Here is a 57,097-nt window from a genome sequence, read left to right on the forward strand (position 1 = left end):
CGCCCGCCCGAGGCCTGACGCCGGCCGGCTACCGGGCCGGTCGGTCCGGCCTGCCGACTGACACGGATTGGAAGAGCGGCCGCACGCCGCCGGTCATGATCGGGCCGTGGATCCGTCTCAGGTCACCGTCCGGCTCGACGGCGAACGTGAACAGCTCCGCGCGCAGCGTGCTGACGTAGGCCCGCCGCCCGTCGGCGCTGAGCGCGATGCCGACCGGGCCGTGTCCCGCCTCGAACGGGGCGTTCGGGGTGGGCCGCAGCGACCCGTCGGCGGCGATGGTGAAGCCCCACACCTTGGTGGCGAGGTCGGGGTTGACGTTCAGGCCGCCGCTGGTGACATAGAGGTGCCTGCCGTCAGGGGTGATGGCCGTGCCGATCGGTACGTCGGGTGCGCTGTACGGCGAGCCGGGGACGGGCGTGAGCGAGCCGTCCGCGCCGATGGAGAAGCCGAAGAGCTGGCGGTCCGACACGCTGGTCAGCGCCTCGCAGGCCACGTAGAGGTGGCGGCCGTCGGGGGTGACCGACATGCCGAGCCCGCCGCGCTCGACCGGTACGGGCTCGCCGGCCCTGCTCAGCGTGCCCTTCGGGCCGACCGCGAAGACGACGACGAAGCCGGGCGGCTCGGTGTCCTCCGGGGTGATCGCCGGGCGGCCGTGGCTGACGAACAGGAAGCGTCCGTCGGGCGTCATGGCCAGGCCGCGCGGGCTGGCCTGGCCGGTGGAGACCGCCGGGCCGCGCCGGTGCAGCCGGCCGTCGAAGCCGACGGAGAACACCGACACGGTGCCGTCGTCGGTGTCGGCGGTGTAGAAGGTCCGGCCTGACGGCGCGAGGAGGCTGCCGAACGGGAAGTCGCCCGCCCGGACGGCGGGCGGCCGGAGCGGGGTGAGCCTGCCGTCGTCGCCGACGCGGTACTGGTGGACGCTGTCGTCCAGTGCGGTGGCGACGTAGGCGGTGCGGCCGTCGGCGGAGAGCTGGAGCTGCCGCGGCTGCGTGCCCGTGGGGATGAGCGGCGGCTCCAGCACCGGCTCTCCGGTGGAGCCGAGCCGGAACAGCGAGATGTCGCCCGAGTCGCCGTTGGTGACGTAAAGGGTGCCGCCGGCGGCGGCGTCGGCCGGCGTGCCGGTGAGCAGCACGCTCACGGCCAGTGCGGCCAGTGCCAGGCGCGCTCCGCGCGGGCGCGATCCGGGTGCGGCCGGCAGGCGTGGGGGACGCGTGACGTGCATGATGCCTCCTGTCCGAAGGGGTCGCCGGCCCGGCGGCCGGGCACCGCCCGTCTTCAGGACCCCTCCAGGCTGCCACCCCGCCTGGTCCGGTCCCAGGGCATTGTCCGGACATCTACCGGTAACTCCGGCGCGTGACCAGCGGGGCAGGCATGGGCGCCGCGTGCAGGCGGCCGGAACAGGGGCTCGTCCCGCAGATCAGGTGGGGCGTGGAGACAGGCGGAAGACGCGCAGTTCGCGGCCGGAGCGCTCGGTGTAGCCCTGGTACAGGGGCCAGAAGCGGACGAGTGCCTGCCATGCCTGTTCGCGCTCGTCTCCGGTGAGCAGGGTCGCCGTCACCGGCGTCACGCGGCCGCGGAAGTTCACAGTGGCCTGCGGGGTCTTGAGCAGGTTGCCGCTCCAGGCGGGATGCCGGTCCCTGCCGAAGTTGCTGCCGACCACGAGGAACGAGCCGTCGTCCTGCGGCATGCAGGCCAGCGGGCTCTGGCGGGGCTGCCCGGTCTTGCTGCCGGTGGTGGTGAGCAGCAGGTGGGGAAGCAGTTGATCGCCCATGAGCACCCGGCCACCGCTCAGCCGGTTGACGAGACGGTCGAGCGGCGGGACGATCTTGGGTGCGACCAGGGCGAAACCCCTGGTGCCCGCGAGCCACTGGAAGAACGGGCGCAGCGCGGCGCTGAGCCGGGCCCTTGCCGTCGTCCTGTTGCGCTGCTGCTCGACCACGCCGACCTCACGTCCTGGCTCCGGGCTTGCTGATGAGGTCACGATATCTCCAACCAAGCGCTTGGTCTAATCGCAGCGGGCCGGTTCGGGCACCACCTTCCTCAACCAGGCGACGACCGCCATCTCCAAGCAGACCGGCATCCTCATCCTCGACCCGTGGGCAGCCAGTCCGCCGGCAGCTCCGTCACGCAGGCGAACGCGGCCGGCATCCCCATCATGGCCTTCGACCGCAAGCCCTCCGGCGGCAAGGGCAAGGTCAAGGTCCTCGGCAACGACGGCATCGCCGACGCGCTGGCCGCCGTCGCGGCGGGCGAGATGTACGCCACCAACGCCGAGTCGCCCTTCGCCCTCGGACAGAAGGTGATGTCCCTGGCCGGCGATGTGCTGGGGGGCAAGCAGGTGCAGCCGGACGAGACGCTGCGGGGCGAGCTGGTCACGAAGAACAACGTGAAGGAGTACGCCGACCATCTCACCAGCCTCGGCGACAAGTCCGGCGTCCCGGACAGCCTCAAGTAGCCGCACGAAACGCCTGCCCGGACGCGTCCGAGCAGGCGTTTCCCCGCTTCCCCGCCCGCCCGAGCGATCACGGGGCGGTCACCAGTTGCGTCGTGGGGCGTTCCCGCCTATCAGTCGTCGTCGGGGAAGACCAGCTCATCGCGTGTCGCCACCAGCTCGGCAGGAGGCGGCTTGATGTCGACGGCCTCGCCCCAGCCGGAGAGCCGCACGTCGGCGGTCGAGACACTGCGGTCCTTGGTGTTCCAGAGCGAGTCGGGCTCGTCATAGCGCGTCTGGCACCTGCGGACGAGCTGATCCGAGCCCAGCCACAGCCGCCACGTCACGGGCAGCTTGGTGTAGCTCGCGTACTGCCCCGTGGGCTTCTCGAAGCCGTCCACCCGCAGGCCCGGGTTCAGCTTGTACAGGTCGCCGATGGTGGTGCTGCCTTCGTAGAGCGTGGTGCGCGTGCCGTCGTAGACGCCGGCGGGCCGCTTGACCGTCGTGGTGGCCAGCACGTGCCGGAGCGTGGCGGAATCGCTCAGCCTGATCTGCCCGCACACCAGTTCCAGGTCGTTCTTCTTGGTCTCCAAGAACCAGGACTTGCCCGCCGGCATATAGGCGGGGTGCTCGCGTTCCCAGCCGTAGGCGCGGTCGGGGAAGATGATGCTCCGGGAGTCGCCGGGCGAGAACTTCGAGTAGCGCACGTCGATCGCCACGATCCCGCCCCCGCCGAACTTGTAGACGGCCCGCGACCGGCTGGAGACATGATCCTTCTTCGGCCCCCAGACGATGCGATACACCGCGTTCAGCCGCACGCCGCCGTGACCGTCGAGCTGCCGCTTCAGTGCCGCGACCGGATCAGGACGGGTGACGGCTCCGGCGGGTGCGCCGATGACCGAGACCGATACGGCCAGCACGGCAGTCAGCCCAATCGTCCGTCGCCCCATGCCCTGCTGCTCCCCCGCTCGGTTCCGTGCCGTCCGGAACGGAGGCTGGGAAGATCTTCGCGCATGAAGATCTCAACGCTGTCACGACGAAGCCCGCACCAGCCGCCCGTCACCATCGCTCACGACCCGTGGTGGTCGAGGGCCACGCGTTTCCTGTCTCCTGAGCCGCGGAATCGGGGCCCGCTATGTCGGGGTCGCGCGCAGTGTCGCGGCGACGGCCGCCGCGTGGTCGGGGTCGGTCATGAGCTGATCTCCGTGGACCAGCGGGAAGTGGGTGTTGTAGGCGGCCGTCCTGGCGTCGGGTGACAGGGCGTGCCGTACTGATCTCGCCGCCTGCCAGCGTGGCCGGACCGCCTCCCGCTCCGCTTCGCCCGGGCGGTGATGCCACCTGCAGCTGGGGCAGGCGGGCATGCCGGTCGCGGTGTCGATGGAGAAGATGTTGCGCCTGACGTCCGGGCGGCGGTGCGGATCCGCGAATGGGCCGGCCCGCCACTCGCCGGTGGTCTCGTCGATCGGATGGCCGGTCAGCTGCGACTCGTAGCCGCGGATGAGCTCGGCGAGCGGCGAGTCGTGCCTGACCGGGCCCGTCTCGCCGCGCTCGGCCGAAGCCAGCGCGGCGGCGAGCACCGGGTGGTCGGCCACGCCGGCCAGCTCGCACTGGCGCCGGGCTTCGGCGACCGCGGCTCGCCGCCGCAGGTCCGGCGGGGCATGGTCGATGGCCTCGGCGAGCTGCCGATCGATGACCCGCAGGGCGTGCCGGGCGAGCGGGTCCCCTTCCCGGGGATCGTCGGGAGCCGCGTCGGTGATGACCCCGCCCAGCAGCGGCCCCTCCAGCAGCGCGGGGGTGAACAGCACGCCGGAGATACGACTGGCCAGCGCGAGGGCCTTGGGAACGGAGCCGGACAGGTACGGGAACTCCCCCTCCGGGTCGGGATCCAGACCCAGCTCGCGCAGGTCCTCGTTCAGCGCGTCGGGGTGGCTGCCCCAGCGCTCCTGCGGCGTCTGCGGGCGGAAGGCCGTCCGAACCCGGCCGTCCGCGGCGTGTCCGAAGGCATGCGAAGCCGCGTAGTCGTGCCGCATGACGGACACGGCCTCACCACCACCACGGGTCAGCTCGCGCAGGGTCTCGGGACGGGTCCCCTCCCAGCCGCCGTACTCGAACGCGATCGTCCAGCCGCCGGCCCGGGTCACCAGCACCATGTCGCAGCGGCCGCCGGTCTCCTCGACGCGCTCCATGACCTCCTCATCGGCCACCACATGGACGTTGCCGTCGACCACGCCGAACCGGCGCAGCGTCTCGCGCTCGTCCAGGCCACGGACGAAGGTGACGGTGTAGATCTCCTCCCATGCCTCCTCCCACGCGTAATCCGCGGGCATGATCTTCCGCATCGATCTCCCTGGTTCCGCCCTTCCGTGATCACGGGTGAGTATGGCAGGCGGGCCCGACATCGGCTGCACCGTTCAGCGCCATGCCGTGGCCGCCGTGTTGTCGAGCAGGGCGATGCGGATCTGCTTGCGGGAGGCGATGCCGAGCTTGGCGAAGACCTTGCGCAGATGCGTCAGAGGGCGAGAGGCGTCAGGGCTCAGCAGTCGTGACCGCCCCGCAGGCGAGGCCGCCACTGGTCAGTTCACTGCCTGCGCGGGTGGCGTCGATCAGGGCCTGCAGCAGGCGGAGCGGGTCCTCGGCGATGCGGTTGCAGACGTACAGCCACCACTGGGTGCCGAACACGATGTACTGCCTGGTGGGATGGCCGCGGTCGCGCATCGCCGCCAGCCGGCCGGCGTCGAGCCCCAGCAGCGTCTCGACCTCGTACGCGCCGGAGCCTGGCCGCATGTGCGGCTGCAACGCGGTCAGCAGGTCGGGGTCGTGGGTGGCGATCGAGCAGAGGTGGCCGTCGTCCAGGAGGCGGGTCGCGCAGGTGAGGAACGCCGCCCGCAGCTCGCGGCTGCCGCGCGGGTAGGCGACGGACTCGGGTTCGAGGTAGGAGCCCTTGACCAGGCGGATGCGGCCGGGTCGCTGGAGCAGGCGGGGCAGGTCCTCGGCCGTGCGGTGCAGGCGGGCCTGGATGGTGACGCCGACGTGGTCGAAACGCTCGCACAGGCGTTCGTGGGTCCATAGGACGAGGTCCGTGCGGTCGGATCCCTCCATCGAGATCATCATCTCCTGGCCCGCGGCGGCGGTGGCCTCGGCCAGCCGGGTGGCGTTGGCCAGCCCCAGCTCGCGGTCCACCACGGAGCCGATGTGGGACAGGTCGAGGGACACCGAGCAGTTCACCGCGCGGGCCGCGGCCTGCCGTGACAGGTCCAGGAAGACCTCGGTCTCGGCCGTGGCCAGGGCGGCGTCCCGGCAGCTCTCCCCCATGTAGTCGATGGTGGCGGCGCTGCCCTCCGCGTTGAGCAGGGCGGCCCGGCCGAGCGCCTCGTCGATGGTCCGGCCGCCGACGTAGCGTTCGGCCACCCGCCAGGCCAGGCCGCGCAGTGCGGGGTCCGCGGCGACCCGGTCCTTGAGCTCTTCGTCCAGGGCCAGGGCGCGCATCGTCTCAGCCGCCTGCTCCATCAAGGTCATCTCGTTCGTCACGCCGGCACTCTATCACCAACGAAAATTTTTTTAGAAGGAGCTCTCATCTGAGCGGCTTAGGAGCCGGGGCTATTAGGCTGCGCTTGTGGATCATCGAAGGCGCGGGCGAGGCACGGGGCGGCAGACGAGCGACATCACCGAGCCCCCGATCGCCCGGGTGGACGTCGTGCGCGAGACCCTCCACGGCATCACGCTCGAGGATCCCTACCGCTGGATGGAAGCCGGGGGCGAGGAGTTCCACCGCTGGCTGGCCGGCCAGGCCCGGCACGCCCGCGAGCACCTGGACGCCCTGCCGCACCACTCCGGCCTGCTGGCCCGGATCCGCGAGCTGGGCGGCGCGCTCACGCGGTACTTCGGCCTCGGGATGGCGGCCGGCAAGGTCTTCGCCTTGGTACGCGAGCCGGACGCCCGCGTGCCCTTGCTGACGGTGACGGAGGCCGACGGGGCGAGCAGGGTCCTGTTCGACCCCGGCACGGTTTCCGGCGATGCGCACCACGCCATCGACTGGTATGTGCCCTCCCCCGACGGCCGCCACGTCGCCTGTGCCGTCTCGGCGTCCGGGGCGGAGGACAGCTCCATCCACGTGATCGACGCCGGCTCGGGAGCCCTCCTCGAGACGATCCCGCCCACGACGCGTTTCGCCTTCCTGAGCTGGCTGGAGGACGGCCGATCGTTCGTCTATCACCGTTACGCGGAGTCGTCCCTCCTGGACAGCCGTTCCTTCCTGCACCGTCTGGGCGCCGACCCGGCGCAGGACACGGTGGTGCTGGCCCGCGGCCTCAACCCCCGCATCGAGCTGGCCCCGCGCGACCGCCCTTTCCTGGTGGTGCCGCCGCACGGCGAGTGGATGCTGGCGATCATCTCCCACAGCGCGCTCAGCCCCTGGCCCTGGACCGGCGAGCAGCTGAGCGACTGCACGGTGTACGTGGCGCCGCGCGCCGGGCTGGCCGACCCGGCAACCTGCCCGTGGCGGCCGGTCGCGGGCGTGGCGGACGGCGTGACCGCCCTCGCCACCAGCCACGACACCCTCTACCTGGTCTCCCATCGGGACGCGCCGCGCTCCCGCGTGCTGGCCGTTCCGCTTGCCGCACCGGACCTGTCCCGCGCCCGGGTGGTCGTGCCCGCGAGCGAGCGGGTGGTGGAGACGGTGCGGGTGGTGGGCGACCGGCTGCTGGTACGCGACCTCGACGGTGGCGTCAGCCGGCTGCGGCACGTACCCCTGTCCGGCGGCGAGCCCGCCGACCTGCCGATGCCGGTGGACGGCGCGATCCTGGAGTGGACCACCCACCCCGAACGGCCCGAAGCCCTGCTCCTGATGGCCGGCTGGACCGACGCGCCCCGGCTCTACCGCTACGACGGCCACTCCCTCCGGGACACCGGGCTGGCGCCGCGCTCGCCGGTGGACTTCGGCGACGTGCACGCCCGCACCCTGCACGTGCCCGCGCGGGACGGGACGCCGATCCCGCTCACGGTCGTCCACCACAAGGACCTGAAGCTGGACGGCGACAATCCGGCCGTGCTCACCGGCTACGGCTCCGGCGGGCTCATCGACCTGCCGGAGTTCCGTCCTGAGCTGCTCGCCTGGTACGAGCTCGGCGGCGTCCACGCCGTCGCCCACCTGCGCGGCGGTGGCGCCTACGGCCGCGAATGGCACGAGGCCGGACGCGGCGCGCGCAAGGAGGCCACCATCACGGACTTCATCGACTGCGCCGAACATCTCATCGCGCTCGGCTACACCCGCCCGGGGCGGCTGGCCGGCCAGGGCTCCAGCGCCGGCGGCATCCCCACCGGCGGCGCGCTGGTGCGCCGCCCCGACCTGTGGGCCGCCATGGCGATGCAGGCGCCGACGGTGAACGCCACGCGGAACGAGTTCACCGACAGCGGGCCGATCAACGTGCCCGAGTTCGGCAGCGTCACCACCGAGGAGGGCCTGCGTGCCCTGCTGATCATCGACGCCTACCTGCGGGTCCGGGACGGCGTGCGGTACCCGCCGGTGCTGATGACCACCGGCCTGCACGACGCGCGGGTGCCGCCGTGGCAGCCGGCCAAGCTGGCCGCCCGCCTGCGGGCGGCCACGGCCTCCGGCCGGCCGGTGCTGCTGCGCGTCGAGGAGCACGGCGGGCACGGCGCCGGCTCGACCAGAGACCAGGAGCAGGAACTGCTCGCTGATGTGCTGGCTTTCGTCCTGCACGCCTCCGACCGGTCATGACAGTGACAGACAGGTCGGGTACGGCGGGTGGATCGGCGGGCCGCGCTTTCGGGGCCATGGCCCGGATCGCCGCCGACGCCGGCCACCCCGCCCAGGGCGGGTTGGCGTCACGGGCGGACCGATGAGGGCGCGGGCTCGGCGTCGAGGCGCTGCGGTGGGGTTCGAGCAGCTCGGCGTCCACCGCATCCGGGCGGCGCAGCCGGTCAGCTGACGCGGACGACGCTCTTGCCGTGGGTGGTCCCGTCGGCCAGGTGCGCGATCGCGGTCTCGACGTCGGCGAGGGCGTATTCGGCGGTGACGTCGATCCGCACCGTCCCGTCGGCCACCAGGGCCATAGCGCGGGTGGCGCTGCCGGCCAGCCTGCTGGGGTGGGTGCGGGCGGCCAGGTTGCTGTTGTAGGTCAGCAGCGACTGGCCCTGCGTCAGCAGGTCGTTGACCGATACGGTGACCGGTTCGAAGGTGGCGATGTTGCCGTAGACGACGATCCGGCCGTGCGGCGCCAACCGTTCCAGGCTGGCGACGCGGGCGGGGCCGCCGATCGGGTCGAGGATCACGTCGAACGTCCGCTCGTCGAGGGCGGCGGGGAACTGCTCGCGCACCAGGACCTCGTGGTAACCGGACCGGCGGGCGTGGCCGATCTGACCGGCGTTGCCGACCACGCCGACGATGCGTTGCGCACCCGCGGCAGCGGCGAACTGCCCGGCCAGCGTTCCGACTCCGCCGGCGGCGGCGTGAATCAGCACGCTGTCGCCGGGCCGCACCCGGGCGACCGTGTTGATCAGGTCGTAGGCGGTGGGGGTGACCCACCCGAACCCTGCCGCGGTGCGGGCGTCGACCTTCGCGGCGTTGATCGCCAGCATCGCGGGCGCGGTCACGACCTCCGCGTACCCTCCTCCGCCGATCAGCGCGACCACCTGCTCCCCGATCCGGGCGGAGTCCACCCCGTCGCCGACCGCGACGATCTCGCCGGCCACCTCGAAGCCTGGGACGAACGGGCGCGGGATCGGGAAATGCCCCTGGCGTACCAGCACGTCCCCGTATTGCACGCCGGCGTAGGCGGCCCGGATCGCGACCTCGCCCGGGCCTGCCACGGGATCCGGCACCTCGGAGAGCTGGAACGCGTCATCGGCGCCCAGAACAACAGCCTTCATTGAATTCAGCCTTCTGTCTCGACTCAGTATCCTGATACTGCAGGACCATAACCAGTCTCAGGATATTGAGTCAACTTAGGGAGCTGTTTCATGAGCGACGTGCCCGTCGAGGAATACGTGTGCACCCGCATCCGTCGCGCGGAGCAGGCGCTGATGGCCCATCACGAGTCGGTGCTGCGCGGCTACGAGCTGACCATGACCCAGTACACGGTGCTGCTGACCCTGTCGCGCGGCGGCGGCATGTCGGGGGCGCAACTGGCCCGCGCCTGCGGGGTCACCCAGCAGAGCATGGCCACCGTCCTGACCGGCATGCAGAACAAGGGGCTCATCGACCGGCAACCGTCCCCGGTGCACGCCAAGGTCATGATCGCCACCCTCACCCCGGCGGGCCGCGACCTGCTCGACCGCGCCTACCAGGAGGTCATCGTGCTCGAACGCGCCCTCACCGACCGGTTCACCCCGGACGAGCGCGACCTGTTCTGCGAGTTCCTCGACCGCGCCACCGCCACCCTCATCGAGCAGACCCCCACCACGCGCGCCCACTGACGAACAGCCGCCCTCCAGCGGGCGGGGAAGCGCAGGACGCGGTCGCCGCCACAGCCGCGGGGTGCTGGACGGGCTGACCGCCGCGAGCCGTTCACGACGGCGCTTCGGCGCACCGCCTGATCACGCCGTGGGCCGTCCGGCAGTTCCCGACCGCACTGTCCGACCGTGTATTGCGCCGCAGAACGCGCACGGACCCTCGCGCTTCAATCGGTGGGCACGGGCGACGCCGCGAAGAGGCCGCCCGCGGACATCACCGATCACAGGAGGATCCCATGGGGAACCGTATCCGCGCGACGCGAACCACCGGGCTGCGCGCGCTTCTCGTCGGCACGGCGATGGCCGTGCCGCTGCTCGCCTTCACCGGCCCCGCGCACGCCGCCGGCACCGTCAGCAACAGCGGCGGGCGCCTGGCCATCACCTCGACGACCACGAACAACGCGATCACGGTGAGCGTGTCAGGCCCGAACGTCCGGGTCACCAACACCCTCACCACGCTCTCGGCGGGCGGCTCGTGCGCGCAGGTCAACGCCAACACCGTGGACTGCGCGGCGTCCAGCGTCAGCGACCTGACGGCGAACCTCAGCTCCGGCACCGACCTGCTCGTCAACAACACCGCGCTGCCGTCGCTGGTCTTCCTCGGCTCGGGCGGCGACATCTTCCAGGGCGGCTCCGGCCAGGACCTGGTCAACGCCGGCAGCGGCAACGACACCCTGACGGGCAACGACGGCAACGACACGCTGCTCGGCGGCCTCGGCTCCGACCGCGCCACCGGCGGCGCCGGCACCGACAGCTGCACCGCCGAGGTCGAGGTCACCTGCGAGTCCTGACCGGGCGCGGGCCTCACGGCTCGATGCGGCGACTGCCCTCGCGTCAGCCAGGCCATCACGGTGGCGTGGCAGGGCGTTTCTTGGGGGCCCGGCGGTTCGCGGACCCCCACGGAACAAGGTCGCGAGATCAGCCCAGGTAGGCGTCGAGAGCTCCGCTCACATGGGCAGGGTAATAGGCCCGCAGCTCACGCCGCGCCTGGCGGCGGCTGCGGCGGCGATCCTCTCGGGAGGAGTAGGTGAACTCCCGGTGCCCGGCATTGGTCTCGCGGATGAGCACGTGATAACCGGGCAGGCCCCAGTAACAGCCGTTCGGGCGCCAGCCGGCGCTGTCGGCGGTGATCTCATCCGGCAAGGTGCACGGCCCGAAACGATGGTCGTGCCTGGGCACGCCGGTCGTCGGCGGCGCGTCGGCCATGCGCACCCACCAGGGCCGGGTCTTGTCGGTCTTGCTCATACGGTCACCTTTCGGCTCCGTGACGCCCCGGGCTGGGGCTGTCACTAGATCGGGTGCACCGTGATCACCTCCGACTTCACATCTGACGCGGGACCGCGCGCGACAACGCTCGGCAGAACGTGATCTCCACCCTAGCGCGAGCGGCGGGCGGCCGCGGGGATGAAGTTGGCGTACTCCTCGATCCGATCGATGAGCCCGTCCTTGAAGCGGAAGTACATCGCCGCCTGCACCTCGCCGACGGGCCCGTCGGCGTTGGCGATCCGCAGGACGTGCTGCTGGAGCACCTCGTCCGCGTCGGTGAACTGGCGGATGACGTCGTACCGCAGCGACGCCTGCGCCGCGGGGCCGTCCTTGAGCATGGAGAGGTTCTCGTCGATGGTCTGCTGTCCCTTGCCGTCGTTGTGCCAGACGGTCGCGGTGTCCGTGCACAGTGCGCGCATCCCGGCGTAGTCGCCTGCTTCCAGCCGGCGCAGGTAGCGGATGGCGGCGTCCTTGACATCGGTGTTCATGGCCTGTCGTGTCCCTTCGGGTTCGCTGTGAACAGGTGCGCGCTCACCCGCCGGTACGGGCACGGGCAAGTGGTTGCCCTCCGGCGCCAGCGGGCACGGGAAGGCGCGGGAGAAGATGTGCAGGGGAAGCACGGCCTGGTTGAAATCGACCCGGACGGTGTCGCCTTCCACCGGCGGCAACACCACCCATCTGCCGATCTCGGGCGTCTCGGCTCCACTGGTGGCATCGGTGAACACCACCAGCAGGTGGCCGGGGAACGTTTCGATCACCGTCAGAGAGTGCCGCCGCCCCGCCAGGTCGAACACCAGGTCGGCGGGCGCCGGGAGAACGTGCCTGGTGGGCGGATCGGTCAGCCGCTCGATCTCCACCTCCCGTCCCGGCGTCCTGCGGTACTCCGCATCGACCACGTACGCCGGATCGACCGGGAACACCGCGATCTCCCGCAACCGTGCCAGCGAGGGGACGGCGGGGTCCCATACGGTCAGCCCGTAGATCCCGCCGCCCCCGGAGACGGCCACCGTGCGCTCGCCCGGCAACCGCAGGCTGCTGCCCCCGGTCAACGTGACCGTGCCATCGACAGGACGGCCGTCCAGCGACACCCCGTCCGCACCGGCCGCGGTCAGCTTCAGCCCGTCCGAGCCGCTCGCGTCCCACCGTCCGGGCACGCCCTCGACCGTCTGCGCCGATCCGGTGATCTTCGCGAGCCGGACCACCCCGGCCTTCCCGAGATGCCCGGCGATCTCGTCCCAGCGGCCGCGCCGCCACGCCTCATAGTCCGCTTCCGCGTGTTTTTCGAGCATGATCGGACAGTAACCGCGCACCTTGCGCTTTGGTCAAACCCCGTTGCCAATCGGCAATAAAGCGACGGCGAAGCCACCGGCAGGCGATGCGGATGGCCCCGATATCCTGGCTCGCGCGACAGAAGATCATCCAGAGACGGGGTGTGGTCCGCCCGGAGCCTCGGGGAGCGCGAGGGCTCTTCCCGCGCGCCGGGCCTCATGGTCTCCGGTGTCACACGCCGGGATGAGGACAGGTTCCGAAGGCCGACACGGGAGGTGCCGGAAGCCGGTGAGCAGGCAGGTGAAGGTGTCGATGGGCACGTGGAGCACGTCGTTCGGCATGGAGCGGCCGGCCGGTCTGGAGCAGACGCTGAAGGTGGCCGCGGCGTTCGGCTTCGACGGCGTCGAGCTCGCGGGGTTCGCCGGCCATGTGATGATCGAGCGCTATGCCGAGCCCGCCGCCCGTCGCGCGCTGGCGGTCATGCTGGACGACCTGGGCCTGGAGCCGGTGCTGCTGGCGCCGGCCCCGCATGGGCCGATCGCCGGCCTCCCGCCCTGGCCGGTGGCCGAGGACGGCGAGGTCGTCGCGCTGCACGAGAAGTGGTGGGCGGAGTTCTTCGGGCTCGCCGCCGAACTGGGCATCAGCAGGATGCGCGTCGACCCCGGGATGCGTGGCCCTCTGCCCTACGGCGTGGATCATCGCCGGGTGTGGGACGGCGTGGTGGGGATGTTCGGCCGGCTCGCCGAGCGGGGCGCCGACAGCGGTTGTTCGGTGTTGTGGGAGGTGGAGTCGGGGCAGCCGTTCAACAAGCCGAGCCAGATCGTCCGGTTGCTCGACGACGTCGGCCATCCCAACCTCAGCCTCCTGTACGACACGGGCCACTTCCACGCCGCCGCGGTGAGCGGGCACAACCAGGTGCAGCCGGAGGAGGTGCTGCCGGGCGGGCAGGTGGAGCTGGTGCGGCGGCTGCGCGACCGCATCGGGCACGTGCACCTGTGCGACACCGACGGTGACGTGGCCCGCAATCTCTTCTCGCGGAAGATCGGCTTCGGCAAGGGCATCGTGGACTTCGCGGAGCTGCTGCCCGTGCTGGCCGACTGCTATCAGGGGGAGTGGTGGTGCGTCGATGTGATCCCGTTCGGTTCGGACGTGTGGGGCGACCTGTGGGACGGGCGCGCCTTCGTCCATGACGTCGTGGCCCGTCATGTCGGTGCGGTGACCTAGGTCCATCGCAGTGGCACCGGGGGAAGCCGGCGCTTGATCAACTTGGCCGGGGATCTGTAGGGTTGGGGGCTTTCCTCCCCACCCCCCACCCGGGAGCGCCTCATGCGCCGCCATCGTTTCGGCCGGCTCGCCGCCGGTTTCGCGGCCCTCTACCTGGCCGCGGTGATCGTGCTCGCCGTCGTCGGACTGGCCGGCGGCGACTTCGTCCCGCTGTGGCGGGTCGTCGCGGACCCGGGCGGATACCTGGCGGACGACATCGGGGCGTGGCCGTGGCTGCCCGCCCTGCTGGTGCCGATCGCGGCGGTGCAGGCGTGGGCGTATCGGGAGGTGTTGCGCGGGCGGCCGCGCGAGGAGCCGGCGCGGCACGGCCGGGAGGTGCGGCTGCTGCGGGTCGCTCTGTACGCCATGGCCGGGTACGTCCTGACGTGGCGACTGCCGATCCCCTACCTGTGGTGGACGTCGCCGGTCGCCGCTGTGATCGAACTCGTGGCGATCTGGCTGTTCTTCCGCGTGCTGCGCAGCTCCACCCGCCGCTGGCCACGGGTGCTCATGCTCGTGACCGGCACGCTCAGCGTGGTGCACGACATCGCCACCACCGTCGCCTACCAGACGGGCACCTTCCTGTTCGCCGGGCAGGACTGGACGTGGGCGCTGGACGCCCTGTGGTCGGTGTGGCTGGTGTCGCTGCTGGTGGCGCAGGCGCGGGATCCGCGCTGGAGCGGCGCGACGGTACGGGCCGGCGTGCTCGCGGTCCTGTTCTCGCTTCTTTCGTCCGGCTCGATGTCGATCGTGGCGCTCGGCAGCTCGGACGCGGTGCCCTGGAAGCTGCTGATCCCCCCGCTGCTCGGCGCGGTTTCGGTCTTCTCGCTGGTCTGGTGGGCGCGGTCGGCACACGACCTGGGCACGCTCCAGCCTCCCTCGCACCGGACGGAGCCCGTGCGGGCGCGCGCCAGGTGGTGGCCGCTGCCGGCCGTGGCGATCGTGCTCCCGCTGGTCCCCGCGGCCGTCAACCTTGCCCGGGGAGTGCCGTTCTGGCTCGGGCCGAAGAACGTGCTGGGCGACGCGGTACGCGAGTACACCGGGTCGCAGGCCACCGCGTACTGGGTCGCGCTCGACCTCCTCGTCGGCGTCGGCGCGCCGGCGGTGCTGATCCTCATCGCGGTACGGCGGCGGACGCGCACGTTGCTGCGCGCCACGACGCTGACCCTGTTCCTGCTGGGCGGCGCCGGCGCCGTGAGCGCGTTCACCTCGCAGCACTCCACCTTCTTCGGGGAGCTGTGGCTCTATCCGGAGAGCCTCTACCTCCAGCCGGGCGCCACCGTCCCCTACGAGGGGGCTCAGCTCCTGTCGCCCGGCATCTCCCCGCTCTGGTACGCCCTCGCGCTCACCGCTTCCGGCCTCCTCCTGCTCCTGCTGTACGCCGCCCCGCCCGCCCACCGCGTCCGTCACCACGTCCTTCTCGCGGGGCTCGCCGCGGCCGTGGCCCTGTGCCTGCTGCCCGCGGCGGACCTGGCCCGCGGCCCCGCCACGGACTGCGTCCTGCCCGAGCCGTGGGAGATCGACATGGGCGAGGCGGAGCCGCGCGAGCTGACGGCCGAGCAGAAGTTCGTGTGCTCGCTGCGCGGGAACTCCGGCGCGCAGGCGGTGCTGCACGTGTTCCCCGACACCACGCCCGACCAGGTCGTGCTCGCCTATGGGCGCCGCCTGTGCGGTGTCCACACCCGCAACGACCCACGGGAGCTGGCCCGGCTGAAGATCGACCGCGCGTCCCTCACCTATCCTTTGGCCGGCATCTGTCCCAGCGCCGCCACCATCGTCCAGGCCGCGAAGACCAGGCAGGACCAGGAGATCGCGGCGATGCAGGCCGACTCCCAAGCCATGTGCGACGCCACGCCGCGCCACCGTCCGCGCATCAAGCCGGCCCGGGCGATCCGGATGAAGGAGCCGCAGTGGACCGACTACGGGGTGCTGCAGACCTATGAGGGCGGCGAAGAGGAGGAGACCGAGCCGGACATGGACCCCGGCAACGGGCTGGTCTCCTCCGCGCGCGGCACCCTGGCCGTCATGACCCACCCGGACTTCGACCTCTGCGTCACCCTGGAGACCTACACCCGCCGGCCGCCCGTCGAGACCAAGGGCTGGGACAAGGTGGTCGAGGTCGGCTACGACAGCCCCGGCGGCGAGATCGTCTTCGTCGACACCCTCAGCGGCACCGAGCTGCCCAACCTCGCCCTCAACGGGCGCAAGGGGCACTACCGCATCCGCGTGCACTACGCCTGGTTCCCCTGGAAGGGCGAGGCGCAGAGCGGGCAGCGGCTGCTCATCATGGCGTATCCCGGCAAGGGCGACAAGGAGCTCGTTTACCGGAAGTGACCTGGTGGCGAAGACCACGTGGCACGTGGCGGCAGCGTCCCCAGAGATCAACCGTTCGGCCGATGGGTCATGGACTCGCGGCCGATACCGGCGGCGACCCGGCACCGCAAGATCAGCTCCATGGCACACGACAACCCTTTCCCGGTGCGGAGCAGGTCGATCCTCCTGGCCGCCGCCGCGGGACTGCTCGCCCTCACGGCCTCCCTCGTCTCGGCGCCCGCAGCCGCCGCGGCGCCCGGCACGCCGTACCTCCCGGAACCGACCGGCCCCCACCGCGTCGGCACGACCTCCCTGCACCTGACCGACTCCTCCCGCCCCGACCCGTGGGTTCCCGCGGCCAAGACCAGGCAGCTCATGGTCTCCCTGTGGTACCCGACCGCGGCGCGTGCCGGGCGGCGCGCGCCGTACGTCACCCCCAGGGAGTCCGAGCTGCTCCTGAAGGGCTCGGGAATCAAGGAGCTGGAAAACGTACCGCCCAAGGCGCTCAGCCGGACGCGGACGAACGCCCTCACCGACGCCGAGCCGTCGGGACGCCGGCGCAGCCTGCCGCTCGTGGTGCTGTCGCCCGGCTTCACCTGGCCGCGCAGCTCCCTCACCGGCCTGGCCGAGGACCTGGCGAGCAGAGGATACGTGGTGGCCGGCATCGACCACACCTACGAGAACTTCGCCACCACCTTCCCTGACGGGCGGGTCGCCACCTGCGCCGCCTGCGCGCATGTCAACGACGACGACTTCGGCCGGAAGGTCATCCGCAGCCGGGCCGTCGACATCCCCTTCGTCCTCGACCAGCTGACCGGCCCGCACCCCAAGTGGAAGGGCGGCGCGCTGATCGACCCTGCCCGGATCGCGATGGCGGGCCAGTCCATCGGAGGGGCCGCCGCCCCGGAGACCATGGCGCGGGACGCCCGAATCCGTGCCGGGATCAACCTGGACGGCAGCCTGTTCCTCCCCATCCCCGAGACCGGACTCGCGCGACCGTTCCTGCTGATGGGCGCCCCCTCGGGCGACAGCACCTGGAAGCGCGACTGGGAGCACCTGACCGGGTGGAAGCGCTGGCTGGTGGTCAAGGGGGCGCTGCACCCGTCCTTCACCGACTACGACATGCTGCTCCAGCAGCTCGGCGCGGATCTCGGCGGCGGCCTGAAGGAAACCCGCTCGCTGGACCTCACCCGCCAGTACGTCGCCGCCTTCTTCGACCTGCACCTGCGCGGCAAGCCGCAACCCCTGCTGGACAAGCCCTCCCCGCGTTACCCCGAGGTCCGATTCTGCGCACCGCCGGCCAAGAACTGCTGATGTGAACGCTCCGAGGGGGGTGAGCTCGTCCTCCACGCGGGGCGGCACCTCGGCATACGCGTGGCGGCGGACGAGCCCGTGCGACTCGAGCCGTCGAAGCGTCTGCGTGAGCACCTTGGCGGGAGATACCGCCGATCAGCTCGACCACGCGCCGGCCGGACGGCGGACCGGGCGGCGGCCCGACCCGGCCCTCCTCGGCATGATTTGACGCTGCTGTGAGCGTAAAGGGGATCTTCCGACGGTAGGACCTGGGGTCGATACCGGCGAGGGAGCGGGGGGAGCTGGTGAAGAAGTCCTGGTTGGCCGTGGTGGCGGTACTCGCGAGCACAGTGCCGGCGGGCGGATGCGGCGGTGGGCCCGACCCGGAGGAGACCGGTGCCGGCCGGAGCCGGCCGGTCGTCGAGCCGGCGAGCTCCATCGTCCCGGACGAAGAGGGCGGGGACGTCCCCGAGGCGACGCTCGCCGTGTGCGAGGAATGTCAGCGCAGGCTGGCGGCCCGCCAGTACGCGTCCGCGGTCAAGAGCATGGACCGGCACGCGGCGCGGGCGTCCACCCAGGACACGCCGATCCCGAGCAAGAGGGCCGTCGCGCTGCTGTGCGCGGGGGTGGCGAGGACGAATCTGGGACTTTACCGGGAGGCGCTGGCGAACCTGGAGGAAGCGGACGAACTGCACGGCCACCTGCCGGCGCAGACCCGGCCGCAGTTGCTGGAGATGCTGTACCACGCGGAGCTGATCAGCGCCACGGCCGTCGGCGACGGCGCCAGGAAGGAGGCCGCTCTCGAGGGCTTGCAGGCCACCGGACGGAACATCGGCCCGTACGTCAAGGAAGCGTGCGGGGTGGCGCCGGATCCCGCGGCCGTCCGGACGTGCGGCACATCGCCACTTCCCGGCACCCCGCTTCCCGGTAGCCCGCTTCCCGGCACCACGCTTCCCGGCACCCCGGCCGGCAGCTCGACGCCCACCTCCGACGGCCGGACGCCCGTACCGCGAACGCCGGGACCGGGTGAGGAGAGCGGCGGCGAGGTGACCGAAGCGCCGGAGACCGGCGACGGGGGGCCGGAGACCGATGACGGCCCGCCGCCCGACACGGACGCGCCCGAGCCGGACGAGACCTAACGACCATGACGACGCCCCACCCCGAAGAGGGAGCCGGCCCGGCCTCCGGTCAGGACTTCGCCCGCGTGTGGAGCGCCCTCGCGCACGTCGTCACGCCCACCACGTTCGTGGCCGCGCTGATGGTGTACATCGGATCGGTCCGCACCACCGCCTTCTACCGGCTGCTCGGCGTGGACCCGAAGATGCTGGACCTGTCGTACCAGGAATACGTGCTGAACAGCGTGGGGTCGGTCATCGAGCCGCTGGTGGTGATCCTGCTGTTGTTCCTCACCGCCTTCGCCGTGCACACCCTGCTGGCCCGTTTCCTCGCCGCGCGCAGAACGGCCTCGAAGTGGGTCGCGGGGGTGCTGGCCGTGCTCGGCGCGGCCGGTGTCGTGACGGGGGTGGGCAAGATCGCGAAATGGGGCTGGACGGCACCTCTGACCCCGAGGGCCAAGGCCCCGCTCGCGCCCATGAGCCTGGGGCTGGGCGTGCTCATGCTGGGCTACGCCGCCACGCTCTGGGTCCTGACCGACCCGGCTCGCACCACCCCTCCGGCGGGCCGGACCGTCCGGCGCACGGCGTTCGTGATGCTGCTCACGCTCACGCTGCTGTGGACCGTCGCCGTCTACGCGCACACGCGCGGCACGGACGAGGTCGAGCGGTACAGGCGGAGCCCGGGCCTGCTGCCCGGAGCGGTCGTCTACGCTCCGCGGCGGTTGTACCTGGAAGGCCCCGGCATCACCGAGACCACGCTCCCGGACGCGGACGCCCTGTTCCGCTACCGGTACGAAGGCCTGCGCCTGCTGGCCCACTCCAACCACCGCCACTTCCTGCTGCCTGCCTGCTGGGCGACGTCCCCGGGGGCACGGGCGATCGCGCTGCCCGACGACACGTCGCTCCGGCTGGAGTTCTTCGCCATCAACGAGCCGCCGGCCTGCCCACGCTGACGGACGGGCAGCGCCACCCCGGCCCTGCCGAGCACGGCTTCGCCTGCCAGGCCGAGGCCCATGTTCAGCTCCCCGATGAATCCGGGTCAGCGGGGTTGCTCCAGGTTGTGGCGGACGGCAGTCAGCAGGCGGATGAGCTGTTCAGCCTCCTCGCCGGTGAGCCCGGCGGTGGCCTGGGCGTCCGTCTCTGCCCAGGCGGCCGTCACGGCGTCCACAACGGCCTCGCCGCGTTCGGTCAGCCGCAGGCGGGTCACCCGGCGGTCGGCGGGGTCGGCGGTGCGCTGGACGAACCCGGCCCGTTCCATCCGGGTGAGCGCCTTGGCGATGGTGGGCTGCTCGAAGCCGATGCGCTGGACGAGCTCCGCCTGGGTCGTGTCCGGGTTGTGGTGGATGTCGACGATGAGGAGTTCCTGGCCCAGGTGCAGACCGAGTTGCGCCATCCGTCGCTGCAACACCGCGCGGTGCGCGCGGGTGGCGTGGGCGAGCGCGTAGCCGACGGGCCCGCTGCCGGCGGCGATCCGACGCCCTGTCGTCATGCCGGCACTGCCTGCGGACGACTTTGGACCCGGGTGAGAACGCGCTGCCACAGCTCGGCGATTTCGCGTCGCGGTTCCTCGCCCACCAGGACTCCGTGGTCGTCGACGTGACGGTGGGCATGGCCGACCGTCACGTCGAGGTCGGACAGGACCTCGGCGCCGGACCGCCGGAGCAGGTCGGCAAGCTGCAGTTGGGCGAACGCGCCGCCGAACCGGTTCGGTGAGGCGCTCATCAGCACCACGGGCTTGCCGGCCAGCGGGCGAGGCGGCGCGAGGATCCCCAGCCAGTCGACGACGTCCTTCATGTTGCCGGGAATGCCGCGGTTCAGCTCCGGCGTCACCAGCAGCAGCACATCGGCCGCCGCGACCCGGTCTCGCAGGGCCGCGACGACCGGCGGGAACGGACGCCCCATGGTCGCGTCGACGCGGGGGACCTCCGCGTTGCCGTCCCATACCTCGACCTGGAAGGGGGCTCGGGCCAGCTCCTGCGCCGCCAGCAGCAGCGCCCGGTTCAGGGACCCGGCGCGCACGCTCCCGCAGATGCCGAACACATCGATAGATTCCATAGCCGGGAATCTTATAGCCGGGCATATAACGGGGCAACCGGTGCCGGCGGACTCGTACGACAGCGGACAAGGGTGGTGATGCCGTCACCAGTGTGAGCCACGCCTTCTCCCGCAGCCCGCCGCGGCCGAATGTTGACTTCGTAAGTTCGAGACCAGCGGAAAGGCGCAACAGCCGTGGAGCCCGATCAGGTGGCGGTCGTCGCCGGCGCGTCAGGGGGCATCGGCCGCGCGACCGCGGAGGGCCTGGCGGACGCGCGGCGCACCGCGCTCGTCCGCACCTGGCAGGCGGAGGGCTGGCTCGCATGGTTCCGGCAGGTCGACGCCTCCCCTGCCCACTGAAGCAACGACACGAAAGAGCACATCGATGAAGGCACTGCAGTACACCGCATACGGGCGCGGCCCGGTCGTCAACGAGGTTCCCGAGCCGGTCCCCGGGCCGGGCGAGGTGCTGGTCCGGGTCGCGGGGGCGGCCCTGAACCCGCTCGACGTCAAGATCGGCGCGGGCCACGTCCAGGAGTATTTCCCGATCACCTTCCCCTCGACCGTGGGCACGGATCTCGCGGGTACGGTCGAGCGGCTCGGATCCGGTGTGACGGGCTGGAGCGTCGGCGACGCGGTGATCGCCCGCACCGACCCGACCGCCGGTGGAGCTGTCGCGGAATACGCTGTGGTCCCGGCGACGAGCCTGGTGGCCGCGCCGGCCACGATTCCGCTCGACGCCGCCGCCGGCCTGGCCACCGCCGCGGCGACCGCGTGGCAGGCGGTCACCGAGGTCGCGCAGCTGAGGTCCGGACAGAAGGTGCTCGTGCACGCGGGCGCCGGCGGCGTCGGCAGCTTCGTCATCCAGCTGGCCCGTCGCGCTGGTGCGCACGTGGTGACCACCGTGTCCGGTGCTGCTGCCGGGATCGTCCGGAAGCTCGGGGCCGGTGAGATCATCGACTACACCAGCGTCGACTTCCGGACCGCGGTGTCCGAGGTCGATGTGGTCGTCGACCCGGTCGGTGGGGAGACCGAGGCTCGGTCGCTCGATGTCCTCAAGCCGGGTGGTCTGCTGGTCAGCCTCCCCGTGCCGCCGGACTTCGAGCGTGCCGCCGCGCGCGGGCTCCGCGCCGAGTTCGTCTTCCACGCTTCGGACGCCGAGCGGCTGGCGAAAGTCGTCGCCGTAGCGAACGAGGGCCTCGACATCGTCGTCGACCGCACGGTCCGGCTCAGCGGCGCGGCGGACGCGTTCGACCACCTCGCCCAGGGCCACGCCAAGGGCAAGGTCATCGTCCGGCCATGATCCACCGCAGCCGCCGGGATGAGGGCGCCCTCGTCCCGACGGCCGCCGCGCTCAGCCAAGAGTCGCCCCGCTCTGCTTCGCAGCCCCGACGTCCTGGCTGCCCAGGACGGCGAGCAGTTTCAGCTTCTCCGCCGAGTCGCCGCCCACCGGGGCGGTGAACCACAGCAGCCGCTGCGAACCGTCCTCACTCAGCAGGCTGAGGCAGTTGAGTTCGATGACGCCGAGGTCCGGGTGCACCAGCCTCTTTCGGTCGGCCCGGCGGACGGCGACCTCCTGATGAGCCCACAGGTCCGCGAACTCGCTGCTCGCCGAGACCAGCCGCTGGATCAGTTCGCGCACTTCGCTGTCGCCGCCGCGGCGGGCCGAGACCGCGCGCAGGTCGGCCACGAAGACCCGCGACTGGTGATCGTGCTCGTCGGGGTGGTATCGCAGCCGGGCCTCAGGGTCAGTGAACCAGCGGTACACGAAGCCGGCCTCGATGCCCTTCTCCTTGGGGATCGGCCCCAACAGCGCGGTAGCGAGGCGGTTCTGTACCAGCGTGGCGTGCAGGTCGGTGATCACCGCCGCCGGGGTGGCCGGCAGGCGGTCGAGCAGATCGAGCATCCCCGGGTGGACGTGCGCCGACAGCCCGTGCCGCGGTGGCAGCGGACGACCGGCCAGAAAGTACAGATGCGCCCGCTCGTCCTCCGTCAACCGCAGCGCCCGCGCGAGCGCGGCCACCATCTGCTCGGACGGCTGCGCGCCCCGGCCCTGCTCCAACTGGTTGTAGTAGTCGACCGAGGCGCCGGCCAGGACAGCCACCTCGTCGCGGCGCAGCCCGGGCACCCGGCGTCGCGGCGACTCAGGAAGCCCCACCTCGCCGGGGTGGATGCGATCACGTCGCGACCTCAGAAACTCACCGAATGCAGCCAGATCCATACCCACCATTCTGAACCGGCTCGCCACGTCGAGGCAGGTGACGCTGTCACCACCCTCAGCGTATTGCGATGTCCGATGTGCTGGGTGCGAAGGTCGATGGCGGCCGCCGATGAGGTGGAGAGAGGCTGCGGGTGCGCCGGCACCGCAGCCATGGGTCACCGGGACGCGGACAGGTGGCGGGCGAGGGCGCGGATCGTGGTGTGCCGGAACACCTCGTTCAGGCTCAGCTCCGGTATGACGTTCCGAGTGACGGCGTGATGGGCCCGGACGATGTCCAGAGGATCCAGGGCGGAGTAGTCGTCGGTGACAGTGAAGTGGCCGCCTGCCACCTCGCGCCAGCCGGCCAGCAGCGCGGACTCCAGGTCGTCGGCGGGCTCGGCCGGTTCGGTCGCGGCCGATGGTGGGGTGATCGGGGCGGGCAGGGCCTTGCGGTCCACCTTGCCGTTGCGGGTCAGGGGCAGCGCGTCGAGGATGACGATGTGTCCCGGCAGCATGTGGGACGGGAGTTTTCCGGCCAGGTGGTCGCGCAGGGTCTTGGCGAGCTCGTCGGGGTCGGTCGTGCCCGCCGGGGTCGCGTAGGCGACGAGCCGCTTCTCGCCGCGCGGGGCGCCGATGGCCGTGACGACGGCGCTGGTCACGGCGTCGTGGTCGAGCACGGCGGCCTCGATCTCGCCGAGTTCGATGCGGTAGCCGTTGATCTTCACTTGGAAGTCCTCCCGGCCGAGGAACTCGATGCTGCCGTCCGGGAAGTAGCGGCCCAGATCGCCGGTGCGGTAGAGGCGCAGCCCGGTCGCCGGGTGGGTGATGAACGCGCGGGCGGTCTTCTCGGGGTCACGCCAGTACCCCATGGCGACGCCGTAGCCGCCGACGTACTGCTCGCCGGGCACCCAGTCGGGTCTGCGGCGCAGCGCCTCGTCCAGGATCTCGAAGTGCTGGTTGGCCAGCGGTTTGCCGTAGGGGATGCTCGGCAGGCTCGTGTCGACGGTGTCGATGCGGTGCCAGATGGACCAGATGGAGGCTTCGGTGGCGCCGCCGAGGCTGATGACGTCGATGTCGTGATCGGCCAGGGAGCGGATCCGGCCGGGCAGGGTGACCGGAATCCAGTCACCGCTCATCAGCACCAGCCGCAGCGTGGGGGGCAGCCGCCGGCGGCGGCCCTGGACGTAGCCGAGGAGCATCTCCATGAGGGCGGGCACGGTGTTCCACAGGGTGACGTCGTGGCGTTCGATCAGGTCGGCCCAGCTCCAGGGGGCGCGGCCGGTGCCCGCGTCCGGCATGACGAGCGCCCCGCCGCGCGCGAGCGGCCCGAACAGGTCGTAGACCGACAGGTCGAAGGTGAGCGGGGTGAGCGACAGCATCCGGTCGGCGGCGGTGACGTGGAAGCGCCGGTTGATGTCGAGGACGGTGTTGAGCGCTCCCCGGTGGTCGATCATGACGCCTTTGGGCAGGCCGGTGGAGCCGGAGGTGTAGATGATGTAGGCCAGGTCACGATGGCCCTGGATACGGCTGGGCTCGGGGGCGCCGTCGCCGCCGAGCAGGCTCTCGTCGATCACCATCGGGGTGACGTCCTGCGGCCAGGGCAGCTTCGCGTCCAGGCCCTGCTGGGTGAGCGCGAGCTTCGCCTCGGCGTGCTTGAGCAGGTAGTGCAGGCGCTCGGCGGGCAGGTCGGGCTCGATGGGCACGTACGCGGCGCCGGATTCGAGGATGCCGAAGACGGCCAGCGGCTGCTCCCAGCCCTTGTCCATCACGACGGCGACCGTCGTACCGGGCCGGGCGCCACGTTCGCGCAGCCGCGCGCCGAGGGTGGTGGCGCCCGCGCGCAGCTCGCGGTAGGTGAGCGTCCTGCTGTCGGAGATGACGGCGGGCGCGTCGGGGGTGCGGGCGGCCTGGGCCCAGAACGGCTCGTGCAGCAGGAACGGCGGGATGGCGGCGCTCGTGGCGTTGACCTGGCTCCGCACATGGTGCTGGTGAGCGGGCAGCCAGTCGCGGGCCGTCTGCCGCCATGCCTCGGGGTCGCCGGCGAGCTGCTGGAGGAACGTCAGGTGGGCGTCGATGAGGTCGTCCAGCACGCGGCCGGGGAACAGGGCGTCGATGGTGTCCCAGACGAGGAGCAGGTCGCCGCGCTCTTCGCGGACTTCGTGCGCGAGCCGCACCTGCGGGCGCTGCTGCGAGGTGAAGCCGATCCGCCCCAGGCCCAGGGCCCAGCCGTCGCCGGCGGCCGCGTTCAGCCGGTCGCAGAAGAGCACGGGTGCGAGGGCGGCGGTGAGCTGCCCGGTCGTCCGCGCGATCTCGCGCAGGACGAGCAGGCCGTCCGGCCGGTCCTGGTCCAGCTGCGTCTGCAGGGCTTGGGCCTGCTGCTGGAAGGGCATGCGGGGGTCGGCGTCGACGTCGAGGAGGGTCAGGTCGGTGAAGTCGCCGACCGCTCTCGGGTGGCGGTCGCGGGAGGCGTAGGCCAGGGTGAAGCGGGGCTCCTTCGACCAGGCGGCCAGGGCTTGGCTCAGCGCGCAGGCCAGCACCGCCGAGGGTGCCAGGCCGCCGGCGTGTGCCTGGAGCGCCTGCCACTGAGGTGCCGGCAGGCGGCGCTCCCGTCGCACGCAGAGGGGCCGCTCCAGCAGGCGAGGCTCGATCGCCAGGGGCAGCTGCGGCGGCAGGGCCGCGGTGACCTCTCCGGGTGCTGGTCCGGCTCGGACGGCGGGGACGGCGCCGGCCACGGCTTCGCCGAGGTGGCCCCGGTAGGCGGCGAAGATCTCCGCACCGAGCAGGGCGAAGCCGTCGGCGTCGGCGACCAGGAGGTCCACGGCCACGTGCACCCTGCTGCGCCGCTCGTCCAGCCGTGCCACCCGCACCTCGAACAGCGGCCACCGGGCGGGGTCGAAGGCCTGTGTCGTCATGTCGGCCCTGATGGCCTCGGCAGCCGTCCGCGGGTCTTCCACCCGCGGCTCGTAGGCGGGTACGTCCGTCAGGACCAGTTGCCGCCCGTCCCCCGTGATGACGGTGCGCAGAGCGGGATGCCGCTGGATCACCTGCCGCCAGGCCTCCCCGTACCTGGCCAGGTCCAGGTCTCGCACGTCGGCTTCCAGATAGTGGCGGGCGGCGGAGCCGCCCAGCTCGAACGCCGGCAGCCGGCCGAGCCAGTTCGCCTGCTGGGCAGGGGTCAACGGGGAGCCGGTCATGCCGCCGCCACCCCTTTACGCTCCAGGGCGGCGCGGATGTCGCCGAGTGAGCGCATCGTGGTCATCTCGGCGTTGGTGAACCGGATGCCGAACTCGTTCTCGATCTCGATGAGCAGCGTGACGTGCCGCAGACTGGTCCAGGACAGGACGTTCTCGGAGCTGGACTCGTCGGTGAAGCTGTCTGCCGGCTGCTCCAGCACGGTGGCCAGGACATCTTCCAGTCGCATCTTTCTGTCCCTCGATCAGTAGCGGTAGTAGAGGAAGGGCGAGGGTCCGCCGGCGAAGACCAGGCCGAGGCCGGCGATGACCGCGATGGCGATCGCCCAGGACGGGTTCGGCCGCCAGGAGATCGGCGGGCGCCACCGGCGTCCGGTCTCCTTCTCCTGCGACGGGATGGTGGGCAGCCCCACCTCGTACCGGCCGAGGATCTCCTGCGTGTTGCGGGGGTAGAACAGCGCGATCGCCCCCAGGAAGATCGTCCACAGGATGGCGGGGACGACCGTGAGGCCGCCGAACAGCACGCCGGTGCCGTAGAGCTGGGCGACGCTCGCGCCTCCGGCTGCGCCGAGGCCGGCCATGGTCGCGAGGATCCGCGTGGCCGAGCCGGCGTCGGGAGCACGCAGGTACACCAGCGAGGCGACCAGCGGGACCATCATCAGCAGCCAGCCCACCGGCGCCGGGATGCGCGGCAGCCGCCGCTTGGCCCCGAGCTCCCGCCAGGTGAGGTTGATCGACAGCGCGACCCCGTGGATGGCGCCGGAGATGATGAACCCCCAGCCGGCCCCGTGCCAGAATCCGACCAGCACGAACGTCACGAACACCGGCAGGCAGATCACCGCCAGCAGCCGCACCCACTGCGGCCACTTGCGGCGGATGCCGCGCCGCATCATGGTCGCCGTCATCGGCGTGTACACGTAGCTGGTGAAGAAGCGCACCATCGTCATGTGCCAGCGGCGCCAGAACTCCACCAGACTGGTGGCCTTGAGCGGCGAGTTGAAGTTCAGCGGCAGCCGCACCCCGATCATGTAGCCGAGCCCCAGGGCCATGTCGGAGTAGCCGGAGAAGTCGAAGTACAGCTCGAAGGTGTAGGCCAGCGCGCCGACCCAGGCGCTCCCGGTCGAGACCGCTCCGCCCGCGCCCGCGGTGTCGAACATGGTGGCCACGTACGGGGCGACGCTGTCGGCCATGACCGCCTTCTTGAACAGCCCCATGGCGAACATGGTGAGCCCGACCGCGAGGAACCTCGCCCCGGTTCGCTCGCGTACGGGCGTGTCCAGTTGCGTGAACACCTCGCCCTGGCGCACCAGCGGCCCGGCGGTGACGTAGGGGAAGAACGTGCCGAACAGCAGGTAGTTCAGGAACGACAGCCGCTCGATCTGGCCCACGTAGGTGTCGAGCAGGAAGCCGATCTGGATGAAGGTGTAGAACGACAGCCCCACCGGATACGCGGCGGCCAGCGCGCGCAGGTCGGTGCCGAGCAGGGCGTTGATGTTCTCGGCGAGGAAGCCGGTGTACTTGTAGAAGCCGAGCAGCAGCAGGTTGGCCACGATGCCGGTGATCAGCACGGCTCGCCTGCCGCGGCCGCCTTCGGGCATCCGTCTCATCTGCCAGGCGAACGCGAAGTTCGTCACCACCGAGCCGAGCAGCACCAGCAGATAGCCCGGGCCCAGCGAGGCGTAGAACACCAGCGAGGCGACGATCAGCCAGGCCAGGGCCGGTTTCTGGCTGGTGAACACGCGCGTCAGCAGGTAGTGGCCGGCCAGCACGATCGGCAGGAACACCAGCAGGAAGGTGTAGGAGGTGAAGGACATGGCCCTCAGACCCCCTTGTCCGCGGGGATCAGGCGCACGACCTTCGACAGGCACGCGGGCTTGGCGTGGATCTGGTCGATGAAGTCCGCCGCCACGCAGCCGAGCTTCGCGGGGTCGTAGCCGCCCACAGAGATCACTCCCCACCGCTTGCTCATGTCCTGGGCGACCGCTTCGAGCGAGTTCAGCGTCTTACCGAAGGGGCGCTTCTGAACTTCGGCGTAGAAGTCCGGGTGGTAGGGCGTCTGCGCCAGCACCACACGTACGCCTTTGCTACGCAGAAAACCGATCGCCTTGCCCATCGCGTCGACCAGAGCGGGGTCGATCTTCGGCGCTGTATCCCCGATCTTCAACAGCTCCTTGCGCACGTTGCCGTCGACGAATTTCTTGGTGTATTTGGCGAGGCTTTTTGCGGACCAATGGACGGAGCCGTCCGCCGCGATGACCTCAAGAGCGGGGTTCTGCAGGTCGGCGGTCGGCCCGGGCTCTGCGGGGATCGCCGCCACCTGGCGTGCCCGCTCGAAAACGGCGGGGGCGTAGAACAGGCCCGACCAATTCTTGATGGGCAGCGTGTCGAAAGAGGAGTGCGCGGGGACACCCAGGCGGGTGGCCATCGCCCGGTATTCACCGGCCCACTCCTGCCATTCGGCGGCCTCGCGTTCGGCGGGCGGCTGGAAGCTGATGAAGCGCAGACTCAAGATCAGGGTTTTCGGTAATGTGCCGGCCCGGTCCAGCAGGTACGCCAGCGCGAGCGCGTCCTCCGCCTGATCGTTGCTCACCCACGCGTTGAAGAAGGTCTGGTCGGGAAACAGGTCGGCGTGCGCCTCCCACCAGCGGCTTCCGCCGAACACGAGCACGTCGGGGGCGGCCTTCAGCTGGTAGATCTGCTCGCGCCGCAGCGCCCGCCAGTTGATGTTGGTGTCGTAGTTGGCATAGTTCCGGCCGCGCGTCAGGATGCCGGCGACCTCGCGAATATGCGCGCGATCATAAGCGAGCGGATTCAGCCGATAATTCCAGACGCCCACTCCGGCGAAGAGGAGAACCGCCAGAGCGAGGGTGAGCAGGCTGTATGCGCGGTAACGCGGACGCGCTTCGACGTCAGCGGGCATGGTCGGATGAACCCCCGATCCTGGTGCGCATCGCGATGATGTCGGCCAGAGTCCTTACCCGGCCCCCGCCCGGAGTCCGGCCTCATCGCCATCTGCGTCAGGATCTGCGAATACGCGAGGAACTGTCAAGATGGGCACGTCGCAACCAAATATCGGACAGCCGGTCATACGGGCGAGCACGATACCGAACGAGGAAGACGGATATGAGCGAGCCCGAAACGCTGAATAGGGCAGAATTCCAGAAACAGCCTCCGCGCATTACCAGCATGAAAAGAAGGGATTCGTCCGTGGCGTGTTTCCTCTTCGCAAGAGCGTCGTGAACTCCGCGTGGCGGGTACACGGCCGCCTGCTGCCCCATGCCGAACCGTGCACGTTCTTCGTCGCGGACGGGCGCGTCACGCTGGAGCCGGTGAGCCGGGCGGAAACCCTCGTGTCCGGCGGCTGGATCGTCCCCGGCCTGGTCGACGCGCACTGTCACCTCGGCCTGCGCACCGGCGGCAGCGCCGTCACCACGCCCGAGGAGGCCCGATCGCTGGCCGCCGCCGACCGCGACACCGGGGTGCTGGCGATCAGGGACACGGGTTCACCGATCAGCTTCTCCGAGCTGGACGGGCTCCCCGACATGCCGCGGGTCATCCGTTCCGGACGCCATCTCGCGCCTCCGGGCGGCTACCTGCCCGGCGTCGCGGTCGAGTGCTCCTCCGCCGAGCTGCCCGCCGCAGTGGCCGCCCAGGCCGCCCGGGGCCATCGCTGGATCAAACTCGTCGGCGACTGGATCGACGACGCGTCCGGTGACCTGCTCGTCAGATGGGACGCCGCCTCGGTGAAGACCGCCGTCCAGCACGCCCACGCCCTGGGCGTCAAGATCGCCGCACACGCCTTCAGCGAGGCCGGCGCCGCCATGATGGTCGAGGCGGGCGTCGACTCCATCGAGCACGGCCCAGGGCTGTCGGCCGAACTCCTCGAGGAGATGGCACGATCAGGCACGGCGCTCGTCCCCACGATGAACGCCATCGCCACCTTCCGCTCCATCGCCGCGGTGGCAGAAACTCGCCATCCCCGCTACGCCGCACACCTGCGCCACCTCAGCGCGGGCTTCGGCTCTCTCGTCCGCGCCGCACACGAGATCGGCGTGGCCGTTTACGTGGGAACCGACGCGGGTTGCGACGTCCGACACGGGCTCATCGCCCAGGAGATGCTCGCCCTCCACCGCACCGCCGGCCTGAGCGCGGCACAGGTGCTGGGGGCGGCCTCGTGGCGGGCCCGCGAATGGCTCGGGCTCGACGTCCTCGACGAGGGAAGCCAGGCCGACTTCGTCGTCTACGGCACCGACCCGCGCGAAGATCTCGCAGTGATCAAGCATCCGTGGCGCATCGTCCTCAACGGCGCGGCCATCTGACGCACGCCCTCTGAGAGCCTTGGCCGGCGCGCCACATCGGCGCCCTGTTCCAGCCGGCCTGCTGCAGCCGGCCGCCCCACGATGAGACGGGACAACCGCGTCGCCTGGCTCCCGCTGCGTTCGCAGGAGGCCGTTGGACGCGCGGCTTCACCTCGCTGCTGCGGCCTCCACGGCGGCGGCGACGAAGGAGGCGACCAGGGGGCGGCGGTCGTCCTGCCGCCACGCGAGGACGAGCGCGCTGCCGGGAGCGTCGGTCACGGGCAGGTAGAGGAGGTCGGGGTGCATGGGCTGGACCAGCGAGCGCGGCAGGATCGCGATGGTGCGTCCCAGCCTGATCATTTGCAGGACTTCGGCCGCGTCCGTGACCTCGGGCCCCCGCCTGGTCTCGCGCGCTCCGGTCCAGCGCACGCCTTTCCAGCGCGGCAGGGTTTCCTGGGCGAGGTCGGCGAGGGTGACCTCGGCGCGGGAGGCGAGCCGGTGGTCCGGCGGCAGGATCGCGACGCGCCCCTCGACGATCAGGGTTTCGTGGTTCAGGCCGGTCAGGTCGTCGAACGGCGCGTACAGCAGGGCGACGTCGGCGCGGCCGGCGCGGACGTGATCGGCGCGGTCGGTGGCTCCGCCGAACCGGATGTCCACCTGGCGCGCGTCGGGCCGGGCGGCGTAGGCGGCCAGGATGCCGGACAGGAGGTTCGCGTCACCGCCGGGCTTGATCACCAGGCGCAGGTGGGCCTGCTGGTCGCCGGCCCGGCGGGCCCGGTCGGCGGCGGCGCTGACGGCGTTGAGCGCGTGCCGGCCGTGATGCAGGAGTGCTTCCCCGGCCGGGGTGAGGGTCACGCTCCTGCTGGAGCGCTCCAGCAGCTCGACTCCGAGGCGGCGCTCCAGGCGCCGGACGGCTTTGGACACGGCCGGCTGCGCGACCGCCAGGCGGGCGGCGGCGTGGCCGAAGTGCAGGTGCTCGGCCACGGCCATGAAGTATTCCAACTCGCGGGTCTCCAGCTCGGCCACGCCGTAAGACTACCGCTCGATTCATTCCTGACAGGAATCGAACGAGATCAGGGGGATCTTGGACGCGTGAGAGAAGTGCCTGTTCCCTGGGGGGATGATTCACCACACGATGATCGTTGCGTTCGAGAGTCCGATTCCCGCGAGTGAGCTGGACCGGTACCTGAAGGAGTTCGAGGAGCTCGTGATGGGCTCCGGCGTGGCCGAGTCGTTCGCGGCCCGGCACCACATCCGGGTCCCGGGTGACGACCACGCCCCGGTGGCCGTCGCCAGCGCGATCCTGCAACTGCGGCTGGCCGACCTCGACGCTCTGCACGCGACCTTCACCATGCCGGGGGCCGCCGACCTCATCAAGCGCTGGCAGGCTCGCCACCCGTACAAGGCGATCTGGGTCAACCACGAGCCGCTGGCATGAGCGGCTACGCGGGCAAGGCGGGGCTGGTCACCGGCACCGCCCTGTCGGTCGACGAAGGGTGCCGGGTCGATGAACTCGTCGCGGCCGGCGTTCAGGTGTTCAGACGACCGCCGATGGGCGGGCGGGGCCCCGGTAGGGCAGGGTCTGGCTGTAGACGACGCTGGTGGTGGTGCTGCCGAAGCCGGCCAGCTCGTCCATCAGGGTCTCCAGGTGCTGCATGGAGGTCGCGGCCACCTTCAGCGTGTAGCAGTCGTCGCCGGTGGTGCGTACGCACTCCAGGATCTCGCGCCGCTCGGCGATCAGCCGGCGCAGCGGCTGGTGGTGGTTGCCCGGGTACTTCAGCCGGACGACGGCCAGCACCGGGTAGCCGACCTTGGCCAGGTCGACCACCGCGCGGTAGCCGGTGATGACGCCCTGCGCCTCCAGGTGCCGCACTCGTTCGGTGGTGGCCGAGGCGCTGAGGCTCACGCGCCGGCCCAGCTCGCTGAGGCTGATCCGGGCGTCCTGCTGGAGCTGCTCGATGATCGCCCAGTCGATCTCGTCCAGATTCACGGCCATCGCGCCAATATACCGGCGAATTCCCTGCACAAAGCCGCCAGAACCGGGAGAAGGGCATTCCCGCGACCATGATCATCCCGATAGCGTCCCTGCATGCGACTTGGCGTCAACGTGCCGAACTTCGGGCCCGGCACCGATCCCGGCGTGCTGCGTGAGTGGGCCGGGGTCGTGGAGGGCCTCGGCTTCGACCTGCTCATGATGTCGGACCACGTGGTCATCACCCCCGAGGTGGCCGAGCGGTATCCCGAGCCGTTCCACGAGCCGTTCACCACGCTGTCCTGGCTGGCGGGCATCACCACCAGGGTGCGGCTGGGCACGACCGTGCTCGTGCTGCCCTACCGGCATCCGCTCCTGGTGGCGCGCATGGCCGCCAACCTCCACGGGCTCAGCGGCGGCCGGCTGGTGCTCGGCGTGGGCGTCGGCTGGTCCCGGCAGGAGTTCGAGGCCCTCGGCGTGCCGTTCGCCGAGCGCGGCAAGCTGACCGACGAGTACCTGTCCGTCCTGCGCGCGAGCTCGTCCGTCCCGATCTGGGTCGGCGGCAACAGCGCGGCGGCGATCCGGCGCGCCGAGCTGTACGGCGACGCCTACCACCCGCTGCGCAACACGATGCCGTGGTTGCGCGCGGCCCGCGACAAGTGCCGGGGGACGGCGTTCGCGCCCCGCATCGCCCTGCGGCTGACCGCCGAGCCGGTCACCGACCCCGGGCGGCCGGCCGGGGTGGGCACCCTGGAGCAGGTCCTCGACGACCTCGGCCGGCTCCGCGAGCTGGGGGCGGAGACCGTCCTGCTCGACCCCTACAACGGCGACCCCGAGGAGACCCGCCGCCCCGAGGCGGCCTGGCGGGCACTGACCGCCGTCATGACCCACTGGAGGAGCACATCATGATCACCGCCGCCGACGAGGGCTTCCTGCGCCACGCGATCGCCCTGGCCGCCCGCGCCGTCACCCTGGGCGACGCCCCGTACGGCTCCCTCCTGGTGGGCCCCGACGGCGCGATCCTCGCCGAGGCGCACAACACCGTCCAGCGCGACAACGACATCAGCGCGCACCCGGAGCTGAAGCTGGCCCGGTGGGCGGCGCGCGAGCTCGACGCCGGCACCGCGGCCGGCACCACCATGTACACGAGCTGCCAGCCGTGCGGCATGTGCACCGGCGGCATCGCCCGCTCGGGGCTCGGCCGGGTCGTCTACGCGCTGGCCACCGAGCAGCTCCTGCGGCTCAACCCGGCGGGCGGCTGGCCGGAGGTGCCGCAGGACGGCCCGGCCCTGTTCGAGGAGGCCCGCCTGCCCATCGAGGACTACTACCGCCGGTGACCGCCCGCGTCCGGGCCGCATGCGCCGCCATCCGCCGGCTGCGCGGCGACCGGTCCCGGGTGCCGTGCTGAGCACACCCCGCTCAGCACGGCACCGCGGACGGACGGCTCCGGCTACTCTGATCCCTGATGCACCACATACGACTCGGCGCGCGCGTGCTCTGCCTGGTGCTGACAGGGGTGGCGCTGGCAGCGGGCTGCTCGTCCGCCCAGCAGCCCCGGTCCTCCCCCACCGCCGGCCCGCCGGCGCTGAAGGCGAGCGACCTGGCAGCCTCGGTACGCGCCGCGCCCCTGCTGCACTGGACGGGCTCCTGGGAGGCGCCGATCAAGGGTCCGACGCCCGGCGACCCGTTCCCGGCGGACACGCGGTTCACCGCCGACCTGCGCGCCCTGGGCAACGGCGACGTCTTCGGCACCGTCACGATCGACGGCGCCACGGCGGACGTCCTGGTCCTGGACGGCAAGACCCAGTTCGTCAAAGCGGGCGCCGGCTACTGGCGCGCGTTGCCGCCCGTCCCGGCGCCCGAACGCGAGGTGGCCGGCAGGTGGGTGGCCGAGCAGGACCACCTGCTGTACGGGCTCGACCTGCCCCGGCTGACCCCCCAGCGGGTGGCCGAGGACCTGGCCGGGATCGCCACGCCGGCCACCACCGGCACCGCCGCTCCCCCGATGCCGGTGGTGCCGGCCGACCAGGACCAGCCGACCCGTCCCCCGCTCGCCTACCCGCCGCCCGACGGCGTGCCCGCCGGCGCGCCGCGCCTGGACCTGGTCAGGACGCACCCGTCCGCGGCGGGCGCGGTCCGCAACGGCGCGTACTGGTTCAGTCCCGACGCGCCGCACCGGCTGATCGGCTACTCCGGCATCGATCTGCTGACCGCCTCCGAGCCGTCCAGGAACGCCACAGCTCGGCTGACCGTGCGCGCAGGCACCGCAGAGGAGGCCAAGGCCGCCTACGCCGACCTCGCCGCGCGCCTGCGTAGCGTCCCGCGCACGGTCACCGTCAACGCCAACGTCCGCCTCGAGGAGAAGTGGTCGAAGGTGACCCCGTGCGCCCCGGGCGCGTGCGGTCCCGTCGCGGTGGGCGTGCGCCTGCGCAACCAGCACGACGACCTCACCATCAGCGAGAAGATCACCGTCACGCTGTACGGGTCGGGGTCGTTCGTGCCGGAGCAGATCAACGAAAAGGTCGGCACGTGTCAGATCACCGCCGAACGCATCGCCCCCGGCACGTCGACACGCAAGCTGTGCACCGTCGACGATCCGCGCATTGTGCGCATGCAGGCCAAGGAGAAGTACGTCTGGTTCCGTGCCGAGACCAGCACCACCCTGACGGCGGTCACCGGGCCGAGCGGGGCGGAGAAGCTGGCGCGCGAGCTGCCGTAGACCCGCGGCCGCCGTCGTCGGTGATCTTGAGCTTGCGTACGGCGGGAACCAGCACGAAGGGCAGGTTGGCCACCACGGAGCCGAGGCTGCCGATCCACAGGAGCTGGTGCACGGTGACGGCCTCGCCGAGCAGCCCGCCGACGACACCGCCGAGCGGCAGCGAACCCCACATGAGGAAGCGGAGGCTGGCGTTCATCCTGCCGCGCAGGGCTTCCGGGCAGATCGCCTGGCGGTAGCTGCCCTGGGCGACGTTGTGCAGGACCGCGACCAGGGAGATGAGCGCCATGCCGATCGGGTACAGGGCGAGCCGCCAGCCCGGTCCGGTGAAGGCGACGAGCACGAAGAGCGGCAGCATGAGGGCGGCCGCGCCGAACATCGTGGGGCCGTGACCGAAGCGGGCGATCACGCGTGCCGCGACGAACGCGCCGAGCAGGCCGCCGACCCCCGCGCCCGAGATCATCAGGCCGTAGGCCGCGGCGCCCACGCCCAGCTCGTCGACCAGGTACAACGGCCGGACGATGGCCCAGATGCCGCTGACGAACATGTTCATGGCGCCGACGAGGCCGACCAGGCGCAGAATGGGGTGGCCGAGCACGTAACGCAGGCCCTCCATCAGGCTCACGCGGCCCCCGGCGGGGGTCTCCTCGGCCTTGACGCTCGCCAGCAGCACGGCGGAGATCAGGTAGCTGACCGCGTCGGCCACGATGGCGATGGGCGCCGTGAGCACCTGCACGAGCCAGCCGCCGAGCCCCGGGCCGAACAGCCCGGCGAGGCTGCGCACGGACTCCAGGGTCCCCATGCCCTTGGGCAGCTGCTCCTTGGTCACGATGGACGGCAGGAAGCTCATGTGGGCGACGTCGAAGAAGGCCGTGCCGATGCTGACGATCACGGCGACCGCGTAGAGCTGCGCCAGCGTGAGCGCGTCGAACAGCGCGGCGACCGGGACGGACGCCAGGGACACCGCGCGCAGCACGTCGGCCGTCACCAGGATGGGCTTCCTGCGCAGCCGGTCCACCCACACGCCGGCGGGCAGCCCGAACAGGAGGAAACCGATCATCTCGGCCGCGCCGAGCAGGCCGAGCTCGAACGGGCCCGCGTCGAGCACCAGCAACGCGACCAGCGGGAGGGCCACGCGGGTGACCTGGGTGCCGAACTGGCTGAAGCCGTCGGCGGTGACGTAACGGCGGAGAGCGGGGGTCACCTGATCCAGCCTCGCACAAATGATCGCTCCCCTGCCCGCGCGACCGCGAGTCAGGTGTACGCCATCCGGGCCGACCTGGCGCGCCGCGTTCAAAGGCAGCGCGCGCGGTCGGCTCGGTCCCGCAGCTCACCGTGGTCACCCGAGCACGGATGACTGACGGCCGGCTCCTAGAGGCGCGTCCAGCGCTGGTTGGCCGCGCCGGTGCAGCTCCAGATCTGCAGCCTGGTGCCGTTGGCCGTGGCGTTGCCGGCCACGTCCAGGCACTTGTTCGCGCCGAGCGCCGTGATGCTGCCGTCGGCGTTGAAGCGCCACTTCTGGTTGTTCTGGCCGTTGCAGTCCCAGATGATGACGCCGGTGCCGTCGGCGGTGCCGGCGTTGTTGACGTCCAGGCACTTGCCGCCGTAGACGCGCAGCTCGCCGGCGGAGGTGGCGGTCCACTGCTGGTTGGCCTGGGTGTGGCAGTCCCAGATCACCACCTGCGCGCCGTTGGCCTGGGAGGCGCCGGACACGTCGAGGCACCTGCCGGAGCCGGCGCCCTGGATGCGGGTGGCCGTCGGGGTGGGGGTGCCGCCGCTGACCCGGAACACGGCGGTGCCGTGCGCGGGGACGCTCGCCGAGATGGCGCCGGTGGTCGTCGTGACGGCGTTCGTCCAGGCGTCGCGCAGCGTGAACGAGGTGCCGCTCAGGCCGATGGCGGCGGCCGTGGTGCTGATCGTGGTGGTGCCGCCGCCCTGGTTGAACAGGGCGACCGCGACGTCGCCGTTGCTCAGCCGCTTGGCCAGGATGCGCCTCGTGCCGTCGTTGGAGACCTGGGCGGCCTGGAGGCCGAGCGGATCCTGGTTGATGGCGATGAGGCTCTGGTTCTTCAGGATCGCCGAGGTGGCGGCGTCCATGTTGCGGACGTCGTTCCCGGCGATCAGCGGCGCCGCCATGACGGCCCACAGGGCGAAGTGGCTGCGCATCTCGGTGTCGTTCATGCCGCCCCGGCCGACGACCATCATGTCCGGGTCGTTGAACGCCCCCGGCCGGGCGCGGCCCGCGAGCGGCACGTTGACGTTGACGATGTTCTGGATGCCCATCGGGTAGCCGTTGGTCTGGCCGGTGTTCCAGGCGTTGGTGATGTCCTCGGTGGTGCGCCAGATGTTGGCGACGTCGCCCCAGTCGCGCTGCGGGCCGGTCTTCTCGTGGATGCTGTTGGGGTTGATGCTGTAGAGGATGGGCCGGCCGGTCGCCGCCAGCGCGTCCCGCATCTTCGCGAACGTGCGCACCTGGTCGTCGATGGTGCCCGTCGGGGAGCACCAGTCGTACTTGAGGTAGTCGACGCCCCAGGCGGCGAACTGCCGGGCGTCCTGCGCCTCGTGGTTGAGGCTGCCGGTCGCGCCCGGGTAGGAGTTGAAGTACTGGGCGCAGGTCTTGTCCAGCGGCGCCTGGTAGAGGCCGAACTTCAGGCCCCTGGCGTGCAGGTAGTCGCCGAGCGCCTTCATGCCGCTCGGGAAGCGGGACGGGTTGGCCTGGAGGTTGCCCGCCGAGTCGCGGTTGGGGTCGAACCAGCAGTCGTCGACCACGACGTACTGGTAGCCCAGGTCGCGCATGCCGGAGCTGACGAGCGTGTCGGCCGTCTGCTTGATCAGGGTCTCGTTGATGTTGCAGCCGAAGGTGTTCCAGGTGTTCCAGCCCATCGGCGGGGTACGGCCGACGCCGTTCTCCAGCGCCTGCGCCGGGGAGGCCACCGCCCCCGTGGTCAGGACCAGCAGCGCGGCGGCGAGGGAAAGACGCGTTCGTTTCCTGCTCATGAATTCCTCTCCTCGATGGGCGTGTCGCATGGCACCACTCCCGTTGTTAGCGCTAACATCCGGTCCCGCAGAGCTGCATCGGCCACTCCGGTGAGGACGTTGACGCGGAGTACATCCGACGGCCTGACCCGACGTCAACGCGGGCGGTTGCGGCCGATGGGGACGTGGCCGGGGAAACGACTTCTCGCCTGGACTTTCGCCCGGGGAAGATCGCGCCGCATCGCCCCGCGCCGGTGAAAGTTTCACGTTGGCGCCGGTAACGTGCGAGGGCCTCGAAGTTAAGTTGCCGCCTTGAATGCGCGCAGTTCACGCCCGACAAGCGATAGACGCATTCAAACATCCCATGTTCGAGGGCGAGCTCTACTGTCCGCCGCGGATAGGTCTTGGCGAGCTACGGAAAACGTCCTATGTTCGGGCGGTGAAGACCCCTTGATCTCCTTGAAACTTTCCACGGACGGCCATTCTTCTGCCACCCCCCAAGCCTTGGCCGAAAGGTGCCCCCATGTCCCGCCCACCCCGCCGGTTCAGCCGGCGTCATCTGCTCGCCGCGACCGGCCTCACCACGGCTGCCAGCCTGTTACGAGTCGACAGTGCCCGGGCCGCCGCACCGAGCAGTTACAGCCCTACCTGGGCCTCGGTCGACCAGCACCCGCCGGCCCCCGAATGGTTCCAGGACGCCAAGTTCGGCATCTACTTCCATTGGGGCGTCTTCAGCGTCCCGGCGTTCGCCAACGAGTGGTACCCCCGCAACATGTACTTCAGCGGCTCGGCGGAGAACAACCACCATCGGGACGTCTACGGCGACCCGTCCACGTGGCCGTACCACAACTTCATCAACGGCGCGCGCGACCGGGCCGGCAACTGGGTGCAGTTCGCACCGAAGCTGAAGTCCGCGGGCGGTACCTTCGACCCCGCCGAGTGGGCCCAGCTGTTCGCCGACGCCGGCGCCAGGTTCGCCGGGCCGGTGGCCGAGCACCACGACGGCTACTCGATGTGGAACAGCAGGGTGAACGAGTGGAACTCGGTCGCCACCGGCCCCCGGCTCGACCTCCTGCGGCTGCACGCCGACGCGATCAGGGCCAAGGGCCTCAAACTGCTGGTGTCGCTGCACCACGCCTACAACTTCACCGGCTTCTACGAGCGGGTGCCGGCGCAGTCCACGAACAGTCTCAAGAAGCTGTACGGGCAGCTCGGCGCAGCGGCGGAGAACCAGCTCTGGTTCGACAAGCTGAAGGAGGTCATCGACGGCTACCAGCCCGACATCATCTGGCAGGACTTCAACCTGGGCCGGATCGACGAGTCGCGGCGGCTGGACTTCCTGGCGTACTACTACAACCAGGCGATCGCGTGGAACCGCGAGGTGGTCGCCACGTACAAGGACGGGTTCAACAACCGGGGCGAGGTCTTCGACTACGAGCGCGGCGGACCGGCCGGCCTCCAGTCCCCCTACTGGCTCACCGACGACAGCATCTCCAGCTCCAGCTGGTGCTACACGGTGGGCATCGGCTACTACTCGCTCGAGGCCATGCTGCACGCGCTGATCGACCGCGTCAGCAAGAACGGCAACATGCTGCTGAACATCGCCCCGATGGCCGACGGCACCATCCCGGCCGGGCAGCGCACGCTCCTGCTCGGCATGGGCGACTACCTGCGGCGCTTCGGCGAGTCGATCTACAACACGCGGGCCTGGGCCGCGTTCGGTGAAGGGCCGACGCAGATGGGCGGCGGCAGCTTCGTCACGCCGCGGCCCGGCACCAACCGGGACATCCGCTTCACCCGGAGCAAGGACAACCGGGTGCTGTACGCCACCGTGCTCGGCTGGCCCGGCGGCACGCTCGACATCGCCACGCTGGGATCGAACCGGATCAACCTGAGCAGCCTCACCTCGGTGCAGCTCCTCGGCTCCACGGCCGGCCAGTACATCGACCTTCCCGGCCGCCGGCAGGACGGCTCCGGGCTGCACATCACCATGCCCGCCGCCACCGCTCCCTTCGGCGCGCCCGCGTATGTGGTCAAGCTGACCTTCGCCGGCCAGATCCCCGCCCTCGGCAGCGCTCCGGTGCCGACCAGCTGGGTCCGGATCACGAACGTCGCCACCGGCCTCGTCCTGGACAGCGGCGGGAACGTCGCCTCCGGTTCGGCGCTCAAGCAGTGGAACTACGACGGCAGCACGAACCTGCAGTGGCAGCTGGTGGACCTGGGCGGCGGCTGGTACCGCATCGTCAACCGCACCAACGGTATGGTCGCCGACAGCTGGGGCAACTCCGCCAACGGCGCTCCCGCCCGGCAAACGTCCTGGAACGGCGGCGACAACCAGCAGTGGCGGCTGAACGGCGTGGGCGACGGCCGCTACCAGATCATCAACCGGGGCACGGGCACGGCGCTCGACAGCGGCGGCGTCACGACCGTCGGCTCCCAGGTGAAGCTCTGGTCCCCCGACTCCAGCACCAACCTGCAATGGACGATCACCGCGGTGTGACAGGACGCCGGAGGTCGCCCGTCAGGCTCCGGTCACGTCGCTGCGCCGCTCGATCAGCAGCACGTCCCGCCACACGCCGTGGTGGCGGCCGAGCCGCTCGCGGGTGCCGACCACGCGGAAGCCGAGCGCCTGGTGCAGGGCCAGGCTGGCGGCGTTCTCGGGGAAGACGCCGGACTGGATCGTCCAGACGCCGGCGTCCTCGCCGGCCGCGATGAACGCGCTCAGCAGCGCGCGGCCGATGCCGTGCGCCTGGCAGCCGGGGTGGACGTAGATGCTGTGCTCGACCACCCCGGCATAAACGGGGCGGGCCGACACCTGGGAGGCGGCCACCCAGCCGGCCACCTGCCCGGTGCCGGTGTCGGCGGCCACGTACCGCAGGTGCGGCAGCCGGGCGGCGGTGAAGGCCTCCCAGCTCGGCGCGATGGTCTCGAAGCTGGCCTGCCCGGTGTCCAGCCCGGCCTGGTAGATGGCCAGCACCTGGGAGGCGTCGGACGCGCGCATCGGCCGGATCTCCAGGCCCTCCCCGGCGGCGGGCTTGACCGCCTGGACGATCGCCGAGCGCACCCCGTCGCCGTGGTCGGCGGTCGGCACGATCCGCACGCCGACGAACCCGGCCGCCGCCAGCAGCGCGCGGTAGGCGGCCACCGGCAGCGCCCCGGCCACGCGGCCGACGCGTTGCTCGGCCGCGCGGCGGCGCTCCGGATCCGGCTCGCCGTCCACCACCACGTCGCCGACGCCCAACCGGCCGCCCGGCCGCAGCACCCGGAACGCCTCGGCCAGCGCCGCCGCCCTGTCCTCGGACAGGTTGATCACGCGGTCGGAGATGACCGCGTCCACCGACCGGTCCGGCAGCGGCACGTCGACGCCGCCGCCGAGGTCCTTCATCCGCAGGTGGGCGCGGCCGGGACCGGCTCGCCCATCACCACGTCGGCCGCCGTCGGGAAGGAGCGCACGCAGTTCTCGTTGATCCGGTACAGGCTGGAGGTGCCCTGCCGCTCTACCAGCACGAACCGCACCTCGGCCAGGATCTTCAGGTGGTGCGAGACGGTGGACTGCCCCACCCCGGAGGCGGCCACGATCTCGCCCACGCTCATCGGCGCCCGCCGCCGGGCCAGCAGCGACACGATCTGGATGCGGGTGGCATCGGCCAGGGCCTTGAACCAGCTCGCGTACTCCTCGGCCGCCGCGCGGGGCAGCGGCCCCTTCTCCGCATTCATCGTCCATCGACGATAGTCGATGAAATGCGGAGAGGGAAGCCCGCCTTGACGATCGTTCCCTTTGATCCCTACTCTCCTGAAATGGTAATGGTTATCACTTCAAGAAGAGGGTGAGAGTGGCCGACGAATACGAACGATCCGCGGAGTTCGTCGATGTGATGCTCGCGCCGCACTGGACGGCGCTCGGCCCGCCCCTCGGGGAGGCGTTGCGAGGGACCACCGGCCCGATCGTGGACGTGGGCGCGGGCGGCGGGCACGGCAGCCGGGTGATCGCGCAGGCGGTCGCCGGGGCGGAGATCGTGGCGGTGGAGCCGTCGACGGCGTTGCGGTCCGTCCTGCTGGCCCGCGTGAGCGAGTCCGCGCAGCTGCGGGATCGGGTGACGGTGCTCCCGGAGCCCCTTCTTGAGGCGGTGTTGCCGCCCCGGCTGGGTGCCGTCGTGTTGATGAACGTCATCGGTCACTTCGACCCGGCAGGGCGGCGGGCGATCTGGGCCGTCCTCGCCGATCGGCTGATGCCGGGCGGCCGGGCGGTGCTCAACCTGCAGCCGCCCGCCGAGCCGGTGGCGGTGCCGGAGTCCAGGTTCGCCGACGTGCGGATCGGGCGGCGCCGCTACGAGGGGTGGGGCCGGGCCGAAGCCGCGGGCCCGGACCGGATCACCTGGCACATGACGTACCGCACCTACCAGGACGGCCGGCTCACCCACGAGCTGGCGACCCGCTACGACTGGTGGGTGCTGGACGAGCGGCGGCTCAAGGAGGAGCTCGGCCGGCACGATCTGGTGCACCGCCGCACCGGCCCGGACGAGCTCGGCATGCACGTCATCGAACGAGGAGGCACGTGATGTACGAGGTGATCGTGGTCGGCGGCGGGCCCGCCGGGCTCAGCGCGGCACTGGTGCTGGGACGGCAGCGGCGCCGGGTCCTGGTGGTGGACGCCGGCCGGCCGCGCAACGCGCCGGCCGCGGAGATGCACATGTTCCTCGGCCGGGACGGCGGCTCCCCCGCCCGGTTGCTGGCCGACGGCCGGGCGGAGGTGAGCGCCTATCCGACGGTAAAGCTGCGGCAGGGGCGCGTCAGCGCGGCGGCGGGCGAGTCCGGCGGGTTCACGCTGACCCTGGAGGACGGCGCGCGGGTGGAGGCGTCCCGGCTGGTGCTGGCCAGCGGGCTGACCGACGTACCCGTCGCGGTGCCCGGGCTGGCGGAGCGGTGGGGCAAGAGCGTGTTCCACTGCCCGTTCTGTCATGGTTACGAGACGAATGGGAAGGTGCTGGCCGTCATCGGCAACGGCTTCGAGGCGATGCTGGCCGCCTATGTCGCCGACCGGTACAGCGACGACGTGGTGCTGTGCACGAACGGCCCGGGCGCCCTGCCCGAGCCGGTGGCCGCGGCGGTCAAGGCGCGCGGCGTCCAGGTGGTCGAGACGCCGCTGGCGGGTATCGACGGTGAGCTGGACGCGCTGACGCTGACCTTCGCGGACGGGACGACCCTGGCGCGCGAGGCCGTCTTCCACCGCGCGCCCACCCGGCCCAACACCGAGGTGGCGGTCCAGCTCGGGTGCGCACTGCTGCCCGACGGCTGCGTCGAGGTGGACGAGTACGGCAAGACGAGCGTGCCCGGCGTGTACGCGGCCGGGGACGCGGCCCACCTGAAGGCGGTGCCGGATCCGGTGACGCTGGTGGGGCCGAGCGCGGCCGACGGGGTGCGGGCGGCGGTCTGGCTGGAGCAGGAGCTGTTCCGCGCCGGGCTGCCCGTGGCGCTGGGCTGAGCTCTCCTGACCGGTACGGCGGGCCCGCGCTGGGCTGACCCCTGCTGACCGGTACGGCGGGCCCGCGCGCCCGCCGTACCGGTGGCTCAGAGTCGTCGCGGCGAACAGGGTTCTGGGCGCGGCCCGTCTCAGAGTCTCGTCGCGACGAACAGGTGCTGGGCGGGCGCGGCCAGCGGGGAGCCGGCCCGCGGCAGCTCCAGGATCGGGCGCAGCCCGGCCTCCGCCAGCTCCGCCGGAAGCTCCCGTCCGGTGAGGAACACCCGGCCCGTGCCGCCGCGGCGGTCGCCGGCGCCGAGGCCCGGCTCCCCTTCCCTGGGGGACAGCAGGAACTGCATGGTGGCGAGCACCAGGTAGTGCTCGCGGATCGCCTCGGTGAGCACCAGCAGCCCGCCGGGGGCCAGCAGCTCCCTGATCCAGCGCAGGGAACGTCCGGCGTGGCGGGCGCAGTGCAGCACGTTGGCGGCGATCACCACGTCCGCGCCGCCCCGGACGGCTCCCTGGGCGACGAGGTCGGCGTTGATGTCCAGCAGGGCGTAGCGGAGCCGGTCGCCGTACCGGTCCTCGGCCGCCATGGTGAAAAATCTGGACACGTCGGTGAACAGGTAGTCCACCGGCGCGTCGCCGAGCCCGTCCAGGGCCGCGGCGGTGCTGCCGCCCGCGCCGCCGCCGAGCTCCACCACGCGCAAAGGCCCGGTACGGGTGGCCGCGGCCCGCGCCACCACCTGACCCATGGCCGCGTTCAGGTAGGTGTTGGAGACGTTGTGCTGGTCCTTGCCGAGCGAGGTGAGCAGGTCCCCGTCGGGGAACAGCAGGGACTGCGCCATGATCTCGTCCCGGAGCAGCTCGGGCAGGCGGGCCAGCGCGGTGCGGTAGAAGGTGGCCATCTGCGCGGGGTAGCCCAGGTCGGCGCAGGCACGATCCAGATCGGCCACGGAGTCCTCCGCCGCGTCGCCCGGGGTCACGGTGGCGAACCGGCCGCCGTCGTCACGGCGGACGGCTCCTTCGGCGGCGAGCACCTCCAGCCAGCGCCGCACGATCCATTCGTGCCGGGAAGCCACGCCGAGCGCCACCATGATCTGCTCCGCCGTCCGGGGCGCGCCGGGAGGCGCGACGCCGGCGATCAGCCGGGTCAGCGCCCGCAGCGCGATCTCGTCGAACCGCCGGACGGCGGGCGGCAGGTGGGTGAGCGCGGAGTCGAGCACCGGTTCCGGGGCCCGCCCGATCAGGCGGGCGAGGGCGAGGCGGCCGGTCCGGTCGGCGTCGGCCGCCTCGCGTGCCACGCTGGCGGCGTCGTGTCCGGGGCCGCTGGGCGTCCGTACCGTCAGCCGCTCCGGGATCGGCAGCCCGGCCCGCCTGAGCTCCCGGCGGGCCACCTCCGCCAGCCGGGCCCGCGCGAACGCGCCGAGCGGCTCGTGCGGCCGGCCCACGCCGGCCAGCGCGTCGAGGGGCGTGGCCGCCGCCGCGGCCGGGATCGCGACCTGCAGCCGCATGGGGTCGTCCGGGTCCAGCAGCACCGCGCCGTCCCTTCCCCGCAGCGCGGCCCGCAGGCTCGCGCCCGTCGGGGCGCCGGGCTCGAACAGGCCGTTGGGGATCCCGGCCAACCGGACGGGACCGCTCAGCCGGGCCAGGGCCGCCATCGGGTCGGGCCCCAGCTCGTCCCAGTGGCGGAGGGCGGCGGGCGGGCTCTGCGGCGGCTCGACGTGCAGCACGGCGTCGAAGCGGTACCGGGTCAGCTCGGTGTCGTCCGTGAGCGTCTTGGCGAACAGGCCGATGGTGACCCGCCGGCCCGCGCTCGCGACCGCCGCCGCGAGGGTCGCGGGGTCGAACAGCAGCTCGGTGTCGGCGGCGGCGCGCTGCGCGGCCCGCTCCGCCGATCCGGGTTCGAGCACGCGGCAGTGCTCGTCGAGCAGCCCCGAATGGCGTACGTCCCCGACGACGACGGTCCCGCCCGGGGTCACGAGGCCGATGGCGTCGTGGAGCACGGCCGCCAGGTACTCCACGCTGGGGAAGCACTGGGTGACGGAGTTGAGGAGCACGCAGTCGGGCCGCTCGCCGAGCCCGGCCAGGGCGGCGCGCACGGCGTCGCCGCCGATCTCGTGGGCGGCCGCCCGTACGACGGTGACGCCGTCCAGGCCGAGCCCGTTCAGCCGGGTCACGACGTGCTCGGCGAGGTCGGTCCCGACGTAGCCCTTGAGGTGCGGGTGGAGGCGGTGCAGCAGCATGCCGGTGCCGCAGCCGAGCTCCAGCAGGCGGGACGGCCGGTGCCGCAGCACCAGCTCGGCGGTGCGGTCGGCCCACTCGGCCATGTGCCCGGCGGACAACGGCCGGCCGGTGTCGGTGGCGCGCCAGCCGGACAGGTCGAGGTCGGGACGATGCGCGCCCTGACCGGAGCGGTAGGTCCAGTCGTAGACCTCTTCCCAGTGTTCGAGGTGCTCCGTCACCAGGTCGCCGAGGACGGGCGGCCGTCCTGGCTCGCGCCGCACCGCCAGCGCCGCGGGGTCGGCGGTGACGGCGAGCCCGCCCGTTCCGGCCGGGTCCACGCGGGCGATCCAGGGGTGGGCGAGCAGGGGTTCATAGGACGTCAAGAGATGGCCTCCGGTCGTGAGAGCAGGGACGGGGACGCAACCGGCCTCCTTCCAGCCGCAGCACGCGATCGGCGCGGGCGGCGACGGCGGGGTCGTGGGTGACCGCGAGGACGGCGAGGCCGGTGTCGTGGCGCAGCGTGTCGATGAGGTCGAGCACCTGGGCGGCGGTCCGGGCGTCGAGGGCCGCGGTGATCTCGTCGGCCAGCAGCACGGCGGGATCACCGGCGAGGGCCCGGGCGAGCGCGACCCGCCGGCGTTGCCCTCCGGAGAGCGCGGCCGGGTAGCGGTGCGCCAGCTCCGCCGGCAGCCCGACGACGGCCAGCAGGTGCAGGGCGTGCGCGCGGGCGGCCCGGCGCGGGAGCCCGCGCAGGGTGCGCAGGGGGCGGGCGAGTGCCGCGCCGACGGTGCGGGCCGGGTTGAGCACGTCGAGGGGGTTCTGCCCGACCAGGGCCAGGGCGCGGAGCGCGGCCGGGCTCCGCTCGGCCACGGGCCAGGGCAGCGCTTGCCCGGCCACGGTGGCCCGTCCCCGCTCGGCGGGGTGCAGGCCGGCGAGCACGCGCAGCAACGTGCTCTTGCCCGAGCCGGACGGCCCGAGCACGGCCACGCTCTCCCCCGCCGCGATCGTGAGGTCGGCGTCCGACAGCAGCGGCGCCCCGCCGGGCGGCTGCGCGATGGTGAGCCCGTGCGCTTCCAGCACCGGTGTGCCGCCCGGCGCCGCCGTTCCGCCCGGCGCCGCCGTTCCGCCCGGCGCCGCCGTTCCGCCCGGTGCCGCCGTTCCGCCCGGTGCCGCCGTTCCGCCCAGTGCCGCCATTCCGCTCGGCATCGGCTTTCCGCCCGGCGCCGGTTCTCCGCCCGTCAGGAGGATCGGCGTCCGCAAGACGACGTCGTCCCTCCCCAGGGGGTCGAGCCGTACGATGTGGTCGGCCAGTTCGCGGACCACGGCCGGGTCGTGGGAGACGATGAGCGTCACCGAGCGGCTGTCGCCGCGCCGCCGCCGTACCTGCTGGAGGGCGAGGGCGAGCGCGGCCGGGTCGAGCGCGCTGGTGGGTTCGTCCAGCACGAGCAGTTCGGGATCCGCCGCCAGCGCGCGGGCGAGCGCCACGCGCTGCGCCTGCCCGCCCGAGAGCTGGTGCGGGCGGCGGCGGCCGATCTCGGCGGGGTCCAGGCCCACCGCGGCGAGCGCCCGCTCCTCCGCTCCCGCGTCACGCACGGCTCCAGGCAGCGCCTCGCGCACGGCTGCCCGCGCGTCCAGCAGGGGGTGCAGCGCGGAGGCCGGGTCCTGGCCGAGGAAGCCGACGGTGCGCCGCCGCCAGCGACGCGGGGCTCGTACCGGGGCGCCGTGCCAGGCGATCTCGCCGCTGACCCGCGTCAGGCCGGCGGGCAGCGCTCCCAGGACGGCCCGCAGCACGGTCGTCTTGCCCGCCCCGGACGGGCCCGTCAGGGCGAGCACCTCGCCGGGCGCGATCCGCAGGCTCAGCCGATCGACGATCGACGTTCCGGTCCGGTCGGCGACGGTGAGCCCGCGAACGGTCAGCCCGTCCCGCCTCATGACCGGCCGTCCCCGAGGGAGTGGGAGAGTGCCGCCACGCTGCCGGCCAGGACCGCCAGGGCGGCCGCCGGCGCGATCGTCGCCGCGGCGTTCAGCCCGAGGCCCGGCAGGTTCTCGCGGAGCATGGCGGCCCAGTCCGGCGCGGGCGGCGCCGGCCCGAACCCGAGGACGCTCAGCGCGGCGACGAGCTGCACGGCCAGCACCAGCCGCTGGCCGAGGTCCGCGCCGACGAGCCCGGCGTGCGCGGGCAGGACCTCGCGCAGGAGCACGGCGCCGCCCCGCTCGCCCCGTGACAGGGCCGCCTCCACGTAGCCGGCGCGCCTGGCCGTGGCCGTGGCGTCGGCGACCACCCGCAGGGTCAGCGGCGTGCCGCCGAGCACGGTGCCGGCGACCACCGCCGCGGGCCCCGGCAGCGTCACCACCGCGAGCAGGGCGAGCAGCAGCAAGGGCAGGGCGAGCAGCAGGTCGGCGGCGCTCGCGGCGGCCCGTCCGAGCCGGCCGCGGCTCCAGCCGACCCACAGCCCGCCCGCCACGCCCAGCGCCGAGGCGGTCGAGGCGGCCGCGATCGCGGTCAGGGTCAGGTCCCTGCCGCCGGCCAGGACCCGGGCGAGCACGTCCCTGCCCAGCGCGTCGGCGCCGAGCGGCAGCCCGGGGCCGGGCCCGGACCAGGGTGGCGCGACGATCGCGACCGGATCGTGCCCGGCCACCGCCGCGCCGCAGAGCGCCACCAGGAGCACGCTCCCGGACACGGCCCCGAGGACCAGGACTTTGAGGATCGGGCCCTTCATGGGCGCGCCGTCTCGCGGTGAAGGGCGGAGGCGGCGGCGAGACCGGCCACCACCATGGCGGCGGCCAGCAGGGCGACGCTCTGCACGACCGGTACGTCCCTCGTGGCGACGGCGGTGACCAGCAGCTCGCCCAGCCCGGCCAGCCCGAACAGGGTCTCCGCCACGGCGGTGCCCGCGACCAGCCCGCCGAGGGTGACGGCGAGGAGCCGGGTGGCGGGCGCCGCGATCATCGGCAGCACGTACCGGAGCGCGATCGTGACCGGCGGCAGGCCGCGCAGCTCGGCGTCGCGCACGTGGGGCCGGGCCAGCACGTCCGCGATCGCCCCGCGCAGCAGGGCGGCGCCGTACGCGGCGATCGGGAGCGCGAGCGTGAGCACGGGCAGCACGAGCAGGTCGGGCCGGCTCCAGGCGGGCTCCCCGGCGGGCAGCATCGAGACCGGCGGGAACCACCCCCAGGCCGCCGACAGCCAGGCCACCAGCGCCGCGGCCACCACGGCCTGGGGCAGCGCCGCGCCGGCCACGACGACCGCGTTCGCCGTCCGCCGCAGCCACCGGGGCCGCGCACGGCGGCCCAGGCCAGGGCCGCCATGAGGGGCACGCCGGCCGCCAATGCCGCTGCGGCCAGGGCGAGCGTCACGCCGGCCCGCTGCGCGACCAGCTCACCGATCGGCCGGCCGGTGATGAGCGACGCTCCGGGATCGCCCCGCAGCACGTCCGCCAGCCAGGCCAGGTAGCGGACGGGCAAGGGGCGGTCCAGCCCCTGCTCCGCCCGCAACCGGGCCAGCTCGCCGGGCGCGGCCCGGCCGCCGCCGAGGACGTCCGCCGCGTCACCCGGCAGCGCCGCCGTGCACAGGAAGATCACCATCGAGGCGGCGGCCATCAGCAGGACACCCCTGGCCAGGGCGCGCGCCGGCCACGGCAATCGGGCCACCTCAGCCGTCCAGGCTCACCTGGTCGATGAACGCCGAGGCGAAGCCGATCCCCTCGGGCACGCCGCTGAGCCCGGCCCTGGCCAGGTCGAGGCGGTCGCTGAGCGCCCAGATCGCGTAACCGCCCTGGTCGCGGAGCTCGGCCTGCAGCTCGCCCAGAAGCCGGTGCCTGATGGTGTCGTCCGGCTCGGCCAGGGCCCGGTCGAGCCCCGCCGACCAGGCGCGGTCCCGCCACGCGGTCTCGTTGGCCGGGGAGCCGGGCGTGAGGGCCACCCGCACCACGTCGAGGAACGGGATGCCGCCCAGGTAGCTGATGTAGAAGGGCTTGCGGCCGTAGACGGCGGAGAAGTAGGTGTCGGCCGGCTCGACGGCGACCTTGACCCGCATCCCGATCTCGGCGAGCTGCCGGGCGATGAGCGTGGCGGCGCTGTCCATGCCCGGGTAGGCGGTGGTGGTGTGCAGCGTGAGGTCGGCGCCGTCCGCGAGACCTGCCTCTGCCATCAGCTTCCTGGCCCGGCCGAGGTCGCGGGTGCGCTGCGGCAGGGCCGCCGGGCTGGTCGGGTCCTTCGGGGTGATGAGGTCGTTGCCGAGCTCGCCGTAGCCGAGGAAGACGGTGTCCAGGAGCTGCTGCCGGTCGAGGGCGAGCCGGACGGCCTCGCGGACCCGCGGGTCGTCGAAGGGCTCGGTGTCCGTGCGCATGACCAGCGGGTACAGGGTGGCGCCCGGCCGGCGCAGCAGCCGTACCGCGCGGTTGCCCTCCTGCTGCCTGGCCAGCGTGGCGGGCACGCCGCCGGCCAGGTCGACCTGGCCGGACAGCAGGGCCTGGGCGCGGGCCTGCGGGTCGGGCACGGCGCGGACCTCGATCGTCCTGGCCGGCGGCTTGGGGCCCCACCAGGTGTCGTTGCGCTCGTACACGACCGCCTGGGCGCCGCCCTTGCCCGTCGGGCGGAACGGGCCCGAGCCCGGCACCGGCCTGCTGAAGTCGTCGCTGCCCTCCGGCACCACGAACGTGGCGCCTTCCAGCGCCTTGCCGACCTCGGCGTAGGGCTTCCTGGTGACCAGCTCGAAGGTGGTGTCGTCGATCACCTTGGACGCTTCGAGGTCGAACATGGCCATGCGGCCGAAGTTCTCCGCCGCCTTCTTGCCCATCCGGCGCAGCGAGAACAGCGCGTCCGCCGCCCTGACCGGGCGGCCGTCGGAGAAGGTGGCGTCGCCGCGGATGGTGATGCGCCACTTGGTCAGAGTGGCGTCGGGCCGCCACGCGGTGGCCAGGCGCGGCTTGGTGGCGCCGTCGGCGCCGGGAACGGTGAGGACGTCGTACGTCAGGGCCATCCTGACGACGTCGCTCTCGCCGGCCAGCAGCCCGTGCGGGTCCGTGACCGCGTTGGACGGCGAGCCGGGCGCGGCGTAGCGCACGGTGGCAGCCGGTGGCGACGCGGTGCCGGCAGGTGCGGTGCCGGAACAGCCCGCCAGGAGGGCGACCGCGGTGACGACCGCCGCTGACCGGCGGCGGAGCTGGGTGTGCATGGTTACCTTTCGCGAAGTCGCGCCAGCGCCCTGTCGAGCGCGGCGTTGATCAAGCGGGCCACGGCGGGCAACGCCGGAGCGTGCAGCAGGCCGTAGTGGTGGGCGTCGACGCCGGCGGCCTCGACCGGCCCGGCCAGGTAGCGGCCCCAGCCGAGGTCGGGCCGGCCCGGTGGGGTGTCGTCGACGCCCATCCCGATGCCCGAGTTGCGGGGTGAGGGGCGCTCGGCCCGGATCAGCAGCGTGACCGTGTCCGGGTCGGCCAGCCGCCGCGGGGTGTGGGCGGCCAGCGCGCGCAGGTGCCTGGCGAACACGGCCACCCGCCCCGCCAGGTCCTCGCCGCGGCCGAGCAGCCGGTGCTCGCGCAGCCGGTCGGCGACCGCCGCCATGCGCCGCTCCGGGGGCACCTCGCCGATGCTCAGATCGATGCCGAGGTACGCCTCCAGGGCGTGCAGGTGCCGGACCGTCACCTGCCAGGCGATCTCGGCGGCGTCGCGGCCGGGAACCGCGCGGATGAGCGCGGGGTCGTTGGAGTCGAGCAGGGCCAGCAGCGCGGTGCGCCGGCCGCGGGCGTGCAGCCGGCGGGCCATCTCCTGGGCCACGGTGCCGCCCATCGACCAGCCGCCCAGCAGCCAGGGGCCCTCCCCCGGTCCGCCGGAGGCGTCGATCGCCCGCACGTACTGCTCGGCGATGCCCTCGACGGTCTCCGGCCCCGGCCCGTACGCGCCGGCCAGCTCGGGGTCGGCGAGCGCCACGACGTCCACCCGGCGGTCCAGCAGCCGGGACAGCTCGGCGTAGCACAGCACGTCACCGCCCGAGGGGTGGGCGAGGTACAGGGTGGGGCGGACCGGGCCGCCGGGCTCGGCGCGCAGCGGCAGCACGATGTCCCGCACCGGGCTCGCCTGGGCTGCCGCCGCCCGGGGAGCGGGCTCCGGGCGTGACGGTGGCGGGAAGTCGCCGGGTGACGGTGCGGCACGGTCGGGCGAGGGAGCGGCGTGCCCGGGCTCGCGACGAGTCCAGGCGGCGGGCGACGCGGCCAGCTCCCGCACCCGGGCCACGTGGGCGGCGATCGCCGCCTCCAGCTCGTCGCCGGGCAGGACGCCGTCCAGCGCGTCCCATTGCAGGCGCAGCTCGCCGTCGTGTTCGAGCACCTGGTGGTCGAGCCAGGTCTGCGGGGTCTGCGAGAGCGCGTACACCTGCTCGCCCGCCCACTCCAGCCGGCCACCGCCGTCCAGCATGTCCGTGATGCCGAGCGCGCTGGTGAACACCACGGGCACCGGCCGCACCTGCCCGGTCCTGGCGGCCTGCTCGGCGAGCACGTCCAGCGCGGAGAAGCCGCGGTGGTCCAGGTCGTCGAACATCCTCGCCTGCGTGGCGGCGGCCCGGCCGGCGAAGGTGGCGGCGGGCTCGGCGGGCACCTCGTGCAGCAGCAGGGAGGTGAAGTCGCCGACGACCCGGTTGACGTGCGGGTGGATGGCCGGGCGGTCGAACAGGGTGAGCGTCACGCAGAACCCGGCCGAGCCCGACCAGCGGGCCAGGACGTCGGCGTAGACGGTCAGCAGCGCCCCCGCCGGCGTGACCCGGTGCCGGGCGGCGGCCTCGCGGAAGGCCGCCCATTCCGCCTCGCCGAGCCGGGCGGAGCGACGGACGAACCGGGGAGGCTTCCCGTCCGGGTCGCGGACCGGCAGGCGGGGCGGGCCGGGGAGCGTGTCGAGGCGTTCGCGCCAGTAGCGGGCGGCCCGGTCGTCGCCCCTTCGCTCCAGGGCGGCGGCGCAGGCCGCCGGGTGCAGGTCCAGCGGTGGCAGGGGGTGGTCCGGGCCGGTGTAGAGGGCGTGCAGCTCGGACTCGATGATCCACCAGCTGGCGGCGTCGCAGATGAGGACGTCCACTCCGATGAACAGCCTGATCACGTCGCCGGGCAGCCGGGCCGCCTGGATCCGCGCCAGCGGCCAGCGGTCGGGCGGGCCGGGCTTGGTGGACAGCCGCTCCCGCAGGGCCGCGAGCCGTCGTGCCCGGCGCTCCGGGGTCGTCGCGGTCAGGTCGTGCGCCCGGATCCGGTAGCGCGGCAGGTCGTCCAGGACCCGCAGCCGTCCTTCGGGCGTCGCCACGGCGCGGAGCAAGGGGTGGCGGTTCACGACCTGGTTCCACGCCTCCTCGAAACGGGCGAGGTCCAGGCCGTGGCAGTCGTACTCCAGGTAGAAGTGGCAGGGCAGGTCTCCCCACTGGTAGCCGCCGTCCCGGCCGATCCAGTAGGCGTGCTGGACCCGGGTCATCGCGAACGTGCCGTCGCCGTCGAGAACGTCCTCCGCCGGCGTGAGCTGCTGGTCCGGCCGGGTGTCCGCCGACTCGACCAGCCTGGCGACGCCCGCCACGGTGGGCGCGCCCAGCAGGTCCCGCATTCCGGGCCGGACGCCGAAGCGTTCGCCCAGGGCGGCCAGCATCCGCACGCCCAGCAGGGAGTGACCGCCGAGCGCGAAGAAGTCGGCGCCGGGATCGGTCACCGGAGCGCCGAACAGCTCCGACCACAGCTCGGCCACCACCCGCTCGGCCGGGGACAAGCGCGTCACGTCCCCGCTGGGGGCCGCGATCGTCCGGGGTCTGCCCGCCTCGGCGACGCGCGGGTTGAGATCGGTGGCGGCGACCGACACGACCGGGGGCAGCGTCCCGGACTCGCGCGCGGCCAGCAGCCGGTCCAGCGCCTTGGTGCCGGTGGCCGCGTCGAGCGCGTCCTTGAGGACGACGGAGGCCTCGGCGCCGTTCCCGGCCACCCGCCAGCCGTCCCAGACCGCGCTGACCCAGCGGGTGGGGCCGGGTGCGGCGCGGCCGAGCGCGTCCATCGCGGCGTTGGCGGCCGCGTAGGGGCCCATGCCGACGCCGCCGACCAGCGTGGTGACCGAGGACATGAGCAGGACCGTCCGGGGACGGCGCTGCGCCGGCAACGCGGCGATCGCGTCCCTGAGCGCGAGCGCTCCCCCGGCCTTGGCCCGTACGTGCTCGGTGGCCTGGGCGGCGTCGAGCGAGCGCAGGGGGTCCAGTCGCGCTCCCGCGACCACGCCGGCCGCGTGCACGACGAGCTCGATCGGGCCGTCGGCGGACAGCTCCTTGATCAGGGCCGCGGTCGCGGCGGGATCGGTGGCGTCGCAGACCCGCACGCCAGCTCCCTGCGGGTGCGCCGTGCGTGAGGTGACGACCACCCGGTGCCCGCGCGCGGCCAGGTGGCGGGCGAACAGCTGGCCCACCGCCCCTAGACCGCCGGCGATCAGTACGGTGCCAGGGGGCCTGGCGTCCTCTCCGGTGGCGGGCGGGGTCCAGTGCGTCAGGCGGCGTCGCCACCTGGTGGCGCCCCGCAGGGCGATCTCCGTTCCCGTCCCCTCGCCGCTCGCCAGGGCGGCGAGCTCGTGCAGCACGGCCTGTGCCTCGGCGGCGGGATCGGCCGGCGCGCCCAGGTCGAGCGTGGCCCATCGCACGCCGGGCTGCTCCTGGCCGAGCACCCGTGGCAGCACGCGCAGGGCCGCCTGCGCCGGGTCCGGCGCGGGATCGGCGCCGACCTGCTCGCCGTGCCGGGTGATCAGGAGCAGGCACGGCGGCCCGGGCTGCTCCGCCGCCGCGGCGGCGACCTCGCCGAACGCCAGCACGGCGGCGGCGACGGCATCGGGGTCTCCGGCTTCAGCGTCCTCGGCTTCGGGATCTCCGGCTTCGGCGTCGTCCGCCGCCACCACGACCAGCCCCGCCAGAGGGTCCGTGCGGTCGGGCGCGTCCAGGCGGGCACGCAGCTCCGCCGCCAGGGCTCCGGTGCCGATCACCGCCCAGCGCCCGGCCGGGAGCGCGGCCGGGCCGGTGGGGAGGATCTGGGTCCAGACCGGGACCTGCAGCGGCTCGTCCGCGTCGATCTCCGATGAGGTGTCCGCGGCGGGCGGGTCGATCCACAGGCGGCGGCGCTGGAAGGCGTAGCCCGGGGCGTGCACCCGCCGCCGGCCGGCCGCGGGCAGCGCGGCCAGGTCCACCGGCCGGCCATGGGCCCACAACGTGCCGGCAGCCTGCCGCAGGCTCGCCGTCTCCGGCTCGCCCGGCAGCAGCGTGGTCACCGCCGAGCGCAGGCCGGGCAGGGCGTTCCTGCGGGCCAGGGCGGACAGGACGCTTCCCGGCCCGGCCTCCAGGACCAGGGTCTCGTCCTCGACGGCCGCCCGCAGGGCCTGCGCGAACCGTACGGGCTCGCGCAGCTGCCGCGTCCAGTGGCCGGCGCCGGCCAGCTCCGCGCCGATCGGGGCGCCGGTGACCGTGCTGAACACGGGCACGGCCGGGGCGCCGCCCGTCAGCCCGGCCAGGGCCGCGCCCAGGCCGGGCAGCTCCGGCTCCATCAGCCGGGAGTGCATCGCGGCGGCCACCCGCAACCGGGTGCCCGTGCCGCGCAGCTCCTCCGCCAGCCGGTCGATGGCCTGCGCGGGGCCGGACACCACGCACGCGGCGGGGGCGTTGACGGCGGCGACGTCGAGATCGGGGTGGCGGGACAGCAGCTCGCGTACCTCGTCCTCGCCGAGCGGCAGCGCGAGCATCGCGCCGCCGCCGGCGGCTCTGGCCGCGGCCGTGCAACGGGCCGCGACCAGCCGGGCGGCTTCGGGGAGTGGCAGCGCGCCGCTCACGGCCGCGGCGGTGCACTCGCCGAGACTGTGCCCGACGAGGGCGTCGGGCACGACGCCCCACGACCCCAGCAGCCGGGCCACCCCGTACGACACCGCGAAGACGGCCGGCAGGCCGAAGGCGGCGTCGCGCAGGCGCGACTCGGCGACCGCCGGGTCCATGGCGTCGCGGACGTCGGCGCCGAGCAGCGGGCGCAACAGCTCCGCGCACTCGTCCACGGCCTCGGCGAAGACGGGCTCGTCCCGGTAGAGCTCGCCGCCCATCCCCGGATGGGCGCTGCCCGCGCCGGGGAAGGCGAACACCAGGCGCGGGGCGGCGGCCTTGACGGGGGCCGCCGCGGCCAGGCCGGCCCGGCCCACGCCCGCCACCCGGTAGGCCAGCTCGGCACGCCCGGTGGCCAGCGTGTAGGCGAGGTCGGCCTCGTCCGGCTCGGGCCCGAAGGCGAGGCCGGCCTCGTCCGGCTCGGGCCCGAAGGCGAGGCCGGCCTCATCTGGCTCGGGCCCGAAGGCGAGGTCGGCCTCATCTGGCTCGGGCCCGAAGGCGAGGTCGGCCTCATCTGGCGCGGACGCGACGGCGCGGGCGATAGCGAGCGCCGCTTCGGGGGTGGCGGCCGAGACGGCCAGCACCTGGGGTCGCCGGTCGGCGCGGGCGGGCGGACGCTGAGGGGCGGGCCCGAGCACGGCGTGGCAGTTGGTGCCGCCGATGCCGAACGAGCTGACCCCCGCCAAGGGAGGCGTGTCCCAGTCCCGCGTCTCGGTGACGACCTCGAACGGCGAGCCCTCCAGGCCGAGCAGCGGGTTGAGCGGGTGGGCGTGCAGCGAGGCGGGCAGCACCCGGTGCCGTACGGCCAGGACGGCCTTGATGAACGAGGCGATGCCCGCGGCCGAGTTGGCGTGCCCGATGTTGCCCTTCACGGAGCCGAGCCCGCACCAGGCCGGCCCGGTGTCGCCGAACACCCGCCGCAGCGCGGCCACCTCGATGGGGTCGCCGAGCGCGGTGGCGGTGCCGTGCGCCTCGATGAGACCGATCTCGCGCGGTGCGGCGCCGGCCACCGCGAGCGCTTCGGCCACGGCCCGGGCCTGGCCGCGCGGGGACGGCGCGGTGAACCCGGCCTTGTCGGCGCCGTCGTTGTTCACCGCCGAGCCGTGCAGCACGGCGAGCATCGGGTCGCCGTCGGCCAGCGCGTCGTCCAGGCGGCGCAGCACGACCGCGCCCACACCCTGGCTGTAGACGATGCCGGTGCCGTCGGCGCTGAACGGCCGGACCGTCCCGTCCGCCGCGTACACGCCGCCGGCGACGTGCACGTACCCCTGCCCCTGCGGCACGATCAGCGACACCCCGCCGGCGAGCGCGGTGTCGCACTCGCCGGACAGCAGCGACTGCGCGGCCAGGTGCACCGCGACCAGCGAGGTCGAGCAGCTCGACGCCACCGCCACCGCGGGGCCCGTCAGGTTCAGCCGGTAGGCCGTCTGCAGCGGCAGGTAGTCGGCCTGGGTGGAGATCGCCGTCTGCAGGCTGCCGAGCGGGTCCCGTCCCGCGCCCGTCGGGTTCCACCGGCCGGCGAGGTTGCTCGCCAGGTAGGCGCTCTGCATGGCGCCGGCGAAGACGCCGACCGCGCCGGCTGCGCGTCCGCCGCCGTGGCCGGCGTGCTCCAGCGCGTGCCAGGCGCATTCGAGGAACAGCCGGTGCTGGGGGTCGAGCAGGGCCGCCTCGGCGTCGGTGAATCCGAACGGGTCGGGGTCGAAGTCCGCCTGCCCCTCGATGAGCCCGCCCACGGGGACGAAGCCCGGGTGCG

General features: G+C 72.7%; 47 protein-coding genes and 2 pseudogenes (2 of these 49 only partly in view). 20 read left to right on the plus strand and 29 right to left on the minus strand.

The window, feature by feature from the left end:
* Positions 1-18: the final stretch of an MFS transporter gene (locus KIS93_RS57600; protein ID WP_222108085.1), read on the plus strand. 1,353 nt of this gene lie to the left of the window's left edge; the window shows 18 of its 1,371 coding nt (coding positions 1,354-1,371); its start codon lies off the left edge, out of view; it ends in the stop codon at positions 16-18.
* Between the two features lie 10 nt (positions 19-28).
* Here the strand turns inward: KIS93_RS57600 and KIS93_RS57605 are convergent, their stop codons facing one another.
* Positions 29-1,222, minus strand: coding sequence for a lactonase family protein (locus KIS93_RS57605; protein ID WP_080039515.1), 1,194 nt, complete (start codon positions 1,220-1,222; stop codon positions 29-31).
* A gap of 195 nt (positions 1,223-1,417) precedes the next feature.
* Positions 1,418-1,981 (minus strand): nitroreductase family deazaflavin-dependent oxidoreductase, encoded by a 564-nt coding sequence (locus KIS93_RS57610; protein ID WP_230466249.1) that lies wholly within the window; start codon positions 1,979-1,981, stop codon positions 1,418-1,420.
* Positions 1,982-2,095: 114 nt separating this feature from the next.
* On the opposite strand from KIS93_RS57610, the gene KIS93_RS57615 reads away from it, so the two are divergent.
* Positions 2,096-2,455: a type 1 periplasmic-binding domain-containing protein gene (locus KIS93_RS57615; RefSeq protein WP_080039516.1), complete on the plus strand. Its 360-nt coding sequence runs from the start codon at positions 2,096-2,098 to the stop codon at positions 2,453-2,455.
* Between the two features lie 110 nt (positions 2,456-2,565).
* On the opposite strand, the gene KIS93_RS57620 is transcribed toward KIS93_RS57615, so the two are convergent.
* The 3 genes from KIS93_RS57620 to KIS93_RS57630 all read right to left on the minus strand — a co-directional run bounded on the left by KIS93_RS57620 (position 2,566) and on the right by KIS93_RS57630 (position 5,959).
* Positions 2,566-3,351, minus strand: coding sequence for a hypothetical protein (locus KIS93_RS57620; protein WP_080039517.1), 786 nt, complete (start codon positions 3,349-3,351; stop codon positions 2,566-2,568).
* A gap of 213 nt (positions 3,352-3,564) precedes the next feature.
* Positions 3,565-4,770 (minus strand): DUF6461 domain-containing protein, encoded by a 1,206-nt coding sequence (locus tag KIS93_RS57625; protein ID WP_080039518.1) that lies wholly within the window; start codon positions 4,768-4,770, stop codon positions 3,565-3,567.
* Between the two features lie 187 nt (positions 4,771-4,957).
* Complete coding sequence (locus KIS93_RS57630) at positions 4,958-5,959, minus strand: proline dehydrogenase family protein (protein WP_230466250.1); 1,002 nt, start codon at positions 5,957-5,959, stop codon at positions 4,958-4,960.
* Between the two features lie 85 nt (positions 5,960-6,044).
* Here KIS93_RS57630 and KIS93_RS57635 point away from each other — a divergent pair, with 85 nt between their 5' ends.
* The gene (locus KIS93_RS57635) at positions 6,045-8,168 is read left to right on the plus strand and encodes a prolyl oligopeptidase family serine peptidase (RefSeq protein WP_080039519.1); all 2,124 of its coding nucleotides are present in this window, start codon (positions 6,045-6,047) and stop codon (positions 8,166-8,168) included.
* A gap of 203 nt (positions 8,169-8,371) precedes the next feature.
* Here the strand turns inward: KIS93_RS57635 and KIS93_RS57640 are convergent, their stop codons facing one another.
* Positions 8,372-9,319 carry a quinone oxidoreductase family protein gene (locus KIS93_RS57640; protein WP_080039520.1) on the minus strand — a complete coding sequence of 316 codons (948 nt, stop codon included), beginning with the start codon at positions 9,317-9,319 and terminating at the stop codon, positions 8,372-8,374.
* A 90-nt stretch (positions 9,320-9,409) separates the two neighbouring features.
* On the opposite strand from KIS93_RS57640, the gene KIS93_RS57645 reads away from it, so the two are divergent.
* Both KIS93_RS57645 and KIS93_RS68105 read left to right on the plus strand, forming a co-directional pair.
* Positions 9,410-9,865, plus strand: a complete 456-nt coding sequence (locus tag KIS93_RS57645) for a MarR family winged helix-turn-helix transcriptional regulator (protein ID WP_080039521.1) — start codon at positions 9,410-9,412, stop codon at positions 9,863-9,865.
* A 272-nt stretch (positions 9,866-10,137) separates the two neighbouring features.
* Positions 10,138-10,692, plus strand: coding sequence for a calcium-binding protein (locus KIS93_RS68105; RefSeq protein ID WP_080039522.1), 555 nt, complete (start codon positions 10,138-10,140; stop codon positions 10,690-10,692).
* Between the two features lie 127 nt (positions 10,693-10,819).
* Here the strand turns inward: KIS93_RS68105 and KIS93_RS57655 are convergent, their stop codons facing one another.
* Positions 10,820-11,146, minus strand: coding sequence for a hypothetical protein (locus tag KIS93_RS57655; RefSeq protein ID WP_080039523.1), 327 nt, complete (start codon positions 11,144-11,146; stop codon positions 10,820-10,822).
* A gap of 131 nt (positions 11,147-11,277) precedes the next feature.
* On the minus strand, positions 11,278-12,456 hold the full coding sequence (locus KIS93_RS57660; protein ID WP_080039524.1) for a DUF1684 domain-containing protein: 1,179 nt from the start codon (positions 12,454-12,456) through the stop codon (positions 11,278-11,280).
* Positions 12,457-12,724: 268 nt separating this feature from the next.
* On the opposite strand from KIS93_RS57660, the gene KIS93_RS57665 reads away from it, so the two are divergent.
* The 3 genes from KIS93_RS57665 (at position 12,725) to KIS93_RS57675 (ending at position 17,326) form a co-directional block, all read left to right on the plus strand.
* On the plus strand, positions 12,725-13,660 hold the full coding sequence (locus tag KIS93_RS57665; protein ID WP_186405068.1) for a sugar phosphate isomerase/epimerase family protein: 936 nt from the start codon (positions 12,725-12,727) through the stop codon (positions 13,658-13,660).
* A 102-nt stretch (positions 13,661-13,762) separates the two neighbouring features.
* Positions 13,763-16,033 carry a hypothetical protein gene (locus KIS93_RS57670; RefSeq protein WP_080039526.1) on the plus strand — a complete coding sequence of 757 codons (2,271 nt, stop codon included), beginning with the start codon at positions 13,763-13,765 and terminating at the stop codon, positions 16,031-16,033.
* 120 nt (positions 16,034-16,153) lie between these two features.
* Positions 16,154-17,326, plus strand: coding sequence for an alpha/beta hydrolase family protein (locus KIS93_RS57675; RefSeq protein WP_155127682.1), 1,173 nt, complete (start codon positions 16,154-16,156; stop codon positions 17,324-17,326).
* A 48-nt stretch (positions 17,327-17,374) separates the two neighbouring features.
* On the opposite strand, the pseudogene KIS93_RS68640 reads toward KIS93_RS57675, so the two are convergent.
* Positions 17,375-17,440: pseudogene (locus tag KIS93_RS68640) on the minus strand (hypothetical protein); the annotation flags it as partial.
* A gap of 170 nt (positions 17,441-17,610) precedes the next feature.
* Here KIS93_RS68640 and KIS93_RS57685 point away from each other — a divergent pair.
* Together KIS93_RS57685 and KIS93_RS57690 are read left to right on the plus strand one after the other, a co-directional pair.
* Entirely contained in the window at positions 17,611-18,444 is an 834-nt protein-coding gene (locus KIS93_RS57685) for a hypothetical protein (protein ID WP_080039527.1), read from the plus strand.
* 5 nt (positions 18,445-18,449) lie between these two features.
* Positions 18,450-19,373: a hypothetical protein gene (locus KIS93_RS57690; protein ID WP_080039528.1), complete on the plus strand. Its 924-nt coding sequence runs from the start codon at positions 18,450-18,452 to the stop codon at positions 19,371-19,373.
* 86 nt (positions 19,374-19,459) lie between these two features.
* Here the strand turns inward: KIS93_RS57690 and KIS93_RS57695 are convergent, their stop codons facing one another.
* Together KIS93_RS57695 and KIS93_RS57700 are read right to left on the minus strand one after the other, a co-directional pair.
* The gene (locus KIS93_RS57695; RefSeq protein WP_080039529.1) at positions 19,460-19,909 is read right to left on the minus strand and encodes a MarR family winged helix-turn-helix transcriptional regulator; all 450 of its coding nucleotides are present in this window, start codon (positions 19,907-19,909) and stop codon (positions 19,460-19,462) included.
* Positions 19,906-20,460 carry an NAD(P)H-dependent oxidoreductase gene (locus tag KIS93_RS57700; protein ID WP_186405069.1) on the minus strand — a complete coding sequence of 185 codons (555 nt, stop codon included), beginning with the start codon at positions 20,458-20,460 and terminating at the stop codon, positions 19,906-19,908. Before KIS93_RS57700 ends, KIS93_RS57695 begins: the two co-directional genes overlap by 4 nt.
* A gap of 189 nt (positions 20,461-20,649) precedes the next feature.
* Between KIS93_RS57700 and KIS93_RS57705 the strand changes: the two genes are divergently transcribed.
* Complete coding sequence (locus KIS93_RS57705; protein WP_155127685.1) at positions 20,650-20,814, plus strand: hypothetical protein; 165 nt, start codon at positions 20,650-20,652, stop codon at positions 20,812-20,814.
* A 25-nt stretch (positions 20,815-20,839) separates the two neighbouring features.
* Positions 20,840-21,757: an NADP-dependent oxidoreductase gene (locus KIS93_RS57710; protein WP_080039531.1), complete on the plus strand. Its 918-nt coding sequence runs from the start codon at positions 20,840-20,842 to the stop codon at positions 21,755-21,757.
* Between the two features lie 51 nt (positions 21,758-21,808).
* Here the strand turns inward: KIS93_RS57710 and KIS93_RS57715 are convergent, their stop codons facing one another.
* The 5 genes from KIS93_RS57715 to KIS93_RS57735 form a co-directional block, all read right to left on the minus strand.
* Positions 21,809-22,675, minus strand: a complete 867-nt coding sequence (locus KIS93_RS57715) for a helix-turn-helix transcriptional regulator (protein ID WP_080039532.1) — start codon at positions 22,673-22,675, stop codon at positions 21,809-21,811.
* A gap of 155 nt (positions 22,676-22,830) precedes the next feature.
* Complete coding sequence (locus KIS93_RS57720) at positions 22,831-25,848, minus strand: amino acid adenylation domain-containing protein (protein ID WP_080039533.1); 3,018 nt, start codon at positions 25,846-25,848, stop codon at positions 22,831-22,833.
* A complete protein-coding gene (locus KIS93_RS57725) occupies positions 25,845-26,075 on the minus strand; it encodes an acyl carrier protein (protein ID WP_080039534.1) in 231 nt (76 codons plus the stop codon). Before KIS93_RS57725 ends, KIS93_RS57720 begins: the two co-directional genes overlap by 4 nt.
* Before the next feature lie 15 nt (positions 26,076-26,090).
* Positions 26,091-27,659, minus strand: coding sequence for an MBOAT family O-acyltransferase (locus KIS93_RS57730; protein ID WP_080039535.1), 1,569 nt, complete (start codon positions 27,657-27,659; stop codon positions 26,091-26,093).
* Positions 27,660-27,664: 5 nt separating this feature from the next.
* Positions 27,665-28,765 carry a hypothetical protein gene (locus KIS93_RS57735; protein WP_080039536.1) on the minus strand — a complete coding sequence of 367 codons (1,101 nt, stop codon included), beginning with the start codon at positions 28,763-28,765 and terminating at the stop codon, positions 27,665-27,667.
* 316 nt (positions 28,766-29,081) lie between these two features.
* Here KIS93_RS57735 and KIS93_RS57740 point away from each other — a divergent pair, with 316 nt between their 5' ends.
* A complete protein-coding gene (locus tag KIS93_RS57740) occupies positions 29,082-30,164 on the plus strand; it encodes an amidohydrolase family protein (RefSeq protein ID WP_080039537.1) in 1,083 nt (360 codons plus the stop codon).
* Between the two features lie 147 nt (positions 30,165-30,311).
* On the opposite strand, the gene KIS93_RS57745 is transcribed toward KIS93_RS57740, so the two are convergent.
* Positions 30,312-31,169: a LysR family transcriptional regulator gene (locus tag KIS93_RS57745; RefSeq protein WP_080039538.1), complete on the minus strand. Its 858-nt coding sequence runs from the start codon at positions 31,167-31,169 to the stop codon at positions 30,312-30,314.
* A gap of 109 nt (positions 31,170-31,278) precedes the next feature.
* Here KIS93_RS57745 and KIS93_RS57750 point away from each other — a divergent pair, with 109 nt between their 5' ends.
* On the plus strand, positions 31,279-31,581 hold the full coding sequence (locus KIS93_RS57750) for a hypothetical protein (protein ID WP_222108086.1): 303 nt from the start codon (positions 31,279-31,281) through the stop codon (positions 31,579-31,581).
* A 99-nt stretch (positions 31,582-31,680) separates the two neighbouring features.
* Here the strand turns inward: KIS93_RS57750 and KIS93_RS57755 are convergent, their stop codons facing one another.
* Positions 31,681-32,139, minus strand: coding sequence for an Lrp/AsnC family transcriptional regulator (locus tag KIS93_RS57755; protein ID WP_080039540.1), 459 nt, complete (start codon positions 32,137-32,139; stop codon positions 31,681-31,683).
* Positions 32,140-32,232: 93 nt separating this feature from the next.
* On the opposite strand from KIS93_RS57755, the gene KIS93_RS57760 reads away from it, so the two are divergent.
* The 3 genes from KIS93_RS57760 (at position 32,233) to KIS93_RS57770 (ending at position 34,834) form a co-directional block, all read left to right on the plus strand.
* On the plus strand, positions 32,233-33,024 hold the full coding sequence (locus KIS93_RS57760; protein ID WP_080039541.1) for an LLM class flavin-dependent oxidoreductase: 792 nt from the start codon (positions 32,233-32,235) through the stop codon (positions 33,022-33,024).
* The gene (locus KIS93_RS57765) at positions 33,021-33,452 is read left to right on the plus strand and encodes a nucleoside deaminase (protein ID WP_080039542.1); all 432 of its coding nucleotides are present in this window, start codon (positions 33,021-33,023) and stop codon (positions 33,450-33,452) included. Before KIS93_RS57760 ends, KIS93_RS57765 begins: the two co-directional genes overlap by 4 nt.
* A 128-nt stretch (positions 33,453-33,580) precedes the next feature.
* Positions 33,581-34,834, plus strand: coding sequence for a hypothetical protein (locus KIS93_RS57770; RefSeq protein WP_155127688.1), 1,254 nt, complete (start codon positions 33,581-33,583; stop codon positions 34,832-34,834).
* Here KIS93_RS57770 and KIS93_RS57775 read toward each other — a convergent pair.
* Positions 34,788-36,035, minus strand: coding sequence for an MFS transporter (locus KIS93_RS57775; RefSeq protein ID WP_186405070.1), 1,248 nt, complete (start codon positions 36,033-36,035; stop codon positions 34,788-34,790). The genes KIS93_RS57770 and KIS93_RS57775 overlap by 47 nt on opposite strands.
* A 167-nt stretch (positions 36,036-36,202) precedes the next feature.
* A complete protein-coding gene (locus KIS93_RS57780; protein ID WP_080039545.1) occupies positions 36,203-37,828 on the minus strand; it encodes a glycoside hydrolase family 27 protein in 1,626 nt (541 codons plus the stop codon).
* Positions 37,829-38,330: 502 nt separating this feature from the next.
* Here KIS93_RS57780 and KIS93_RS66895 point away from each other — a divergent pair.
* The gene (locus KIS93_RS66895) at positions 38,331-40,307 is read left to right on the plus strand and encodes an alpha-L-fucosidase (RefSeq protein ID WP_080039546.1); all 1,977 of its coding nucleotides are present in this window, start codon (positions 38,331-38,333) and stop codon (positions 40,305-40,307) included.
* 21 nt (positions 40,308-40,328) lie between these two features.
* Here KIS93_RS66895 and KIS93_RS57790 read toward each other — a convergent pair whose 3' ends face one another.
* Positions 40,329-41,192, minus strand: coding sequence for a GNAT family N-acetyltransferase (locus KIS93_RS57790; protein WP_080039547.1), 864 nt, complete (start codon positions 41,190-41,192; stop codon positions 40,329-40,331).
* Entirely contained in the window at positions 41,189-41,524 is a 336-nt protein-coding gene (locus KIS93_RS57795; protein WP_080039548.1) for an ArsR/SmtB family transcription factor, read from the minus strand. Before KIS93_RS57795 ends, KIS93_RS57790 begins: the two co-directional genes overlap by 4 nt.
* A 116-nt stretch (positions 41,525-41,640) precedes the next feature.
* On the opposite strand from KIS93_RS57795, the gene KIS93_RS57800 reads away from it, so the two are divergent.
* Positions 41,641-42,366 (plus strand): class I SAM-dependent methyltransferase, encoded by a 726-nt coding sequence (locus KIS93_RS57800; protein ID WP_080039549.1) that lies wholly within the window; start codon positions 41,641-41,643, stop codon positions 42,364-42,366.
* A complete protein-coding gene (locus tag KIS93_RS57805; protein ID WP_080039550.1) occupies positions 42,366-43,289 on the plus strand; it encodes an NAD(P)/FAD-dependent oxidoreductase in 924 nt (307 codons plus the stop codon). The genes KIS93_RS57800 and KIS93_RS57805 overlap by 1 nt, the downstream gene beginning before the upstream one ends.
* Positions 43,290-43,417: 128 nt before the next feature.
* On the opposite strand, the gene KIS93_RS57810 is transcribed toward KIS93_RS57805, so the two are convergent.
* The 7 genes and pseudogenes from KIS93_RS57810 to KIS93_RS57835 form a co-directional block, all read right to left on the minus strand.
* Positions 43,418-45,874, minus strand: coding sequence for a class I SAM-dependent methyltransferase (locus KIS93_RS57810; protein WP_080039551.1), 2,457 nt, complete (start codon positions 45,872-45,874; stop codon positions 43,418-43,420).
* On the minus strand, positions 45,861-47,423 hold the full coding sequence (locus tag KIS93_RS57815; RefSeq protein ID WP_080039552.1) for an ABC transporter ATP-binding protein: 1,563 nt from the start codon (positions 47,421-47,423) through the stop codon (positions 45,861-45,863). The genes KIS93_RS57810 and KIS93_RS57815 overlap by 14 nt, the downstream gene beginning before the upstream one ends.
* Positions 47,420-48,211, minus strand: a complete 792-nt coding sequence (locus tag KIS93_RS57820; RefSeq protein ID WP_080039553.1) for an ABC transporter permease subunit — start codon at positions 48,209-48,211, stop codon at positions 47,420-47,422. Before KIS93_RS57820 ends, KIS93_RS57815 begins: the two co-directional genes overlap by 4 nt.
* Entirely contained in the window at positions 48,208-48,732 is a 525-nt protein-coding gene (locus KIS93_RS66900) for an ABC transporter permease subunit (protein WP_246005531.1), read from the minus strand. Before KIS93_RS66900 ends, KIS93_RS57820 begins: the two co-directional genes overlap by 4 nt.
* A gap of 236 nt (positions 48,733-48,968) precedes the next feature.
* Positions 48,969-49,091 (minus strand): annotated as a pseudogene (locus KIS93_RS69435) (ABC transporter permease); the annotation flags it as partial.
* 52 nt (positions 49,092-49,143) lie between these two features.
* Entirely contained in the window at positions 49,144-50,667 is a 1,524-nt protein-coding gene (locus tag KIS93_RS57830) for an ABC transporter substrate-binding protein (RefSeq protein WP_080039554.1), read from the minus strand.
* Between the two features lie 2 nt (positions 50,668-50,669).
* On the minus strand, positions 50,670-57,097 hold the 3' portion of the coding sequence (locus KIS93_RS57835) for a type I polyketide synthase (RefSeq protein WP_186405071.1). It continues 166 nt past the right edge of the window; 6,428 of the gene's 6,594 nt are visible here — the last part of the coding sequence; the start codon falls outside the window, past its right edge; the stop codon is at positions 50,670-50,672.

Source organism: [Actinomadura] parvosata subsp. kistnae (assembly GCF_900323885.1).
Classification (GTDB): domain Bacteria; phylum Actinomycetota; class Actinomycetes; order Streptosporangiales; family Streptosporangiaceae; genus Nonomuraea; species Nonomuraea composti.

Bases quoted from the DNA above. Each gene is read 5' to 3' on its own strand.
- KIS93_RS57605 (WP_080039515.1), bottom strand. From the start codon at position 1,222: ATGCACGTCACGCGTCCCCCACGCCTGCCGGCCGCACCCGGATCGCGC.
- KIS93_RS57625 (WP_080039518.1), bottom strand. From the start codon at position 4,770: ATGCGGAAGATCATGCCCGCGGATTACGCGTGGGAGGAGGCATGGGAG.
- KIS93_RS57640 (WP_080039520.1), bottom strand. From the start codon at position 9,319: ATGAAGGCTGTTGTTCTGGGCGCCGATGACGCGTTCCAGCTCTCCGAG.
- KIS93_RS57645 (WP_080039521.1), top strand. From the start codon at position 9,410: ATGAGCGACGTGCCCGTCGAGGAATACGTGTGCACCCGCATCCGTCGC.
- KIS93_RS68105 (WP_080039522.1), top strand. From the start codon at position 10,138: ATGGGGAACCGTATCCGCGCGACGCGAACCACCGGGCTGCGCGCGCTT.
- KIS93_RS57655 (WP_080039523.1), bottom strand. From the start codon at position 11,146: ATGAGCAAGACCGACAAGACCCGGCCCTGGTGGGTGCGCATGGCCGAC.
- KIS93_RS57660 (WP_080039524.1), bottom strand. From the start codon at position 12,456: ATGCTCGAAAAACACGCGGAAGCGGACTATGAGGCGTGGCGGCGCGGC.
- KIS93_RS57670 (WP_080039526.1), top strand. From the start codon at position 13,763: ATGCGCCGCCATCGTTTCGGCCGGCTCGCCGCCGGTTTCGCGGCCCTC.
- KIS93_RS57675 (WP_155127682.1), top strand. From the start codon at position 16,154: ATGGCACACGACAACCCTTTCCCGGTGCGGAGCAGGTCGATCCTCCTG.
- KIS93_RS57690 (WP_080039528.1), top strand. From the start codon at position 18,450: ATGACGACGCCCCACCCCGAAGAGGGAGCCGGCCCGGCCTCCGGTCAG.
- KIS93_RS57695 (WP_080039529.1), bottom strand. From the start codon at position 19,909: ATGACGACAGGGCGTCGGATCGCCGCCGGCAGCGGGCCCGTCGGCTAC.
- KIS93_RS57710 (WP_080039531.1), top strand. From the start codon at position 20,840: ATGAAGGCACTGCAGTACACCGCATACGGGCGCGGCCCGGTCGTCAAC.
- KIS93_RS57715 (WP_080039532.1), bottom strand. From the start codon at position 22,675: ATGGATCTGGCTGCATTCGGTGAGTTTCTGAGGTCGCGACGTGATCGC.
- KIS93_RS57720 (WP_080039533.1), bottom strand. From the start codon at position 25,848: ATGACCGGCTCCCCGTTGACCCCTGCCCAGCAGGCGAACTGGCTCGGC.
- KIS93_RS57725 (WP_080039534.1), bottom strand. From the start codon at position 26,075: ATGCGACTGGAAGATGTCCTGGCCACCGTGCTGGAGCAGCCGGCAGAC.
- KIS93_RS57730 (WP_080039535.1), bottom strand. From the start codon at position 27,659: ATGTCCTTCACCTCCTACACCTTCCTGCTGGTGTTCCTGCCGATCGTG.
- KIS93_RS57735 (WP_080039536.1), bottom strand. From the start codon at position 28,765: ATGCCCGCTGACGTCGAAGCGCGTCCGCGTTACCGCGCATACAGCCTG.
- KIS93_RS57750 (WP_222108086.1), top strand. From the start codon at position 31,279: ATGATCGTTGCGTTCGAGAGTCCGATTCCCGCGAGTGAGCTGGACCGG.
- KIS93_RS57755 (WP_080039540.1), bottom strand. From the start codon at position 32,139: ATGGCCGTGAATCTGGACGAGATCGACTGGGCGATCATCGAGCAGCTC.
- KIS93_RS57760 (WP_080039541.1), top strand. From the start codon at position 32,233: ATGCGACTTGGCGTCAACGTGCCGAACTTCGGGCCCGGCACCGATCCC.
- KIS93_RS57765 (WP_080039542.1), top strand. From the start codon at position 33,021: ATGATCACCGCCGCCGACGAGGGCTTCCTGCGCCACGCGATCGCCCTG.
- KIS93_RS57770 (WP_155127688.1), top strand. From the start codon at position 33,581: ATGCACCACATACGACTCGGCGCGCGCGTGCTCTGCCTGGTGCTGACA.
- KIS93_RS57780 (WP_080039545.1), bottom strand. From the start codon at position 37,828: ATGAGCAGGAAACGAACGCGTCTTTCCCTCGCCGCCGCGCTGCTGGTC.
- KIS93_RS66895 (WP_080039546.1), top strand. From the start codon at position 38,331: ATGTCCCGCCCACCCCGCCGGTTCAGCCGGCGTCATCTGCTCGCCGCG.
- KIS93_RS57790 (WP_080039547.1), bottom strand. From the start codon at position 41,192: ATGAAGGACCTCGGCGGCGGCGTCGACGTGCCGCTGCCGGACCGGTCG.
- KIS93_RS57795 (WP_080039548.1), bottom strand. From the start codon at position 41,524: ATGAATGCGGAGAAGGGGCCGCTGCCCCGCGCGGCGGCCGAGGAGTAC.
- KIS93_RS57805 (WP_080039550.1), top strand. From the start codon at position 42,366: ATGTACGAGGTGATCGTGGTCGGCGGCGGGCCCGCCGGGCTCAGCGCG.
- KIS93_RS57815 (WP_080039552.1), bottom strand. From the start codon at position 47,423: ATGAGGCGGGACGGGCTGACCGTTCGCGGGCTCACCGTCGCCGACCGG.
- KIS93_RS57820 (WP_080039553.1), bottom strand. From the start codon at position 48,211: ATGAAGGGCCCGATCCTCAAAGTCCTGGTCCTCGGGGCCGTGTCCGGG.
- KIS93_RS57830 (WP_080039554.1), bottom strand. From the start codon at position 50,667: ATGCACACCCAGCTCCGCCGCCGGTCAGCGGCGGTCGTCACCGCGGTC.